Annotated in this window: 62 protein-coding genes (2 of these 62 only partly in view); 36 read left to right on the forward strand and 26 right to left on the reverse strand. The window is 48.4% G+C overall.

What is annotated here, in order from left to right:
• From LPA26_RS00230 to LPA26_RS00275, 10 genes are all read left to right on the forward strand, one after another.
• A protein-coding gene (locus tag LPA26_RS00230) for a VWA domain-containing protein (protein ID WP_229006871.1) crosses the window boundary here: on the forward strand, positions 1 to 458 show its 3' portion. Its footprint begins 574 nt before the window's first position; 458 of the gene's 1,032 nt are visible here — the last part of the coding sequence; its start codon lies beyond the left edge, outside the window; it ends in the stop codon at positions 456 to 458.
• Entirely contained in the window at positions 455 to 1,057 is a 603-nt protein-coding gene (locus LPA26_RS00235) for a hypothetical protein (protein WP_229006872.1), read from the forward strand. Before LPA26_RS00230 ends, LPA26_RS00235 begins: the two co-directional genes overlap by 4 nt.
• Positions 1,058 to 2,149: a vWA domain-containing protein gene (locus LPA26_RS00240; RefSeq protein ID WP_229006873.1), complete on the forward strand. Its 1,092-nt coding sequence runs from the start codon at positions 1,058 to 1,060 to the stop codon at positions 2,147 to 2,149.
• Between the two features lie 21 nt (positions 2,150 to 2,170).
• Positions 2,171 to 2,764, forward strand: coding sequence for an SRPBCC family protein (locus tag LPA26_RS00245; RefSeq protein WP_055870615.1), 594 nt, complete (start codon positions 2,171 to 2,173; stop codon positions 2,762 to 2,764).
• Between the two features lie 9 nt (positions 2,765 to 2,773).
• Positions 2,774 to 3,142 carry a hypothetical protein gene (locus LPA26_RS00250; protein ID WP_229006874.1) on the forward strand — a complete coding sequence of 123 codons (369 nt, stop codon included), beginning with the start codon at positions 2,774 to 2,776 and terminating at the stop codon, positions 3,140 to 3,142.
• A gap of 2 nt (positions 3,143 to 3,144) precedes the next feature.
• Positions 3,145 to 3,543 (forward strand): thioredoxin family protein, encoded by a 399-nt coding sequence (locus LPA26_RS00255; protein WP_229006875.1) that lies wholly within the window; start codon positions 3,145 to 3,147, stop codon positions 3,541 to 3,543.
• 124 nt (positions 3,544 to 3,667) lie between these two features.
• Positions 3,668 to 4,621: a cytochrome D1 domain-containing protein gene (locus LPA26_RS00260; RefSeq protein ID WP_229006876.1), complete on the forward strand. Its 954-nt coding sequence runs from the start codon at positions 3,668 to 3,670 to the stop codon at positions 4,619 to 4,621.
• A 218-nt stretch (positions 4,622 to 4,839) separates the two neighbouring features.
• On the forward strand, positions 4,840 to 5,802 hold the full coding sequence (locus LPA26_RS00265; protein ID WP_229006877.1) for a beta-propeller fold lactonase family protein: 963 nt from the start codon (positions 4,840 to 4,842) through the stop codon (positions 5,800 to 5,802).
• A gap of 232 nt (positions 5,803 to 6,034) precedes the next feature.
• On the forward strand, positions 6,035 to 7,414 hold the full coding sequence (locus LPA26_RS00270) for an ATP-binding protein (protein WP_229006878.1): 1,380 nt from the start codon (positions 6,035 to 6,037) through the stop codon (positions 7,412 to 7,414).
• Positions 7,411 to 8,049, forward strand: coding sequence for a response regulator transcription factor (locus LPA26_RS00275; protein WP_055829898.1), 639 nt, complete (start codon positions 7,411 to 7,413; stop codon positions 8,047 to 8,049). Before LPA26_RS00270 ends, LPA26_RS00275 begins: the two co-directional genes overlap by 4 nt.
• Positions 8,050 to 8,103: 54 nt before the next feature.
• Here the strand turns inward: LPA26_RS00275 and LPA26_RS00280 are convergent, their stop codons facing one another.
• Complete coding sequence (locus tag LPA26_RS00280) at positions 8,104 to 9,000, reverse strand: LysR substrate-binding domain-containing protein (protein WP_229006879.1); 897 nt, start codon at positions 8,998 to 9,000, stop codon at positions 8,104 to 8,106.
• 172 nt (positions 9,001 to 9,172) lie between these two features.
• Here LPA26_RS00280 and LPA26_RS00285 point away from each other — a divergent pair, with 172 nt between their 5' ends.
• The 3 genes from LPA26_RS00285 to LPA26_RS00295 all read left to right on the forward strand — a co-directional run bounded on the left by LPA26_RS00285 (position 9,173) and on the right by LPA26_RS00295 (position 11,095).
• On the forward strand, positions 9,173 to 9,865 hold the full coding sequence (locus LPA26_RS00285) for a type 1 glutamine amidotransferase domain-containing protein (protein WP_229006880.1): 693 nt from the start codon (positions 9,173 to 9,175) through the stop codon (positions 9,863 to 9,865).
• On the forward strand, positions 9,862 to 10,155 hold the full coding sequence (locus tag LPA26_RS00290; protein WP_229006881.1) for a DUF1330 domain-containing protein: 294 nt from the start codon (positions 9,862 to 9,864) through the stop codon (positions 10,153 to 10,155). Before LPA26_RS00285 ends, LPA26_RS00290 begins: the two co-directional genes overlap by 4 nt.
• 73 nt (positions 10,156 to 10,228) lie before the next feature.
• The gene (locus tag LPA26_RS00295) at positions 10,229 to 11,095 is read left to right on the forward strand and encodes a DMT family transporter (protein ID WP_229006882.1); all 867 of its coding nucleotides are present in this window, start codon (positions 10,229 to 10,231) and stop codon (positions 11,093 to 11,095) included.
• Between the two features lie 42 nt (positions 11,096 to 11,137).
• Here LPA26_RS00295 and LPA26_RS00300 read toward each other — a convergent pair whose 3' ends face one another.
• Positions 11,138 to 12,472 carry a Y-family DNA polymerase gene (locus LPA26_RS00300; RefSeq protein WP_229006883.1) on the reverse strand — a complete coding sequence of 445 codons (1,335 nt, stop codon included), beginning with the start codon at positions 12,470 to 12,472 and terminating at the stop codon, positions 11,138 to 11,140.
• Positions 12,473 to 12,605: 133 nt separating this feature from the next.
• Between LPA26_RS00300 and pqqA (LPA26_RS00305) the strand changes: the two genes are divergently transcribed.
• On the forward strand, positions 12,606 to 12,677 hold the full coding sequence (pqqA, locus tag LPA26_RS00305; protein WP_081624291.1) for a pyrroloquinoline quinone precursor peptide PqqA: 72 nt from the start codon (positions 12,606 to 12,608) through the stop codon (positions 12,675 to 12,677).
• Positions 12,678 to 12,744: 67 nt separating this feature from the next.
• Here the strand turns inward: pqqA (LPA26_RS00305) and LPA26_RS00310 are convergent, their stop codons facing one another.
• Positions 12,745 to 13,371 carry a LexA family transcriptional regulator gene (locus tag LPA26_RS00310; RefSeq protein WP_229006884.1) on the reverse strand — a complete coding sequence of 209 codons (627 nt, stop codon included), beginning with the start codon at positions 13,369 to 13,371 and terminating at the stop codon, positions 12,745 to 12,747.
• A gap of 179 nt (positions 13,372 to 13,550) precedes the next feature.
• On the opposite strand from LPA26_RS00310, the gene LPA26_RS00315 reads away from it, so the two are divergent.
• Positions 13,551 to 14,366: a sulfite exporter TauE/SafE family protein gene (locus tag LPA26_RS00315; RefSeq protein WP_229006885.1), complete on the forward strand. Its 816-nt coding sequence runs from the start codon at positions 13,551 to 13,553 to the stop codon at positions 14,364 to 14,366.
• Between the two features lie 82 nt (positions 14,367 to 14,448).
• On the opposite strand, the gene pqqA (LPA26_RS14300) is transcribed toward LPA26_RS00315, so the two are convergent.
• Positions 14,449 to 14,520 (reverse strand): pyrroloquinoline quinone precursor peptide PqqA, encoded by a 72-nt coding sequence (gene pqqA / locus LPA26_RS14300; protein WP_081624291.1) that lies wholly within the window; start codon positions 14,518 to 14,520, stop codon positions 14,449 to 14,451.
• Positions 14,521 to 14,729: 209 nt separating this feature from the next.
• On the opposite strand from pqqA (LPA26_RS14300), the gene LPA26_RS00320 reads away from it, so the two are divergent.
• The 4 genes from LPA26_RS00320 (at position 14,730) to LPA26_RS00335 (ending at position 19,089) form a co-directional block, all read left to right on the forward strand.
• On the forward strand, positions 14,730 to 15,386 hold the full coding sequence (locus LPA26_RS00320) for a YoaK family protein (protein ID WP_229006886.1): 657 nt from the start codon (positions 14,730 to 14,732) through the stop codon (positions 15,384 to 15,386).
• 91 nt (positions 15,387 to 15,477) lie between these two features.
• Positions 15,478 to 17,112 (forward strand): alpha-D-glucose phosphate-specific phosphoglucomutase, encoded by a 1,635-nt coding sequence (locus LPA26_RS00325; protein ID WP_055870654.1) that lies wholly within the window; start codon positions 15,478 to 15,480, stop codon positions 17,110 to 17,112.
• Positions 17,113 to 17,147: 35 nt separating this feature from the next.
• On the forward strand, positions 17,148 to 18,701 hold the full coding sequence (locus LPA26_RS00330) for a M48 family metalloprotease (protein ID WP_229006887.1): 1,554 nt from the start codon (positions 17,148 to 17,150) through the stop codon (positions 18,699 to 18,701).
• Positions 18,702 to 18,723: 22 nt separating this feature from the next.
• Entirely contained in the window at positions 18,724 to 19,089 is a 366-nt protein-coding gene (locus LPA26_RS00335; protein WP_229006888.1) for a putative quinol monooxygenase, read from the forward strand.
• Here the strand turns inward: LPA26_RS00335 and LPA26_RS00340 are convergent.
• The 3 genes from LPA26_RS00340 to iscX are packed head-to-tail and all read right to left on the reverse strand — an operon-like array spanning position 19,086 to position 21,256.
• Positions 19,086 to 19,634 carry a TIGR02281 family clan AA aspartic protease gene (locus LPA26_RS00340; RefSeq protein WP_055829877.1) on the reverse strand — a complete coding sequence of 183 codons (549 nt, stop codon included), beginning with the start codon at positions 19,632 to 19,634 and terminating at the stop codon, positions 19,086 to 19,088. The two genes, LPA26_RS00335 and LPA26_RS00340, sit on opposite strands and share 4 nt — an antisense overlap.
• Before the next feature lie 17 nt (positions 19,635 to 19,651).
• Positions 19,652 to 21,061, reverse strand: coding sequence for a phosphomannomutase/phosphoglucomutase (locus tag LPA26_RS00345; protein WP_229006889.1), 1,410 nt, complete (start codon positions 21,059 to 21,061; stop codon positions 19,652 to 19,654).
• Positions 21,062 to 21,256: a Fe-S cluster assembly protein IscX gene (gene iscX, locus LPA26_RS00350; protein WP_055829873.1), complete on the reverse strand. Its 195-nt coding sequence runs from the start codon at positions 21,254 to 21,256 to the stop codon at positions 21,062 to 21,064.
• Between the two features lie 179 nt (positions 21,257 to 21,435).
• On the opposite strand from iscX, the gene LPA26_RS00355 reads away from it, so the two are divergent.
• The 8 genes from LPA26_RS00355 (at position 21,436) to LPA26_RS00390 (ending at position 30,057) form a co-directional block, all read left to right on the forward strand.
• Positions 21,436 to 23,511: an AsmA family protein gene (locus LPA26_RS00355; protein ID WP_229006890.1), complete on the forward strand. Its 2,076-nt coding sequence runs from the start codon at positions 21,436 to 21,438 to the stop codon at positions 23,509 to 23,511.
• Between the two features lie 404 nt (positions 23,512 to 23,915).
• Positions 23,916 to 25,163, forward strand: coding sequence for a serine hydroxymethyltransferase (gene glyA, locus LPA26_RS00360; protein WP_255658824.1), 1,248 nt, complete (start codon positions 23,916 to 23,918; stop codon positions 25,161 to 25,163).
• Between the two features lie 27 nt (positions 25,164 to 25,190).
• Entirely contained in the window at positions 25,191 to 25,640 is a 450-nt protein-coding gene (gene nrdR, locus LPA26_RS00365) for a transcriptional regulator NrdR (RefSeq protein WP_055870676.1), read from the forward strand.
• A 31-nt stretch (positions 25,641 to 25,671) separates the two neighbouring features.
• Positions 25,672 to 26,049, forward strand: a complete 378-nt coding sequence (locus LPA26_RS00370) for a hypothetical protein (RefSeq protein ID WP_055870679.1) — start codon at positions 25,672 to 25,674, stop codon at positions 26,047 to 26,049.
• A gap of 107 nt (positions 26,050 to 26,156) precedes the next feature.
• Complete coding sequence (gene ribD, locus LPA26_RS00375; protein ID WP_229006891.1) at positions 26,157 to 27,245, forward strand: bifunctional diaminohydroxyphosphoribosylaminopyrimidine deaminase/5-amino-6-(5-phosphoribosylamino)uracil reductase RibD; 1,089 nt, start codon at positions 26,157 to 26,159, stop codon at positions 27,243 to 27,245.
• Between the two features lie 29 nt (positions 27,246 to 27,274).
• Positions 27,275 to 28,075, forward strand: coding sequence for a TatD family hydrolase (locus tag LPA26_RS00380; RefSeq protein ID WP_055829863.1), 801 nt, complete (start codon positions 27,275 to 27,277; stop codon positions 28,073 to 28,075).
• Between the two features lie 273 nt (positions 28,076 to 28,348).
• On the forward strand, positions 28,349 to 29,419 hold the full coding sequence (gene mtnA, locus LPA26_RS00385; protein ID WP_229006892.1) for an S-methyl-5-thioribose-1-phosphate isomerase: 1,071 nt from the start codon (positions 28,349 to 28,351) through the stop codon (positions 29,417 to 29,419).
• Positions 29,416 to 30,057, forward strand: a complete 642-nt coding sequence (locus tag LPA26_RS00390) for a class II aldolase/adducin family protein (RefSeq protein WP_229006893.1) — start codon at positions 29,416 to 29,418, stop codon at positions 30,055 to 30,057. Before mtnA ends, LPA26_RS00390 begins: the two co-directional genes overlap by 4 nt.
• Before the next feature lie 44 nt (positions 30,058 to 30,101).
• On the opposite strand, the gene LPA26_RS00395 is transcribed toward LPA26_RS00390, so the two are convergent.
• The 5 genes from LPA26_RS00395 to LPA26_RS00415 form a co-directional block, all read right to left on the reverse strand.
• Complete coding sequence (locus LPA26_RS00395; protein WP_229006894.1) at positions 30,102 to 30,563, reverse strand: hypothetical protein; 462 nt, start codon at positions 30,561 to 30,563, stop codon at positions 30,102 to 30,104.
• 167 nt (positions 30,564 to 30,730) lie between these two features.
• Positions 30,731 to 31,252, reverse strand: coding sequence for a GNAT family N-acetyltransferase (locus LPA26_RS00400; protein ID WP_229006895.1), 522 nt, complete (start codon positions 31,250 to 31,252; stop codon positions 30,731 to 30,733).
• Between the two features lie 27 nt (positions 31,253 to 31,279).
• A complete protein-coding gene (locus tag LPA26_RS00405; protein ID WP_055870689.1) occupies positions 31,280 to 32,011 on the reverse strand; it encodes an arginyltransferase in 732 nt (243 codons plus the stop codon).
• 15 nt (positions 32,012 to 32,026) lie between these two features.
• Complete coding sequence (gene aat / locus LPA26_RS00410; protein ID WP_055870691.1) at positions 32,027 to 32,713, reverse strand: leucyl/phenylalanyl-tRNA--protein transferase; 687 nt, start codon at positions 32,711 to 32,713, stop codon at positions 32,027 to 32,029.
• 5 nt (positions 32,714 to 32,718) lie between these two features.
• Positions 32,719 to 35,505, reverse strand: coding sequence for an EAL domain-containing protein (locus LPA26_RS00415; protein ID WP_229006896.1), 2,787 nt, complete (start codon positions 35,503 to 35,505; stop codon positions 32,719 to 32,721).
• A gap of 239 nt (positions 35,506 to 35,744) precedes the next feature.
• On the opposite strand from LPA26_RS00415, the gene LPA26_RS00420 reads away from it, so the two are divergent.
• On the forward strand, positions 35,745 to 37,931 hold the full coding sequence (locus LPA26_RS00420; RefSeq protein WP_229006897.1) for a YgiQ family radical SAM protein: 2,187 nt from the start codon (positions 35,745 to 35,747) through the stop codon (positions 37,929 to 37,931).
• Between the two features lie 30 nt (positions 37,932 to 37,961).
• Here the strand turns inward: LPA26_RS00420 and LPA26_RS00425 are convergent, their stop codons facing one another.
• Entirely contained in the window at positions 37,962 to 39,005 is a 1,044-nt protein-coding gene (locus tag LPA26_RS00425) for a DUF2235 domain-containing protein (RefSeq protein ID WP_229006898.1), read from the reverse strand.
• 279 nt (positions 39,006 to 39,284) lie between these two features.
• Here LPA26_RS00425 and LPA26_RS00430 point away from each other — a divergent pair, with 279 nt between their 5' ends.
• The gene (locus LPA26_RS00430; RefSeq protein WP_229006899.1) at positions 39,285 to 40,133 is read left to right on the forward strand and encodes a TraB/GumN family protein; all 849 of its coding nucleotides are present in this window, start codon (positions 39,285 to 39,287) and stop codon (positions 40,131 to 40,133) included.
• A 14-nt stretch (positions 40,134 to 40,147) separates the two neighbouring features.
• Here the strand turns inward: LPA26_RS00430 and LPA26_RS00435 are convergent, their stop codons facing one another.
• From LPA26_RS00435 to LPA26_RS00460, 6 genes are all read right to left on the reverse strand, one after another.
• Positions 40,148 to 40,627 (reverse strand): hypothetical protein, encoded by a 480-nt coding sequence (locus LPA26_RS00435; RefSeq protein ID WP_055870701.1) that lies wholly within the window; start codon positions 40,625 to 40,627, stop codon positions 40,148 to 40,150.
• Complete coding sequence (locus LPA26_RS00440) at positions 40,627 to 42,072, reverse strand: phosphatidylserine/phosphatidylglycerophosphate/cardiolipin synthase family protein (RefSeq protein WP_229006900.1); 1,446 nt, start codon at positions 42,070 to 42,072, stop codon at positions 40,627 to 40,629. The genes LPA26_RS00435 and LPA26_RS00440 overlap by 1 nt, the downstream gene beginning before the upstream one ends.
• Positions 42,073 to 42,118: 46 nt before the next feature.
• Entirely contained in the window at positions 42,119 to 42,499 is a 381-nt protein-coding gene (locus LPA26_RS00445) for a response regulator (protein WP_055829838.1), read from the reverse strand.
• Between the two features lie 142 nt (positions 42,500 to 42,641).
• Positions 42,642 to 43,274, reverse strand: coding sequence for a response regulator transcription factor (locus tag LPA26_RS00450; RefSeq protein ID WP_055829836.1), 633 nt, complete (start codon positions 43,272 to 43,274; stop codon positions 42,642 to 42,644).
• Between the two features lie 11 nt (positions 43,275 to 43,285).
• Entirely contained in the window at positions 43,286 to 43,789 is a 504-nt protein-coding gene (locus LPA26_RS00455) for a hypothetical protein (RefSeq protein WP_055829833.1), read from the reverse strand.
• Between the two features lie 23 nt (positions 43,790 to 43,812).
• A complete protein-coding gene (locus LPA26_RS00460; RefSeq protein ID WP_055829831.1) occupies positions 43,813 to 44,229 on the reverse strand; it encodes a hypothetical protein in 417 nt (138 codons plus the stop codon).
• Between the two features lie 389 nt (positions 44,230 to 44,618).
• On the opposite strand from LPA26_RS00460, the gene LPA26_RS00465 reads away from it, so the two are divergent.
• From LPA26_RS00465 to LPA26_RS00475, 3 genes are all read left to right on the forward strand, one after another.
• Complete coding sequence (locus LPA26_RS00465; RefSeq protein WP_229006901.1) at positions 44,619 to 46,049, forward strand: CHASE3 domain-containing protein; 1,431 nt, start codon at positions 44,619 to 44,621, stop codon at positions 46,047 to 46,049.
• A 148-nt stretch (positions 46,050 to 46,197) separates the two neighbouring features.
• Entirely contained in the window at positions 46,198 to 46,716 is a 519-nt protein-coding gene (locus LPA26_RS00470) for a BON domain-containing protein (RefSeq protein ID WP_055870708.1), read from the forward strand.
• A gap of 143 nt (positions 46,717 to 46,859) precedes the next feature.
• A complete protein-coding gene (locus tag LPA26_RS00475; RefSeq protein ID WP_229006902.1) occupies positions 46,860 to 47,267 on the forward strand; it encodes a BON domain-containing protein in 408 nt (135 codons plus the stop codon).
• A 45-nt stretch (positions 47,268 to 47,312) separates the two neighbouring features.
• Here the strand turns inward: LPA26_RS00475 and LPA26_RS00480 are convergent, their stop codons facing one another.
• Complete coding sequence (locus LPA26_RS00480; protein ID WP_229006903.1) at positions 47,313 to 47,840, reverse strand: lipocalin family protein; 528 nt, start codon at positions 47,838 to 47,840, stop codon at positions 47,313 to 47,315.
• A gap of 146 nt (positions 47,841 to 47,986) precedes the next feature.
• On the opposite strand from LPA26_RS00480, the gene LPA26_RS00485 reads away from it, so the two are divergent.
• Positions 47,987 to 48,415, forward strand: coding sequence for a glycine zipper domain-containing protein (locus LPA26_RS00485; RefSeq protein WP_229006904.1), 429 nt, complete (start codon positions 47,987 to 47,989; stop codon positions 48,413 to 48,415).
• Positions 48,416 to 48,473: 58 nt separating this feature from the next.
• On the opposite strand, the gene sugE is transcribed toward LPA26_RS00485, so the two are convergent.
• Together sugE and LPA26_RS00495 are read right to left on the reverse strand one after the other, a co-directional pair.
• Positions 48,474 to 48,788, reverse strand: coding sequence for a quaternary ammonium compound efflux SMR transporter SugE (gene sugE / locus LPA26_RS00490; RefSeq protein WP_229006905.1), 315 nt, complete (start codon positions 48,786 to 48,788; stop codon positions 48,474 to 48,476).
• A gap of 38 nt (positions 48,789 to 48,826) precedes the next feature.
• Complete coding sequence (locus LPA26_RS00495; RefSeq protein ID WP_229006906.1) at positions 48,827 to 49,540, reverse strand: pseudouridine synthase; 714 nt, start codon at positions 49,538 to 49,540, stop codon at positions 48,827 to 48,829.
• Between the two features lie 90 nt (positions 49,541 to 49,630).
• Between LPA26_RS00495 and LPA26_RS00500 the strand changes: the two genes are divergently transcribed.
• Entirely contained in the window at positions 49,631 to 50,422 is a 792-nt protein-coding gene (locus LPA26_RS00500) for an RNA methyltransferase (RefSeq protein ID WP_229006907.1), read from the forward strand.
• A gap of 23 nt (positions 50,423 to 50,445) precedes the next feature.
• Here the strand turns inward: LPA26_RS00500 and hslO are convergent, their stop codons facing one another.
• The 4 genes from hslO to LPA26_RS00520 all read right to left on the reverse strand — a co-directional run bounded on the left by hslO (position 50,446) and on the right by LPA26_RS00520 (position 54,871).
• Complete coding sequence (gene hslO / locus LPA26_RS00505) at positions 50,446 to 51,306, reverse strand: Hsp33 family molecular chaperone HslO (RefSeq protein WP_229006908.1); 861 nt, start codon at positions 51,304 to 51,306, stop codon at positions 50,446 to 50,448.
• A 93-nt stretch (positions 51,307 to 51,399) separates the two neighbouring features.
• A complete protein-coding gene (locus tag LPA26_RS00510) occupies positions 51,400 to 53,607 on the reverse strand; it encodes a TonB-dependent siderophore receptor (protein WP_229006909.1) in 2,208 nt (735 codons plus the stop codon).
• 86 nt (positions 53,608 to 53,693) lie between these two features.
• Complete coding sequence (gene gluQRS / locus LPA26_RS00515; protein WP_229006910.1) at positions 53,694 to 54,563, reverse strand: tRNA glutamyl-Q(34) synthetase GluQRS; 870 nt, start codon at positions 54,561 to 54,563, stop codon at positions 53,694 to 53,696.
• A complete protein-coding gene (locus tag LPA26_RS00520; protein WP_229006911.1) occupies positions 54,563 to 54,871 on the reverse strand; it encodes a DUF3301 domain-containing protein in 309 nt (102 codons plus the stop codon). The genes gluQRS and LPA26_RS00520 overlap by 1 nt, the downstream gene beginning before the upstream one ends.
• Positions 54,872 to 54,971: 100 nt before the next feature.
• Between LPA26_RS00520 and LPA26_RS00525 the strand changes: the two genes are divergently transcribed.
• On the forward strand, positions 54,972 to 55,646 hold the full coding sequence (locus tag LPA26_RS00525; protein WP_055829800.1) for a hypothetical protein: 675 nt from the start codon (positions 54,972 to 54,974) through the stop codon (positions 55,644 to 55,646).
• 198 nt (positions 55,647 to 55,844) lie between these two features.
• Positions 55,845 to 56,227, forward strand: partial view of an ammonium transporter gene (locus tag LPA26_RS00530; RefSeq protein ID WP_055829798.1) — the start only. It continues 808 nt past the right edge of the window; only the first 383 of its 1,191 coding nucleotides appear in the window; its start codon is at positions 55,845 to 55,847; its stop codon lies beyond the right edge, outside the window.

Below are 56,227 nucleotides of genomic sequence, written 5' to 3' on the forward strand. Positions count from 1 at the left end.
CGCTGGATTACTTTGCCGATCAGCCGGTGACCGGTGCGCGCGCGATTGTACTGGTGTCGGATGGCGGCGCGCACCTGGATGGTAAAACGCAGGATATGTTACGGGCCATGGTCATGCGGCAACAAGCTTCCCTCTACTGGATCTACCTGCGTTCTGAAAACGGCGTCAGTCTCAAGCAAATCCTGGGCGAAGATGAAAATATTGATGCCTATCCCGAATACGCACTGCATGAATATTTCCAGACTTTAAATGTGCCGTATCACATGTATGAGGCCGAAAACCCGGAAGCGGTACTGGCCGCGGTGAATGATATTTCCAAGTTAAAGAATAAACCTACCCGATACCTGGAACCGGTCTCGCGACAAGACTTAAGCCAGTATGCCTATGCCATGGCGTGGCTGGTAACAGCAGTATTGCTAGGGTTAACCGGACTGGAGTTAAAGCGGTGGCAAACATGAATATTCAATGGCAAAACCGTTTGCGACGCGGCTTGCCCTGGGCGGGATTACTGTTGCTGATTGCAGTCATCATGCTGGTCAGGCAATTGATTGAAATCTACCAGGCGCAGGTGTATCGCCATAGCTTGCAACCGCACGTGCTGGTAGAAAGAAACTTGATGGATGCCAACCAGACGCCACAAGCATTATTTGCCAATGCGGTGTTTTATGACCATCAGCGAAAAACCGAGCAGGCGCTTTCGCAGTATGCCGCGCTTGTCGCTAAAGTGGCTGAAGATGACCCGCTCCGGAAACAAGCGTATTTCAATTCGGGGAATATCTACATGCGCACGGCTGTGCGTTTGCTGGAAGAGCGTGGTTTGCCTGCGTGGGATGAAGCAGGGCCGTTGGTCGCGCTAGCCAAAGAAAGTTACCAGAAAGCCTTGCGTATAGATCCCGGTTGGTCAGAGGCGAAATATAACTATCACCTGGCATTAAGGCTGGCACCGACTACCCATGGCATGTCCGGCCCGCAACAATATGAAGATGAGCAATTAAAAGCAGAGGATGAACCCAGCGGCTGGCCCGCGATGCCCGGCAATCCGAGAGGTATGCCTTAAATGCAATTCCGGTTTAATGCCTGGGCCAGGCGGTTGAGGATGCTGGTTGGCGCAGATTCCCGGCTGAATGTTTGGCGCAAACTCTCCCTGATCACTGCATTTTGCCTGCTGACCATTGCTTTGTTCAAACCGCATGCTGAATTACCCAACCGTGTGTACGACTTGTATTTCGTAGTGGATATCACGCAAAGCATGAATGTGCCTGATTACCAGGTGGCTGGCAAAAGCATCAGTCGCTTGCAGATGGCCAAGCAAAGCATACGCAAAACCTTATCGGCATTGCCATGTGGTTCTCAGGTCGCCCTGGGTATGTTTACCGAACGCAATGTGGTGAATGTGGTGGAACCGGTGGAAGTCTGTGCGCATTTCGCAGCGCTGGATCAAACAGTTGCCAGCATGGACTGGCGCATGGCCTGGGCAGCAGATTCGTTTATCGCCCACGGCTTGTATAACGCGCTGGAACAGGCGCCGCAGCTAGGCAAACAGGTGCGGGTAATGTTTTTTACCGATGGCCAGCAAGCGCCACCTGCTAATCCTAAATATATGCCGACCTATGCAGGCAAGCTGGGGGATGTGCAAGGCTACCTGGTGGGCATGGGTAAAACCACGCCCAGCAAAATTCCCAAGCTGGATGAAAAGAATGCAGTCGCCGGTTACTGGGAGCAGGAAGAAGTACAGCGCTTTGGTAATTTCGGCATGGCCGAGACCTTGTCAGTCTTGGCGATGGAACACGGTCAGCATGACCGCAATTCGGGTCAAGGCCCCGGCGCGGAGTTACTTAGTAATGCGCACCTCTCCGCGTTGGATGAGCAGAACCTTAACCGCCTAGCAAATGCCACTGGCCTGCATTATGTCCGTTTAGAGCAGGCTGGCCAAAGCAGCGGCTGGGCCACCGGATTGGGCATGACGGCCTGGCGCTGGGCAGATACCGATCTCAGGCCTTGGCTGGCTGTGCCAGCGATTGTGTGCGGATTGCTGTACCTGTTACTGACGTTTGCCGGAAGCACATGGTTCAAGTGGATGGCGCGACGCTGGCCTGGCACCACGCAAGCAATGCGGACGCTAAAGATTTCAAGTAAACAACATGTTTAGTTTTTTCTACAAGGAGCAACAATGAAATGGTCTTTATTACTGATTGGATTAATGAGTGCAAATGTGTGGGCGCATGGCCCGACACCACAGAAAACTGATGAGTCCATTCAGGTGAATACATCGGCAGACGCCGTATGGAAGCGTATCAGCGCCCCCTGCGGCCTGGCGCAATGGCACCCGCAAGTGACTGCCTGCGAAGCCGTAAATGATAGGCAGCAAAAAATAACACTTAAGAATGGCAAGCAGTTGCTGCAAGAGATTGATGAAGTGTCCGCAGGCGATATGACGGTGTCTTACCGCTTGTCTGGCGATATCGACCTGGAAGCACTGCCTGTCAGCTCGCTCAACGGCAAAATAAAAGTAAGCGCAGAGGGCGCCAATGCCAAGGTGGTTTGGACCGCACGTTACTACCGCGCCTTTACCGGGAATGAACCGCCGGCAGGGCAGGATGATGAATCTGCAAAAAATGCGGTGGATACCTTTGTCAAAGACGGCTTGCAAGGCCTGAAGGATGGTCGCAAGAATACGGCAGCTAATCAAACTGGCTGGCGCAATAAAATTTGTGTGACCATGCGCCCGTTGTTCAAAAGCCTGGGTATGTCAGTCTGCGCTTAAGTGATCGCTATGCACATGCACGCTCGCCTGTTGGCTTTATGTTTCATCGGCCTCTGTGGCAGCATGCCAGCACATGCTGCCGTCCCGGAAGCGGAATTGGTCACGCTCGTTGAAACAGATGACTCCCTCTGCCTGGCGCATGGCGGCATGCTGGTGACATTGCAATTGACTGAAGTTGCACGAGAAGGCGCGGTTGAGGTCTGGGTAGACCGCTGGTTTATGCAAGTGCAAACCGCAGACCACACCAAACATATGTTGACCGCGGCAGAGCCCTCACATGAACTTGGATGTTCGCACAGCATTGCCGGGCCACAACACTGGACCATCAGTACCATTAAACATCTGCCTGCGGGCAGCCTACCACCGCGAAAGGAATGATAATGAGCGCCGAAGCAAACATGGTCATCACGCCAGTAACGATAGAGAGCCAAGCACAGTTTAACCAGCGCGTGACCACACATGATTTCCTGATAGTGCTGTTTACCGCAAAATGGTGTGATCCGTGCCAGCCCTTTGCACCCGTGTTTGCCGAAGTCGCCGCCCAGTATCCGCATGCCGTGTTTGCGACGGCGGATATTGATCTCGCGGCAGACCTAGCTGCCAATTTTCGCGTCACAAAAGTGCCGGCCCTGATGGCGATCCGGGAGCGGGTAGTCATTGATATGGTCAACGGCGCCATGCATGCACACGAGCTGAATCATCATGTTCAGATGTGGCAAACGCTGGATATGACCACAATCACGGCACATTTTAATCAGCGTTCGTCGCCAGAACACTGATGCTTTTTGACCTCTCCCGAACTGGCGGTGAAAAATTCCCGGCAGCACGCGGGAGCACGGCTCAATCCTTTTCTGTTGAAAAAAACTACAGTGCACACATGCATCGTCACGCACACTCAGCATTTTGCAGTCCCTTAAAGCTTTACTCTGTTTAGCTGGCTTTAGCCTGCCACTTTGCGGGCTGGCGGCTAATTATGCCTACATTACCAATCAAGGTGAACATACGGTTTCGGTGATTGATATCGAGCAACAGCAAGTGATTAAAACACTGGCTGTCGGCAAAGCCCCGGTTGGCGTCACCATAGATCAGCAACAGCACAAAGTGTATGTGAGTAATGTAGAAGGGCGCTCGCTCTCGGTGATTGATATGCTGAGCCAGCAGGTGATAAACACGATTCCTTTATCGATTTCGCCGGTAGGTATCACACTCAATAAAACAGGTGACCGTTTATATGTGGCTGACTGGTATCACGCCAATGTGTTGGTGATTGCCGCAGATTCCGGCAAGACGCTGGCTGAAATTGAAGTGGGCAAAGCACCTGGTGGCTTGCAGTTGAGCAGCGATGGTGCAATGTTGTATGTCGCTAACCGGGATAGCAATGACGTCAGTGTCGTGGATACGCATACCAATAAACAAATGCATCGAATCAAGGTCGGCCAGCATCCGTTCGGCCTAGGCTTGAGTCAGGATGGTCAGCAGTTATTGGTCGTCAATGTCTATTCAAACAGCATTCATGTGATTGATACGCGCAGCAACCAGGTAGTGAATACGCTGGAGACCGGTAATCACCCTTATTGTGTGACAACAGATCGTAGCGGACGCTTGTTTGTGACCAATACCGGGGAGGACAGCGTGAATGTCATTGATCTTGCCAGTCAAAAGCTCATCCGCAAAATTCGCGTACCGGGTACGCCTGAAGGCATTGCTTACGATGCCGAGCATGAACAGGTATTGGTCGCCAGCTGGATGGACAACGTGATAGCAGTGATTGATAGCCAAAGCCTGACACTCAAAAAAGAGATTAAAGTCGGCTCGCAACCGCGCGCATTCGGCCAGTTTACAGGCAGTGTACGTTAAAAACCGACTGAATTTGGTCGCTTGAAAGACTGCATAACAAATAGTTGTCGGGAAGTTTTCCCAGTGAAATCAGGAAGCATCCCGCTATTGATGAAAAACCTGAACGCATAATATGCACTATCAATTTAAATTCTTCGATTTAATTGATTTGCATAAAGTATATCTCCATGTACAGGCCGGTTGTTGCAGCAATCGGCCAATTTTTTAAAAGGCACTCTATGCAAAAAACACTGCAACAATCTCTCATCGCGGCAGCTTTCATCAGCCTCTCTTACTCCATTTTTGCACAGCCATTCGCCTATGTGCCCAATGAAAAAGATGGCACGGTGTCCGTCATTGACACCACTACCGATGAAGTCATCAAACAGTTTCCTTCTAAAGGCAGGCTGGGCAAAAAAGTCCAGGCAGCCGCGATTCACCCAACTAACCAAAAACTGTATGTCGTCGTGCGGGATAAAAACGCAGTCGCCGTGGTGGATATTGAAAAAGGTAAACAAACTGCCTTGATTAAAGTGGGTGACGAACCGGAAGGCATAGATATTTCACCGGATGGAAAATTGCTGGCCGCCTGCCTGGAGGAAGAAAATGCGGTGGCGCTGGTGGATTTAAACACCAACAAGGTCAAACACACCATCGCTACCCAAGGCAAGAATCCTGAACACTGTGTATTTTCACCCGACCAGCAATGGCTGCTGGCGAGCAATGAAGAGAGCAATAATGTCGATGTAATTAATTTAAAGTCACTGAAGTCCGAGCATTTGATTGCCGCGACCAAACATCCACGAGGGGTTGGCTTTAGCCCGGATGGCCAGTGGGCTTATGTTGCAAACGAAGCTGCCAGTTTGCTGGAAATCGTGTCTACCACAGACTGGACAGTGCAGGCCAATATTAAAGTGGGACTGCGCTCCAATGGCGTCAAGGTTAATGCCGATGGCAGCCGTATCTATGTCAGTAATGGTGGTGACCATAATGTCAGTGTGATTGATAGCACTACGCAGCAAGTGATTGCGACCATTGATGTCGGGCAAAGGCCGTGGAATATGGCGCTGACGCCGGACGGCAAAAAACTGTATGTTGCCAATGGGCGTAGCAATAATGTGTCGGTGATCGATACTCAAACCAATACCAGATTAAAAGACATCGCCGTAGGTAATTTACCGTGGGGCGTGGTGATTCATTAACCCCTGCATATTCCCGGCACTTGTGCCAACATCGTGTAAGCGCTTTTTGAGGGTGTGATGGCTAAACTGACCCATCCAGTACCAGCGGCTAGCCCAGCTGGTTAATCCTTAAGCGTACTTCAAGTTCATGCCCTACCATCCTATAATAGGGTGGTTTTCTATTCATGCCTGCGTATGAATTGGGAAAAACTCCCGATAGATTTTGGGCAATAAACTTTACAATCCGCTGAGCATGATGAAATCCTTCAGTTTACAGTTCAAACTCAACCTGACTATTACCTTGTTATTGCTCGGGTTGCTGTTCACCTGGGCGATTTCCGTGATCAAAAATGCGCGGGAAGATGTCCTGGCAGAAGTCGAGTCAACGACCAACCTGGTGATTCATTTGCTGGACGCGCAAATTGCACATTACATGAACGATTTTGGCTGGCTTGACCGCAGTGAAAAAGGCGAAATCAATATTTTCAAGCTGGAAGAGTTAATGAATATCCGGCATTTGAAAGTGGATTTTCTTGACCCTACCGGTCATTTGCGTGAGTCTAACCGCACGACGCGCGTAGAACATGATGGCGAAGACCCGCCCAGGTGGTTTGTGAGTTTGCTGGATATTTCCAGTGTGTTGAATGAACCCAAACGCAAAAACATTATTATCAATGGCCGCTTCATTGGAGAGCTGGTCATCACCCCGGACCCCAGTTTTGAACTGCGGGAAATTTGGGAAGATACTTCCGGCCTGCTGGCGATCGTCGGTTTTTTTGGCTTGAGTGTGCTGTTTTTTGTTTATCTGGCGGTGCGCACTACATTTAAGCCAGTGAAGCAGATTATTCATGGTTTAAACCAGATCGAACATGGTGAATATCAAAGCCGCTTGCCCAGTTTTGAGCAGATTGAATTACGCGAGATCAGCGACAAATTCAACAAGATGGCGAGTACGCTGGAACAGAGTATCCGCAATAATCACCGGTTGACCCAGCAGATTATTCATTTGCAGGAAGAAGAACGTAAAAAGCTGGCGCGTGACCTGCATGATGAAATCGGCCAGTACCTGACCGCGGTCCACATCGATGCCAGCGCGATGGTGGCGGCCAAGAAACTGACGGTTGCGCGTGAAAGTGCCACCGCCATTGCGCAGATCACGCGGCAGATGATGTTCACCATCCAGGATTTGCTGGCCCGTTTGCGGCCACGCGTTCTGGATGAGCTGGGATTAAGCCTGGCACTGGCAGAGTTGATTCACCACTGGCATGACCGTAACCGCAACATCATGGTGGTGAATGATATTTCCAATCACCTGATGCAGCCGGATGAATCGGTAGCGGTGACGGTATACCGCATTGTGCAGGAGTGCCTGACCAATATCAGCAAACACGCTGCGGCCAGCCGTGTCACTATTGAAGTGACTGATACCGACCAAGGTCTTTATTTATTGGTAGAAGATGATGGCCGTGGGTTTGATACCGCTGTGCCTAGTCGCGGATATGGTTTGGCAGGCATGCAGGAAAGAGTTGAAGGATTAATGGGCACCATGAACATCACCAGCACGCCTGGCCAGGGTACGCGCATAGAAGTGCGTTTTCATAAAACAGATAAATTCCAGGATATAGCGTCATGACAGTGAGAGTTGTTTTAGTGGATGATCATACTGTGGTGCGCTCAGGCTTGCGGCGGCTGTTGGAAAGCCATAAGTCGATTGAAATTGTGGCCGAAGCGGATACCGGTGAAATGGCCTATCAAATCTATGGCGAGGTAGCGCCAGATGTAGTGTTGATGGATATTTCCATGCCCGGCATGGGAGGCCTGGAAGCCGCCAAACGTATTTTGCAACGTTACCCGCAAGCCAAAATTGTGATCTTCTCCATGCATGAAGCTGTTTCGTTTGCGGCACAGGCATTAAAAACAGGCGTGAAAGGCTATGTGACTAAAACCGGTGCCGCCAATGACTTATTGCAAGCAGTGCTGGATGTCTCGAAAGGTAAAACTTTCCTCAGCCAGGATGTCGCGCAAAAAGTAGCGCTGCAAACCTTGATAGGGGAAAGTAATCCTTTGCAACAACTGACTTCGCGCGAGTTTGAAGTATTCCGCCTGTTAGCCGAAGGCAAGCGGGTTGAAGATGTTGCAGATATGCTCAAAATCAGCCAAAAGACGGTCGCCAATTACTACACATTAATCAAGCAAAAGCTGTCGGTGAACAGCCCGGTGGAAATGGTCAGGCTGGCGATGAAGCATGGTCTGATTGATACAGAGTAACTTGCCAACTTTGCACAGACTTTAAATTCTCCGATCTCTCATCCCATTTATAGCCTAAAGCGAACGCGCCACTTCTTCAATCAGCGAACGTAGCCAGCGATGTGCCGGGTCATGCCGGTACCTGACATGCCAGGCAATATCAATCGGGAAAGTGCCAAGATCTACCGGCGTGGCTAAAATTTTCAAGCGTGTGTCATTCGCCAGGCGCCGGCAAATCTGGTTTGGCAACGTGGTGCAATAATCCGTGACTGAAATCACTTCCGGCACCGACAGGAAGTGCGTGACTGACACCGCCACTTCACGCTTTAACCCTTGTCTGTCCAATGCCTGAAACAAGCCCGCACGCATGCGCCCGGGTGGCATCACATTCACATGTTTTAAATGCTCATATTGTTCTTTGGTGATTGTATCGCCTACCGTCGGGTGGTCTGCCCTCACCACGCACGCCAGGCTATCTTCCATTAAGTGCTGCACGATTAAATTATCAGGCGGGTCAATGATCCGTCCCAACACCAGTGCCGTTGTACCGGAAATGACGCCCGTTTCGGCCAGGTCGTTGCCGTAAGGGATAATGCGCAATTTGATTCCCGGCGCCTGTTCCCGTAGTTTTGCCACGATAGCGGGCACCAGGACATATTCGACATAACTGTTAGGCGCGACGGTGAATAGCAGATTCGCGCTGGCCGGGTCGAATGCCTGTTGCTCCAGCACCAGTTCATCCAATTGTCCAATCGCCAGCATGATGCCTGGTGCCAATGCTTCGGCTTTCTGGGTCGGTTGCATGCCATAGCGTTCCCGGATGAACAGCGGGTCCTGGAGGATATCCCGCAGGCGGTTTAATGCATTTGATAATGCGGGTTGCGTAATCCCCAGTTGATCAGCTGCGCGCGTGGCGCTGCGTTCTTCCATTAAAGCGATGAATACACGTAAAAGATTCAGGTCGTAACGCATGTCAGTTATTCTGTTTATGAATAACTAAAATATACATAATAAATTTCATAAATGGAATGAAAGAGATCATTATTCTTTCATGTGATTGCTTAGGTAAAAAAGAAAGCCATTACAACTCAACTTAGCTGGCATTTGAATGCCTTATTATTTTTATCCATCAAGGAGCACTTAAATGAATATATTAATTGTACTGACCTCGCATGACACCCTTGGCGACACAGGCCGTAAAACCGGATTTTGGCTGGAAGAGCTGGCCGCACCCTATTATGTTTTTAAAGCAGCAGGTGCCAAGTTGACACTCGCTTCACCAAAAGGCGGGCAGCCGCCACTGGACCCGAAAAGCAATGAGCCGGATTTCCAGACCGACGACACCAGAAGATTTGAGCAAGATGCCGAGGCCAAAGCGGCGCTGGCTAACACCGTACCCTTAAATTCCGTTTCACATCAGGCGTTTGATGCGGTGTTTTATCCCGGTGGACATGGCCCATTATGGGATCTTGCTGAAGATACACATTCCATCAGCTTGATTGAGTCTACCCTAAATGCCGGTAAACCGGTTGCGCTGGTATGCCATGCGCCAGGCGTGTTGCGCCATACCAAAAAAACCGACGGTAGCCCGCTAGTTGCAGGCAAAAAAGTGACTGGCTTTACCAATTCTGAAGAAGAGGCGGTGGGCCTGACCAATGTCGTCCCTTTCCTGGTGGAAGATGAGTTAAAAAAACTGGGTGGTGATTACGCCAAAAGCGATGACTGGCAATCATATGTGTTGCAAGATGGCTTGCTGATCACCGGCCAGAATCCGGCTTCATCTGCGCAGGCGGCCACTACATTGATTCAATATTTGCAGGCTAAAAGTACATCATGAGCGCCTATGTAGTCATGATCCGCGAACAAACGCTGGATCAGGTCGAAATGGATACTTATGCCAGCCAGGCCCCTCTCGCGAGGGAGGGGCATCCGGTGACGCCGCTGGTCAGGTATGGCGCATTGAGTATCCTGGAAGGCCCTGCGTTTGAAGGATGCTTGATTCATCGCTTTCCCACAGTCGAGGCCGCTGAGACCTGGTATCACAGCCCGCAATACCAGCATGCAGTCAAACACAGGCATAAAGGCGCGCAGTATCGGGTATTCATTGTCGAAGGGGTTGACGGCTAGGGTCTTACTTTGTGAGTATGTGGCCCTTGCTGCAATGAACATTCCAGACTGAGTTATATATAAAGAAAAATAAATGAGCAATAGCAAAACCTATTTAATGGCCACCATGGCTGCAATTTTCTGGGGAGCAAATTTCAACCTGGCGCGTCCGGTGCTGGCTGAAATGAGCCCTTATGTTGCGGGTGCCAGCCGCTATGTTTTGGCGGCCGCGGTCATGATATTGATTGCGCAGATGAGAAAAGAAGCCACGCCTTTAAGGCACTGGCAGGCGTATCTCACATTGGGTGTGGTGGGCGTTTTTGGTTTTAACCTGTTTTTCTTTCTGGGTATGGAGACTTCCTCAGCGATCAACGGCGCCCTGATCATGGGGTTGAATCCTTTATTAACCGCTATCCTTGGCTATTTGATTCTTGGCGATAAGCCGAGCAATCGCCAACTGGTCGCATTCCCGGTGGGGATAGCAGGGGTTGCAATAGTGGTGCTGGGCGCAGGCGCACAATTGACGATTTCCGTAGGGGATATCTATCTTTTAATCGCCACCCTGAACTGGGCGCTCTACAATGTATTGGTGAAAAAGATGATGCCAAAAAACGTGAGTGGCATCGCGAATACCGAAGGCATTATGACCGTTGGTGCAATTGTATTGAGCATTGCCGCCTGCCTGCATGCGGATAGTGTTTCCTTGCATGGCATCCATGCAGGTGCGGCTCTCCTGATGATGTCTTTGGGCGGCGGGGTGTTGGCTTATCTATTTTGGAACGCGAGCATCTCTCATCTCGGACCATCCAAGGCGGCGATTTTTATGAACCTTGTACCAGTGACCACCATGATCATTGCCGCTTTTGAGCATATGCCACCTACGCCTGCCCAGTTGTTTGGGGCGTTTCTGATTATTAGTGCGGTGACTTTTAGTTCTGTTTCATTATCGAAACCGGGCTGACAAAGGCGGGTGAATGAAACCGGATTAACGGCCCGTAGCTAATTAATCTACTTCTAGTAAGTCGTCCCAACTGGTGGTGTAACGCGGACTCATCATTTCCTGTTTCATTCGCCACGGTTGCTTGATATCCAGGCCCCTGTGTTTTTGCACTCCCTCGCTGGCAAGTTTGATAGTGGCACGGCCCATTTTTTGATTGATGGTATCTATGGTCTGCATCAGCCGCACAGACTTTTCATGGACGCTGGAAGTATCAAACATGTCCTGTTGCTGCGTATGCGTTGTCGCCAGTTCGCGCAATGAAACGCCAGCTTTCATATAATCAAACCCGGGCCGGTAAATCTGCCGTAGCGCCTTGAATGCAGCCTCCACCAGGCGCAACGTGCTGTTGGTTGGCGTGTGCAGCGGTAGGTTGAACCCATTTTCATATTGCTGCTCGATGTCGCGGAATGGGCTGGTGCGGATATACACATACACACATCCGGCAAACATCTGGCGCTGGCGTAATTTCTCGCCTGCGCGCGTGGTGAGCAGGGTGACCGCTTCTTCCAGAGTTTGCAGGTCACGTACCGTCTGGCCAAAACTGCGTGTGCTGAGGATCTGCTGGTGTGGCCCGCGAATCTGATCCAGTTCCAGGCAAGTCGTGCCATTCAGTTCCCGCACGGTTTTTTCCAGCACCACACTAAATTTTTTGCGCATGGTGGCAGCCTCGCTACGTTTCAGGTCGTAAGCGGTGTAAATTTCAAGGTCATTGATTTTTTTGGATAATCCACGGCCTATTCCCCAAACCTTGCCTACCGGAATGTCGCGCAAATTGGCGTCTATATCAGCTTCAGCCATCATATTAAAATTACACACACCATTTAAAGTGAACTGTTGTTTGGCGCAGTGATTAGCCATTTTTGCCAGGGTCTTGCTGCTGCCTATACCTACGCATACCGGCAGGTCGGTTCCTTGCAGAACGGTTTGCCGCAGTTTTTGCGCATATTCAGTGAGGTCAACATGCGTGAATCCGCTTAAATCCAGAAACGATTCGTCGATAGAGTAGATTTCCTGGGACGGACTGAATTGCCGCAAAATTGACATTACGCGGTTGCTCATGTCAGCGTAAAGGGCATAGTTTGATGAAAGAACAAACACATTTTCCTGCTCGATAAATTTGCGGATCTTGAACCACGGTGCACCCATTGCAATGCCCAACGCTTTGGCCTCACTACTGCGGGAAATGACACAACCGTCGTTATTACTCAAAATAACGACTGGCCGGTTGCGTAATTTGAGGTTGAATACGCGCTCACAACTCACGTAAAAGTTATTCACGTCCACGAGGGCGATGGCTCGCGTTGCGGGCTGTTCTGCGCTGGAAGTATTTATTTGCATGAGGGATGTTTCATGAAATTCTTTAAAGGTTGTTCATGATCTGCAATAGCATATTTTTTAAACCCCGGACCGATAATACATTCACACCAGCCAGACATGGGGTCGGGTCGGTGAATCAAATAAGGAGATCAACATGTGGACTAAACCAGCTGCTACTGAAATGCGTTTTGGCTTTGAAGTCACTATGTACGTAATGAACAAATAAGTTTGTTTATACGTTCAAGAAACCCGGTGATCTGTTTCGGATACCGGGTTTTTTATTAGCCATACGACTACCTGAAGCGCCGGAACGAGCCAATCACTACTCCCCAGATTTGAAACTGCATAGGCTCCTGGATAATAATCGGAGCATACTTCCCGGAGGCATTGGCCGGTAACAGTTTCGGGCTGCCATCTTTTTGCGCTGCCAGGGTTTTAATGGTAAATCCGCCATCCACCATCGCCAGTACAATATCGCCAACCACTGCTACCTTTCCTTTATCAATCACGGCTTTGTCGCCCGGCATCAAGCCCACTTCAATCATGGATTCGCCCTGGATGGTTACAAAAAAAGTGGTATCCGCCTGGTCAATCAGGTATTCGTTTGGGTCCAGCCGTTTATCCACATGATCATCTGCCGGAGAAGGGAAGCCGGCCGGGACTTTGGATTGAAATAGCGGTAAGCTGATGGCCTGCAAATCCTCCGCGGGATGATCAAATACTTCTACGGCATCCAGGTTTGCTTTCAGCTGGCGCAGGCGTTGCTTTGCAGCATAAGCTTCCATCAGGTTACTCACCACCGGTTTCTGGCTGGCAGGAATGCGGATAACAATGGTTTCTTCCAGGCGCGTGGTAGATCCGGGCTTGCGTCCGGCACCTGGTCTTTTACCGCCTCTTGATTTTTGGCTTTCGTTGCTCATTGATTTATTGTAACAAAAAATCAATCTTCACTAAGCCATATTTTTGAGGTTTACTCAAACTTAATTCTTTTAATCTTAAATCTTGCTCACATCAGCATCTCACCATTTTCATGGCTATGCATGAATAGAGTTGAGGCTAGCAGTTATACTGTCTCACTTTGTTGTTGCTGGTGATTTACATGGAGTGGATACAACTTTTTATTGAGCAATACGCATTGCTTTGCCTGATCGGCGTAGTCGTTGGCATCTTGTCCGGTTTGCTCGGCATCGGTGGCGGGATTGTGCTGGTACCTATGTTGCACGCCATTCTTGTCGCAAAAGAGTTTTCAGCGGATGCCGCTTTTCATATGGCGCTGGCAACCTCAATGGCATGTATTGTGTTTACCTCGCTTTCCAGTATTACTGCCCATCATAAAAACCAGAATATCGTCTGGCCGTATGTGTGGTCTATGGTGCCTATGGCTTTTATAGGCTCTTTACTGGCAACTTTGGTGGCGATTCATCTGGATGCGTTTTACCTGACATTATTTTTTGCCGCATTTACTTTTTTCGCCGCCATCCAGCTATTTCTGGACCGCAAACCAACGCAGCACAAAGTGCCCGGTAAGGTTGAAATCAGCCTGGTTTCATTATTGATAGGCATCATCTCTGCTTTGGTGTCTATTGGCGGCGGTACGCTGACAGTACCTTATCTCGCCATGCGTAATGTGTCGGTAAAGCAGGCCATCGGCACTTCAGCCGTACTAGGTTTCCCCATCGCACTGGCAAGTACTGTCAGTTATTTGCAGGATGCCCTGCGTCAATCCGAACATGCGCCGGATACTTTCGGGTTACTTTATCTGCCCGCAATCATGCTGATTGCGCCATTCAGCGTGCTATTTGCCCCGGCGGGCGTGGCGTTGACCAAACGATTGCCGGTTAAGGTGTTAAAGAGGATTTTTGCTGTCTTCCTGATGGGGGTAAGTGTGAACTTGCTCTGGTCGCAGCTGGCATAAGTATATTTTCGACAGGCAACAAAAAACCCGCTGTTTAGCGGGTTTTTTGTTCAGCCTAAACTTGTAGTGATACAAGCGCTGATTATTTGTTCATTACGTACATAGTTACTTCAAAGCCAAAACGCATTTCAGTAGCAGCTGGTTTAGTCCACATGATAATCTCCTTTGGTTGTTGATGTAAGTGCATCAATGCTGATGTACTTGTATGACTCCCACTATACTTGCTTGTTTCAAATTGATCCTGAATGGATCACGTAAAAGCGGCTCATGATTTTACGTAGTTGGGGCAAAGGATTTTTGTTGTTGCCGTACGCTAGCAGCGTAGAATATGGGACACAAATCATCGAAAAATGAGGGTGTGACATGATGCAGCGCTTGCCTCGCTGGGTAGAGTGGGGCGGATTTCTACTGGCCATGAATGCTGGCTTTGTGAATGCAGTCGGTGTGTTGGGCTTCCGCCACCAGGCGGTTTCGCACCTGACCGGAATTTCTACTTTTTTCTCAATTGAAATCATGCGGGGTGACAGCTTGCAAGTGATGCATTTGTTGTGCGTCATGATTTTCTTTGTGCTGGGCGCGATTATTAGCGGCGTGGTGATAGGCCACGAGGCACTCAAGCTTGGCAGGCAATATCATCTTGCATTGTGGATAGAAGCCGGATTGCTGACATTATCCGTGTTATTGCTGAATCACGGCTGGCTTAGCGGGCAGTGCCTGGCTTCTGCCGCCTGTGGGTTACAGAATGCGATGACCAGTACCTTTAGCGGGGCCGTCGTGCGCACCACGCATGTGTCGGGCTTGTTTACTGATATCGGCATTGCGCTGGGCCTGCGCATACGGGGGCAAGCCGTCGATAAAAGGCGGCTTACATTATATTTAATACTGATTGGTGGTTTTGTTACTGGCGGTGTGCTGGGTGCCTGCAGTTTTATGCGTTGGCAATTCAATGCCCTATGGTGGCCTGTGTGCCATATTATCGGCTTGTCAGTGCTGTATTTCAGTCTCCGGCATCGCGCTTGATAAACGCTGGTATTGACCATCCACATAAAACTGTCACTAATTTGTAATACAATCAAACTTAGAATTTTTAACATTTCAAGAAGCTAAGGCTATGTCGATTCAAACTGTTGCAACCCAACCATTCACTGACCAAAAGCCCGGTACCTCGGGATTACGCAAAAAAGTACGTGTATTCCAGCAGCCGCATTACCTGCAAAATTTCGTACAGAGTATTTTTGACACCCTGGAAATCCCGGCCGGTGCGACGCTGACAGTCGGCGGTGATGGGCGTTTTTATAACAAAGAAGCGATCCAGATCATCATCAACATGGCAGCAGCCAACGGCTTTGCCAAAGTACTGGTTGGTCAAAACGGCATCCTGTCTACGCCGGCTGCTTCCAATATCATCCGCAAATACCAAACCTTTGGCGGCATTATTTTATCGGCCAGCCACAATCCCGGCGGCCCTGATGATGACTTTGGGATCAAGTACAACACCAGCAATGGTGGCCCGGCACCAGAAAAAATCACGGATACGATTTTTTTGAATAGCACGCAAATCCAAGCGTATAAAATAGTCGATGACCTGCCTGAGATAGATTTGTCTTCCGTAGGTATGACCACGCTGGATGGTTTTACCGTAGAAGTCATAGACGCGGTGGCTGATTACGCAGATTTGATGGAGAGCATGTTTGACTTTGCGGCGATCAAGCGCTGGCTGGCAGATGGGCATCGCCTGAAATTTGACGCCATGCACGCAGTGACCGGCCCCTATGCCAAAGAAGTATTCGTAAACCGGCTCGGCGCGCCAGCCACCAGTTTGATGAACTGCGAAGTTTCGGAAAACTTTGGGGGCGGCCACCCTGACCCTAACCTGACTTATGCAGAAGAGCTTGTGGCCATCGCTTACGGCGAGCAAGCACCCGATTTTTCTGCTGCTTCTGACGGTGATGGCGACCGCAATATGATTCTCGGTAACCGTTTCTTTGTCACGCCCTCTGACAGCCTGGCCTTGATTGCTGCTAATGCCAAATTGATTCCGGCCTACGCCAACGGCTTGTCTGGTGTGGCGCGCTCCATGCCTACCAGCGGCGCGGTTGACCGCGTGGCGGCCAAGCTCGGCATTGATTGCTATGAAACCCCCACTGGCTGGAAGTTTTTCGGCAACCTGATGGATGCGGGCAAAGTGACCTTGTGCGGTGAAGAAAGCTTTGGTACAGGCAGCGACCACGTGCGCGAAAAAGACGGTTTGTGGGCAGTGTTGTGCTGGCTCAATCTGCTGGCGGCGACTGGCGAAAGCGTAGAGTCGCTGGTACGCAAACACTGGCAGCAATATGGGCGTAACGTGTATTCCCGCCATGATTATGAAGCCGTGCCGACCGCCCCTGCGCAAGCCGTGATGAGCCATGTAAAACAGCAGTTTGAAACTTTGCCGGGCCAGGTGTTTGGCAGTTATACCGTCCACACGGTGGATGACTTCAGCTATACCGATCCTATCGATAGTTCTATCAGCACCGGGCAAGGCTTGCGTATCCTGTTTACTTGCGGCTCGCGTGTCGTGATTCGTCTCTCTGGCACCGGGACTGAAGGTGCAACCATCCGGGTTTACCTCGAGGCATACACTCAAGACGCTGCTCAGCAACAACTGGATGCCCAGGATGCTTTGGCGGAACTGATTTCAGTCTCTAACCAGATTTCGAACTTGCCATTATTAACCGGCAGGCAACAACCCACTGTGATTACTTAGAGCAATAGCTACGCACACGATCAGGGTGAGTAAAAATGATTAAAAAAAGCATTTTTTGGCCGGTGTTATTGTCTGTTGCATTGGTCGCTTGCGGCATCAATCCCGTGACCAAGCAACGTGAGTTCCAGTTCGTCTCGCAGGACAAGGAAATCCAGATCGGCCAGCAAAATTACAGTCCTGCCCGCCAGTCACAAGGCGGCGATTATGTCCTGGACACTGAATTGACCCGTTATGTGCAGCAAGTAGGGCAGAAGCTGGCAGCAGTGTCCGACCGTCCGGATTTACCATATGAGTTTGTGGTATTGAATGACTCTGTCCCGAATGCCTGGGCCATGCCCGGCGGCAAGATTGCATTCAACCGCGGCCTGCTTTACGAGTTGCACAGTGAGGCCGAGCTGGCTGCCGTGCTGGGACACGAGATTGTGCATGCAGCCGCCCGCCATGGTGCCCAGGGCATGGAACGCGGCATGTTTATGCAGGGGGCAATGCTGGCGGTAGGCCTGGCTACCCGCGATTCCAATTATGCCAACCTGGTGGTGGGTGGTGCGCAATTGGGCGGCCAGCTGATTACCAGCAAGTATGGTCGTGACGCCGAATCAGAAGCTGATACCTATGGTATGAAGTATATGAAACTGGCTGGATATGATCCGGCCGCGGCCGTCACTTTGCAGGAAACTTTTGTCCGGCTGAGTGAAGGCAAGCGGCAGGACTTTATCAGTGGCCTGTTTGCCAGCCATCCGCCATCGCAAGCGCGGGTCGATGAAAACAAAAAAACACTGGCTGAGCTTGGCCCGGGCGGCGAAATGGGCAAAGAAGTCTATGCCGAGAAGGTCACCAAGTTGATGACGACGCGTGAAGCGTATAAAGCTTACGACGAAGGCAAAGCAGCTTTACAAAAAGGCGATGCCGATAAGGCGAAATCCTTAGCCAAAAAAGCCATTAGCATAGAGCCCAAGGAAGCCCGCTTTCAGGAGTTGTTGGGCGATATTGCGCTGACGCAAAAGAACACTACCGAAGCCCTGGCTTTGTATGACAAAGCTATCAAGATGCAACCTGACTATTTCAAACCGTATGTACAAAGTGGCATTGCCCTGTTCAACGCAGGTAAAAAGGAACAGGCAGAACCTTTCCTGAAAAAAGCCAATGCCTTGCTGCCAACTGCACCCGGCTATGCCCTGCTGGGGCAAATTGCAGAAGGCCGTGGCGAATCAGCGCTGGCATTGCAACATTATCAATTGGCTGCCAGCTCAGATTCAGACATAGGCAAGGATTCTGCCGCTCGCGCTATGCGCCTTGACTTGCCACGCAATCCGGGACGCTACCTGCCTTCGGGCCCGATCGCCGATAATACCGGCCTGGTATATGCCGCCGTGCAAAACAATAGCAATGTCGCCGTGGGTCGCGTCCAGGTCAGGATGCTGCAATACGATAACCGTGGCCGTCTGGTCAATCAGACGCGGCCTATGCTGATCACCGGCGGCATTCCTCCTGGCAAGCGTGGCTCGGTAGAAACAGGGATACGTATCCAGGATCAGGCCTCGTTACAGTTTTTCCGTGTGGTGGTTGAAGGGGCCGAGTTGGCGCGGTAGTGCCTGCTGAGTGGGAAGATTCATGGCGACACAAGATACCTGCTGTTCAGTTGCTCCGTATTTCCAGATCCATCCGGGGAAGGCAGAAACTTTTCGCGCAATCGCTGAAAAATATGTGCAGTGGTCGGCCCGCGAGCCTGGCTGTTTATATTACGGATTCAGTTTTGATGGCGACTTTGCGCACTGTCGCGAAGGATTCCAGGATGCCAATGCCTTGTTGGCGCATCTGGATAACCTGCGACCTATTCTCCACGAGATGGGTGAAGTGTCCAGCCTGGTGAAAATAGAAATACACGGCGCGGAACATGAGCTGGCGAAATTGCGTGCGCCTCTGGCAAATATGAATCCGCAATATTTTGTGCTGGAGTTTGGTTTCAGGCGAGGTTAGTGTTTTGCCTGAGTTTCTGTCGAAAGCGTTGTGCTGTCTTCACCATCACGGATAGTCATGACACCGCGATAGAGTCTGACATCCATGCGCCCCAGAAAGCTCATCCCCAATAATGCGTCACCTTCCAGCCCGGGCGTAATCGTCGCCGCGACATCGTTTGCCACGATGCCTCCTAACTGCACGGTTTTCAGTCTCACCAGGTAAGAAACTGCATTGCCATTGGCGGTATGGGTATTGATGGCGTCGGTGCTAGCCAACCCCAGCCGGTCTGCCACATGCTGCGAGATGGCTACACCGGTGGCACCGGTATCTACCAGCACACGTACACGCTCACCATTGATCAGCGCTTCAGCACTGTAATGCCCATCTGGCCCGCGCTTAAGTGTCGCTACATTGAGTTTGCCGACTTGTTCCAGCGTATTTGGATGTTGCACGCGGTCTACCAGTAACCAGACCAGTGCGGCCAAACCAAGCCAAAGTACTACATATAGCAGACTCTGGCCGCGGGAATGTAATCGTTGAGAAAGGCGAGGGTAATTGGGCATGTTTTTTCAATGGTGACTTAAAAAGGAATTTTCAAGTCAGGGCGGGCATTCAGTAACAACTCGCGGAAGATATTTTTGATGCGCGCCAGTGCCTTTTCATTGTCTGCTTCAAAACGAAGCACTAACACAGGTGTTGTGTTCGAGGCACGGATCAAGCCAAAGCCATCTGCATACTCTACCCGCAAGCCATCGATATCAATCACTTCAACAGCTGCCGGAAACTCTGCGGTTTCTTGCAGCTGTGCAATCAAGGCATGCGGCTCGCCTTCAGCCATCACTATCTGTAATTCTGGGGTGTTGACACTATCCGGCAAGGCTTCCAGCACTGCGCTGGCATCCTGCACACGGCTGACAATTTCAAGTAAACGTGCGGCACTATAAAGGCCATCGTCAAAGCCGAACCAGCGTTGCTTGCCTTGTTTTTGATCATTGAAGAACAGATGGCCGGATAACTCGCCACCAATCGCGGCACTGGTCTCTCGGATCTTCGCTTTCATCAAAGAATGACCTGTTTTCCAGATCACCGGTTTGCCACCATGTTTGCGCGTCCACTGGCTCAAATAGCGGGTGGATTTCACATCAAACACAACGCTGCTACCGGGTTGATGTGCTAATACATCTTCAATAAACAGCATAAGCTGACGGTCGCTACGGATGATCTGTCCGGATTTAGTCACCACGCCTAACCTGTCACCATCACCATCGAACGCCAGTCCAAGTTCGGCATCGCCTGTTTGCAGTCTCGCAATCACATCCTGCAGGTTTTTGGCTTCTACCGGGTCTGGATGATGATTGGGGAAATTGCCATCTACCTCACAAAACAAAGGGTCAACCATGCATCCCAGTGCTTCAAACAAAGCTTGCGCATAGGCACCCGCTACGCCATTGCCGCAATCAACTACCACGCGCATGGGGCGCGCCAGTTGAATGTCTTCAACAATTGTTTGCTGATAGGCTGGGTAAATATCGTAAGTGGAGGTTTTACCAGGGTGACTACTTAAATAAAACTGCAGCTGGTCTATCTGCTGCCGTAACGCCTGGATGGCTTCACTGCTCAATGTCTCACCGGCAAGTACCATTTTCAAGCCGTTATACTGCGGCGGGTTGTGGCTGCCAGTGATCATCACGCCGCTGGTGCTTCGCGGCAAATAGTGGGTGGCGAAATAAAGCATAGGCGTTGTGACCAGGCCAAGGGAAATAACGTCAACGCCTGTTTGTAATATGCCTTCGGCTAAGGCCCTTGCGAGTGCCGGGCTGGATAAACGACCATCATAGCCCACGCAGATGGATTGCTCGCCAAGTGCCTGCGCTTGTGTGCCTAGCGCCAGCCCTATCAGCCGGACAATCTCTGCTGTCAGCGTTTCATCAACAATGCCGCGTATATCGTAGGCTTTAAAAATCGAACCGGGCAATGCAGTTGAGGTCATCTACTCGGCTTCTTCTATCCAGGCCAGTTGTATGCCTTCGAGCACTTTTTCGCCGCAACGAGAAATATCATCATCAAAGCCATCCAGCGCCATTACCCACTGCATTAAATCGGTAAAACGTATGGTTTTAGGATCAATATCGGGATACTTGTCATACAGTTCTTCGGCGATGCGCTGGCTATCGGTCCATTTCATTTTAATCACTTCCTGTTTACTGGATTACACATCATTTGATTATAACTGAGTAGTCAGGATTTAGAACTTCGGGCTTTCCTGCGGTACCCCTGGTAAAGAGTGCCTTTGACAGAATTATCCTACAGTCTTGTCAGACTTGTAGGACTGGTCATGCCAGTTGAGCGTGGCAACATACGAAGATGAATAATGAAGTGAATAACAAGGCCGTGATCGGCAATTCTCCAACTCGCACTACAGGCATGCGAACACTGCGCTGGACTGGTGGGTTTTTATTGGTGCTGGTCGTGATCATTGTGTGCTGCGAACTTGCCGGGTGGCCTTTTCTACGCCAGCCGATGCAAGACTTTACCAGCAAGACATTGCACAGAGATGTCATCATTGAGCGGCCATTTCATCTGCAATTGCTTGGCGGCATCCGCCTGCAGGTAGGCCACTTGCAGATTTCAGCGCCGCCAGAATTTAAGGTCCCTTATTTAGTGGATGCGCGTGGCTTGGACCTCAAGCTGCGTTACCGTGACTTGTTCCAGCTCGAAGAAGGCCAGGCCTATCGCATTAAAGCTATTCGTGCCGAACAGCTTGATGCCTATTTGAAGCGCGATAGCAAGAAAAAAGCCACCTGGGATTTTGAACTGGATGATTCCGGTCCAGCACGCCCTTTCCCGTTTATCGAAGAACTTTCTGTCAACAAGGGGCAGGCCCGTGTCGATGACGCAGTGACCAAAGCTTACCTCGCTACCAGTTTTTACACCGAAGAAGGAACACATCTTAAAACGCCGGAATCCAGTCTAAAGGTTAAAGGCGAATTTGGTAAACGCCCGCTAGAGGGTGAACTGGTCACCCAGGGCTTCCTCCCGGTGGCTACGCAAGGTAAAGATTCTGCACCTATCAATTCCAAAGGCTGGCTGAAATATGGTGCGGTCAATCTTAAGTTTGATGGGGCTGTCTATGATTTATTCGGTACCCAGCGCGTGAAAGGTAAATTGGATGTCAACGGACCTTCATTAGCAGATGTGGGTGATTTGCTAGACCTGGCTTTCCCTCGCACGCCGCCATTTAAGGTAGCCGCCGAAGTTGAAAAAAATACAGATCAATGGAAGGTCAATGTGTCGGATGCGCAAATAGGACGTAGCCGCCTGGCCGGGCAGTTTGTCTACGATTATGGTGATTTAAAGCCTATGCTGACCGGTGACGTGAAAGGTCCGTTGCTTGTATTGGCCGACCTGGCGCCAGCCTTTGGTGCGCCAGCGACTAACACTACCAGCAACAAGAAACCAGCCAAAATATTCCCCGATGAGTCGCTTGATTTTGCAACTTATGACAGGATGAATGCCAATATCAACATTCACTTTGATGCAGTTGATTTGGGGAGTATTTTTAAAGAACGTATTTCGCCACTGGATTTTCAATTAACCTTGCAGGATCGTAAACTGACGGTTGCGAAATTGCATGCCGGTACCGCACAGGGAAGCCTCTCGGGCGCATTATTGATTGATGCGCCTGAAGCAAAAAACAAAGATGAATCTGTCAATCCACCAGCACCGAAGTGGGATATTCAACTCGCGCTGAAAAATATTCAGTTAGAAAAGTGGTTAAAGGTGAAGCCGGAAGATCAAGCACCTAAAGACAAATCAAAAGATAAAAAGGATGTAGACAAAGATGCGCCTGCTTACATCACCGGCGAGTTAAATGCCAAGGCCAAGCTAAAAGGTGAGGGCAAATCAACAGCTGCTTTATTGAAATCGTTGGATGGGCAATTGGCATTGATGGTGCGTGATGGCGAAATCTCGCACTTGGTTGTTGAAGCCGCAGGCCTGGATATTGCGCAAAGTGTAGGCTTGTTATTAGGAGGGGACCACTCTCTCCCCATGCAGTGTGCGGCAATGGGCTTGAACGCCAAACAGGGTGTGTTAACGCCTGAAGCTGCCTTGATCGATACGCCAGTCACCACTGTCTACATTCATGGCAATATGGATTTGGGGGAAGAACAATTTAATCTTAAATTGCAGGCTAATCCGAAAAACTTCTCGCCATTCACGGTGCGCTCACCGATTTTAGTAACTGGTCCATTTGTGAATCCAAACGTATCAATCAGCCCTGGCCCAATCGCAGCGCGCGTCGCTGGTAGCGTCTTGCTGGCTATCGTGACACCATTTGCCGCGATTCTGCCATTCCTGGACCCTGGTAGTAGTGATCAACCTGCCAATGAAGGATGCCTGCAAACATTGCAAGAGCTGAAGTCAAAAGGTAAGCGCTAGTTTCTTCGCAAACTTTCATAAGCGGGGCAAAAAAAGAGCCCAACCGAAGTTGGGCTAGGGAGCGATTTTGGAGATACGCTTACGAATTCTATTTAGCATAACTTGTGCCAGATTTATAAATTCTATTTAAATCAAATAGTTATCTTAAATTAAAATTAATTATATTGTCGCCAATTCAACAATTGCTTTGTAATGTGCACCTATTTGGTGCAGGTTGGACTAAGCTGGCGCAGATCACCAGATTATCAGGCGCAACTTTATTTCAATGGTGCTAATTCAGGTGTTTGAAAAGCCTGAGTAATTTAGTCGGAAAAATACACGTTAAAAACATGCCAAGTCGCATCACATAGTCGCATCATGTTAAAATCCGGCTTTATTTTTATGAATACGGAAACTTGATCGTCATGTTTAGCTTTTCAAGAAACTTAAATGTTGCCGACCCGGCGTTAGCGCAAATGATTTCGTCTGAAGTCGAACGCCAGCATCAGCATATTGAATTGATCGCTTCAGAAAACTACACCAGCCCGGCAGTGATGGAGGCGCAAGGTTCACAGCTGACCAACAAATATGCCGAGGGTTATCCTGGCAAACGTTTTTACGGTGGCTGTGAGTTTGTTGATCAGGTTGAGCAACTGGCGATTGATCGCTTGAAAGCGTTGTATGGCGCCGAGTATGCCAACGTGCAGCCGCATTCAGGTTCACAGGCCAACCAGGCGGTGTATTTCTCTATCCTGAAACCGGGCGATACGGTGATGGGGATGAACCTTGGTCACGGTGGTCACCTGACACACGGTTCTCCGGCTAACTTGTCCGGTAAATTATTCAATATCGTGCCATATGGCTTGAACGATAAAGAAGAAATCGATTATGACGAGATGGAGCGTATTGCCATTGAGTGCAAGCCAAAGTTGCTGATCGGTGGTGCATCTGCTTACGCCCTGCGTTTTGACTGGGCACGTATGGCTGAAATCGCCAAAAAAGTCGGTGCCTATTTCATGGTGGATATGGCGCACTACTCAGGCCTGATTGCTGCCGGCGTGTATCCTAATCCGGTGCCGCATGCTGACTTCGTGACTTCTACTACCCACAAAACATTGCGTGGTCCTCGTGGCGGTATCATTTTGGCTAAAGCTGAATTTGAGAAATCCATCAATTCCAATGTGTTCCCAAGCTTGCAAGGTGGCCCGTTGATGCACGTGATTGCCGGTAAAGCGACCGCTTTCCTGGAAGCGGCACAACCTGAGTTCAAGGTTTACCAGGAGCAGGTATTGAAAAATGCCAGCGCAATGGCTAAAACATTGGTTGAGCGTGGCCTGCGCATTATTTCCGGCCGCACTGAGTCGCATGTGTTCCTGGTCGATTTGCGCCCTAAAAACCTGACTGGTAAAGCCGCAGATGCTTACTTGGGTCAGGCACATATCACTGTCAATAAAAATGCAATTCCTAACGATCCTGAAAGCCCATTCGTTACTTCCGGTATCCGTATCGGTTCACCAGCGATTACGACACGTGGCTTTAAAGAGGCCGAAGCTGTGCAAGTCGCTAATTTAATTGCGGACGTGCTGGATAATCCTGAAAGTGCGGAAGTGATTGAAGCGACCAAGGCAAAAGTACATGCCTTGACGGATGCATTTCCTGTTTACGGTAAATAAGCAGCGCTTTGACCGCGTTGACCTGATATGAAGTGTCCGTTTTGCGGTGCTGATGATACACAGGTAGTGGATTCCCGCCTCAATGAGGAGGGGAATTCCATACGCCGTCGTCGCCGTTGCCAGGTGTGTGACAAACGCTTTACCACCTATGAAACGGCAGAGTTGCACCTGCCACAAGTGGTTAAACAGAATGGCACGCGTGAAGAGTTCAAACGGGAAAAACTGCGGGTTTCTTTCACACGTGCTTTACACAAACGCCCGGTGCCAACCGAGTATGTGGACAAGGCGCTGGATAGAATTGTCCAGAAAATATTAGGCCTGGGCGCACGTGAGGTGCCTGCGCGATTGCTGGGTGAAACCGTCATGCAAGAGTTGAAACAAATGGATCAGGTGGCGTATATCCGCTTTGCTTCAGTCTATCGAAGCTTTTCAGATGTGGATGATTTCCATAATGCCATCCGTGACCTGGACAATTAACTGGTAACAACACTACCCGAAAGGTAAGCGCATGAAACTGATCAGGATATCTGCGATTGTGCTGGCGGTATTTACGGTCATACTCACCATTGTATTTTTTACCTGGTGGGCATTTAAAGACCAGGCCGTGTTTGGCAGTGAAAAATTTGACCAGACGCGCTGGATAGAGTTATCCAATACCGTGCAAAAAGATTGTCGGCGCGGTGATATGGCATACGACTTGAAAAGCCACATTCTTATCCGTGGCGCCAAAAAAGAAGCGGTAATGGCTTTGCTGGGCCGTCCCAGCCTGGAAGATGCCAACGCGCTGGAGTATGACCTCGGTAAATGTATGCATGTGTATCACGCATTACGGATTTATTTTGACCAGGATGGCCGGCTGACGCATAGCCAGATCTCCTCCCACTAATCATAAGCGCTTGAATAACGCATTGTTGTATTGCGCTTAACTGGCTGTATCACGACATGACTCAAGACAAAAACCCGCAGGCGCGGGTTTTTTTGTATCATTTGGTTATGCAATGGACAACACAAGATTTTGAATGGATGACGCAGGCGCTCAGGTTGGCCGAGCGTGGCTTGTATACAACTTCACCGAATCCACGCGTAGGCTGCGTGATTGTGAAAAATGGACAGCTGATTGGTGTAGGCTTTCATCTCAAGGCGGGAGAGCCTCATGCCGAAGTACATGCTTTGCGGCAGGCTGGTAACCATACTAAAGGCGCCACTGCGTATGTCACATTAGAACCATGTAGCCACTATGGCCGTACGCCACCATGCGCTCACGCACTGGTTGAAGCCGGTGTCAGCCGGGTAGTGATTGCGATGCAAGACCCTAACCCGCTTGTGGCAGGCAAAGGCATTGCGTATTTGCAATCGCATGGCATAGAGGTCACTTCCGGCTTGCTGCAAACGCAGGCGCAAGCGCTTAATCCTGGTTTTATACTGCGCATGACGCAACAACGTCCTTATGTGCGTTTAAAAGTAGCCGCCAGCCTGGATGGTAAAACGGCTTTAGCGAATGGTGCCAGTCAATGGATTACTTCCGCTGCTTCACGTAAAGATGTACATCACTGGCGTGCGCGCAGCTGCGCCATGCTGACTGGCATAGGTACAGTATTGCATGATGACCCTTCGCTAACGGTACGCGAAGTAGATACGCCCCGGCAACCTTTACGCGTGATTGTCGATAGCCAATTACGTATCCCGTTAAATGCCAGGGTCTTGCATGGTGGCCATGCCGTCATCGCTTACGCACAAGCTCCGCAAGATAAGCTGGCACTATTGCAGGCACAGGGTGTCCAAACGATTGCGTTGCCCGATGCTGCCGGACAAATAGACATCAATGCTTTACTCAAGACTTTGGCCCAACAGCAAATCAATGAAGTCATGGTTGAAGCGGGCGCCGGGCTTAACGGTGCAATGCTGCAAAGCGGGTTGGTAGACGAGTTATTAATGTATTACGCGCCCAAGCTCATGGGTAATACAGGCGCGGGTATGTTTAACTTGCCAGCTTTTGAGACGATGTCGCAGGCGTTGGATTTAAACATTATTGATGTTCGCCATTTTGGCCAGGATATTCGCATTCAGGCCAAGTGTCGCTAACGCCAAATTTAATCACTGTTAAGTACTCCATGTTAATTGACACCCACTGCCATCTGGACGCCGCAGAGTTTGATGCCGACCGTGAAGCGGTCTGGCAATCGGCGCTGGATGCCGGTGTGCGCTCCATCGTTATCCCTGGCGTGCTGGCTGATAACTTCCAGCCGATCATGCAATGGTGTGCACAACACCCTCAGGCTGCATTTGCCTTGGGCTGGCATCCATTGTTTGTAGATCAGGCAACCGATGACGCCCTGGAACATCTGCAACAGACTATCGCAAACGTATTGCAAGGACCGCAGGCGCATCAGCTAGTGGCTATTGGCGAGATCGGGCTGGATTTTTATATCACTCGCGACAACGAGGCGCACCAGATCGCGATGTTTGAAGGGCAATTGCAACTCGCCAGGCAATTTGAGTTACCGGTTATCCTGCATGTGCGCAGTTCTATAGATACAGTACTTAAGTATTTACGCAAGCACAATATTCATCAAGGTATTGCCCATGCTTTCAATGGCAGCCGTCAGCAGGCAGATGCAATGGCTGCACAGGGATTAAAAATGGGTTTTGGTGGTGCCATGACCTGGCCGCGTGCACTCAGGATTCGAAAACTGGCTGAAGAACTGCCATTGGAACATATCGTTTTAGAGACAGATGCGCCAGATATACAGCCGGTTTGGATAGGCCATCACCGTCGCAACACCCCTGATCAATTAAAAAAGATAGCTGAGGAAATAGCCTCAATTCGCCGCATTGAAATTTCGCAACTCATTGAAATGACAGGTAAAAATTCTTTGCAAGTTTTGCCTAAATTAGCCCATTTATGCACATGACTTAAAGTGACACATTAAGAATGTGTCCAAAGTGTTTCAATTATAGTGGTGCTATTTAAGTCATTGATTTTAAACAATAAAAAAATAGATTAAAAAATGAACTTTTGGAAAAAACCCTTATAAATTGGTAAGTTACGCTTTTAAGACACAGCAATCCACAAAGTTATCCACAGTTTTTGTGGATGGAAAATTTGAGCTAGTCCTACAAAAAAATGCAAGCTGTTTTACACATATTTTTGTAAATAAAAATAAACCATACTGTTTTTGGAAATCATGAAAATCCGACACCAGCATTACCGAACGATATGGCGTGATGCGCAAACCGTATGCATCATAGATCAAACCCAATTGCCATTTGCATTGGTACTTGAACGCCTCAGCACACATCAGCAAATGTGCCACGCCATTAAGACCATGCAAGTGCGCGGTGCGCCATTAATTGGTGCTGCCGCAGCATATGGCATCGCTTTAGGAGTCCAGCGGAATGCCGATGATGATAGCTTGCACAATATAGCCAGCCTATTGATTGCTACCAGGCCGACTGCTGTGAATCTGGCCTGGGCAGTACAACGTATGACACAACAACTCTTATGTTTGCCTGATATCCAAAGAGCACACGCCGCATGGGAGTTTGCGCAGGCCATTGCGGATGAAGATGTAGAGCAAAACCATGCCATAGGCCAGCATGGCAAACTATTGATAGCCGAAATAGCCGCAGATTCCACACGGGTAATCAATATCCTTACGCATTGCAATGCAGGCTGGTTAGCCACCGTAGATGGCGGCACTGCACTGGCGCCGATTTATGCGGCCCATGATAGCGGTTTAAACGTACATGTATGGGTGGATGAAACCAGGCCACGTAACCAGGGTGCAAGTTTAACCGCCTGGGAGCTCGCCCAGCATGGCGTACCGCATACGGTTATCACCGACAATGCCGGCGGCTATTTAATGCAGCATGGGCAAGTGGATATGGTCATTGTCGGTGCCGACCGTGTGACTGGCAATGGGGATGTCTGCAATAAAATTGGTACTTATCTCAAGGCGCTGGCAGCTTATGACCAGCAGGTGCCGTTTTATGCGGCGGTGCCAACGCCCACCATAGACTGGCAGTCAGTGCAGGGAACGGAAATCGAAATTGAAATGCGCGATGCGGATGAAGTGGCCTATATGCAAGGGCAAAATGAGCAAGGGCAAGTTTGCCAGATCCGCGTTATCCCGCACGAAAGTGCGGCATTGAATCCGGCATTTGACGTCACTCCGGCGCGGCTGGTGACCGGCATGATTACCGAGCGCGGCGTTTTCCGTCCTGAACAATTACAGTCCCTGGAGTTATCGCGGTGAGTACGCCCGCACCAGCCATGCAGCTATTGGAAGCTGCCCGCAACCTGAGCGCTCTTGGCTTGAATAAGGGCACTTCCGGTAATGCCAGCATTAGGCTGTCAGATGGCTTTCTGGTCACGCCTTCAGGTGTGCCCGCCGAACAGTTGTCAGAAGATAGCATGGTGTATATGCGGTGGGATGGCACACCGGAGCGCGGTAAGAAACCTTCAAGTGAGTGGCGCATGCATATGGATATTTTGCAGGCCCGGCCTGAAGTGAATGCCATTCTGCATTGCCATAGCATGTTCGCCACCACCATTGCCTGCCTGGGACGGAATGTGCCGCCGTTTCATTACATGATTGCTGCTGTTGGAGGCGATAATATTCGCTGTGCACCGTATGCGCTGTTTGGCACGCAAGCGTTATCCGATACAGCCGTTGTGGCATTACAAGATCGCAAAGCCTGTTTGCTAGCCCATCACGGCATGCTGGCGCTAGGCAAGGACTTATCGCAGGCCCTGGCCATCGCTGTAGAAGTGGAAAATCTATGTGAGCAGTATTGGCGCCTATTGCAATTGGGCGAACCTAAACTGTTGAGTGCGCAGCAGATGCAGGAAGTGGAAGCGCAGTTCAAAGATTATGGACAGTGGAAAAAATAACTGACTGTTATTGTTATTGTTAGTCAGTGATTGGCTTGAGCGCGTTAAAGCTTGGGAAAAAGCCCTTGTGTGGTTAAGCGCAATAGTTTTCCCGGATCACAAATATATACATGTCCAGTTGAAGTCCCCGATTCCGGCGCCGCTAAAATAGCTTCTTTTGGTGCGTAACACTTTAACAATACACCCCCAGACTCTACTGCGTTGAGGCCTTTAGCATAGGTGGTCGCAATCTCTTCAGAGATCGTCCAGCAAAATCCAATCTTATCCTGGTCAAATAAAAACCAGCTTTCACCGCGATACAAGGTCACGCCATCACCTTTATAGCCAGGTAAAGCCCTCCTAAGTACCTGAAGAATTAAGGTGTCGTCCTTGATTTTGGCACGCAAGTCACCACCGTAAATCAGCCACAAGGACTGAATTTTTTCTTTTAAGAAGATCGATTCATCATTAACACTGGCGAGGTAAGTGAAAGTTTCGCGCCATAAGGACGCATCGGTTGCGTTCACGTATGTGCCGTTACAAAACTGCCTGGCGAGAGATTGTGGTGTGACTATCATTCAAAATAATGTATTGAGTAAACAGTTATTGAGTTAATTTCTAGCCGACTGATTGCGCCAGCATCGCTACCAAGAGTGAAACTTGGAAGGTAGGCTAAAAAATCCCAGATAACAAATTAATCTTCGACTGGTTGTTGAGGCGTGTCCAGTACAAGTTGATAAAACCCTAAATCCAGCCACCGGCCGAATTTGTATGCTGCCTGCGCGATTGTGCCCGCATGCGTGAAACCAAGCTTTTCGTGCAACATTACACTGCCGGTATTAGCAATATCAATCCCACCCACCATTACATGTACCTGGTTTGTTCTCGCTGCTGCTATCAGTTGTTGCATTAGCTGCAAACCCACACCTTTGCCTCTGTGGTGTTTATGCACGTATACCGAATGTTCGACTGTGTATTTGTAAGCTGGCCAGGCACGGAAGGTGCCATAACTGGCAAAGCCCAAGAGTGTGCCATCCGCATCTATCGCGCCAATGACTGGGAAGCGATTATCGTGTTTGCTCTGAAACCAGCCTCGCATGGATGCAAGCGTGCGAGGTTTGTAATCATAGAGCGCTGTTGAATGAACAATAGCTTCGTTCAGTATGTCTAGTATGGCTTGCGCATGAGAGTCAAACTGACAGTGAATGAATTGCAAATGGCTTTCCTGAGGCATCGGCGTCGATTAAATATGCACCCACTCGCCATCGATCAGTTTTTCCTGTGGCTGGAACTGTTGCTTGTAAGTCATTTTTTCGCTATCGGCAATCCAGTAGCCCAGATAAAGATAAGGCAGCCCTAGCTGCTTGGCCCAATCGATTTGCCACAGGATACTGTAAGTGCCATAACTGGCTTTATCGTTAGTGTCGTAAAAAGTGTATACCGCAGATAATCCATCAGCCACCAGGTCGACCACACTGACCATCTTGAGTACTTTTTGCTCATCCCGGAATTCGATCATGATACTTTCGACATTGGTCTGACATAAAAACTGCTGGTACTGAGAGGCTTCGTCTTCAAGTTCGCCAACATGGTCGTGGCCATTAGCGTGCCGTTGCTTCTGATAAGCGTGGTATAGCGTAAAGTGCTCTTGCTGGTAGCTGGTTTCAATAATGGTGATTTGTAAATTGGCGTGTTTTTTAAACGCGCGTTGCTGGCTGCGGGTGGGTGTGAATTGCTCAACCGGCAAACGCACCGAAATGCAGGCATTGCATTGCTCGCAATGCGGCCGGTAAGCAAACTTGCCACTGCGGCGAAAGCCCTGCTGTATCAACCCACTATATACATTTGCATCCACCAGGTTTTGCGGCGTGGCAATCAGGCTTTGTGCCAGTTTTTTTGGCAGGTAACCGCAAGGGTAGGCAGTGGTCACATAGAACTGCAGTTTCTGCAGCGAGGCATCGTTAGGCAGCGTCATGATTAAGCAATCGTGTCATATCACCAGTTGATTTAAAGTTTCTATAAAACGCGCTCTTGGGATTTCATAAGCGCCAAAACTGGCCAGTAGTGGCGTATGCATCTGACAATCAATCATACCGACTTGTTGCGTGATTAGCCATTGCACCATGTGGGCAAAAGCCACTTTGGATGCATTACTGACATGGTGAAACATGCTTTCACCATAAAACATGCGCCCGATTTTGACGCCATAGCAACCACCGACCAGAATGTCATCCTGCCAGGCTTCGACACTGTGCGCATAACCAAGTCTATGTAACTCAGAATAAGCTGCAGCCATGTGTTCGGAAATCCACGTGCCATCCTGATGGGGGCGGGCGGTACTTGCACATGCGCTGATCACACTTTCAAACGCGGTATTAATACGGATTTCGAATAGTTGCTGCTGGATAACTTTGCGCAGAGAGCGGTTGATGGTGATTTCTGCCGGAAACAGTACCATGCGCGGATCAGGGCTCCACCACAGGATAGGTTCGCCGGGGCTGAACCAGGGGAAAATACCCCGTTGGTAAGCCGCAAGTAGTCGTTCCGCGGTCAGGTCACCACCAATCGCAATCAGCCCGTTAGGCTCAGCGAGGGCATGATGCAATGCCGGGAAGGGCGTGTATTGCTCAAGGATTAACACTGGCCCGCCGGGCAGCGGATAATAACTTTCTTGCATACGCGTCAATCAAACTGATACGGAGAGTGCTTGCTCATCCATTCTACAACTTTGTTGCCCGGCATGGCGCGCGCGATGCCATAACCTTGCGCATAGTCACAGCCCAGTGAACGCAAAATACGCGCTTGCTCGACTTTTTCAACGCCTTCAGCAATCACTTTGCGGCCAAATTCACGGCATAGCGTTACCACACTCCTGATCACGGCCATATCTTCCGGATTGACCAGCATATTGTGCACAAATGACTGATCAATTTTGATGATGTCTACCGGTAATCTGCGCAAATAAATAAGCGAAGAATAGCCAGTGCCAAAATCATCAATTGAAAACGAGACGCCTAGGTCATGGCATTGCTGGATCACACGATTCACACGGGCAAAGTCAGTGATAGCTGCGCTCTCGGTAATTTCAATATGCAATTGCTGCGGTTTAATGTCAGGATATTTTTGTAGCAAGTTGGTGATGTGCTCAGCAAATTGCTTGTGCATTAAATGCAAGGCGGCAATATTGACTGAAACCTGCGTTTCAAACCCTTGTTTTTGCCACTCGTTTAACTGGCGTAAACCTTCTTCAATGACCCAGTAACCGATATCAATAATCAGGGTAGTGTGTTCGACGGACGCCAAAAAGTCGTTGGGATACAAGAGTCCGCGTAAAGGATGCTGCCATCTCAGCAGCGCTTCAAAACAGAAGATTTCACCCGTTTGCATGCATGCTTGCGGCTGGTAAACCAACCTGATGTGACTATGCTGAATGGCAACCAGTAGATCTTTCAGCAAGGTTTGTTGTTGTTGCGATTGTTGTGCTGAAGCCAAGTCGAACAGGTGGTATTGGTGCCCGCCATGTGTTTTGGCATGGTACATGGCATGATCCGCATGCCTGAGTAAGGTATCGGGCGGGTGATGGTCGAATGGATACAGGGTATAACCGATACTGGCAGAAATCGAAAACTTGAACTTATCGATGGCAAACGGTTTTTCTATTGCCGTTAACAACCGCTTGAGCAAGCGGGTATATTCTGCCTGGGTGTGGCAACCGCACAGCAGCATGGCAAATTCGTCGCCACCCAGGCGGGCAATGGTATCAGTAGGTCTGAGCATGCCAGTGAGGCGGTTTGCCAGTTGCGTCAGCAGTTTGTCACCGTACTCATGGCCATACTGGTCATTCACGATCTTGAAATCGTCCAGATCAATGTAGCAGATCGCGATTAAAGATTGCTCACGCTCCGCTTCAATCAAGGCATGCTGCAAGCGCCGCGAGAATAGCACGCGGTTAGGAAGCTGCGTCAGTGCATCATGGTAAGCCAAGTGTTCGAGTTTATTCTGCTGTTCTTTTGCATGGGTAATATCCGAGAACAAGCCAACGTAATGTTCAAAAGTCCCGGCTTCATTCATCACAGGGGAGAGCTCAAGTTCGGTCAGATATTCCTGGCCATGCCTGTGCTGGTTCCAGACTTCGCCTCGCCATTCCTGCACTCTCTGAGGTTTTTTGTAAAACGACTCGAAAAATTCAGGCTCATGACATGCCAGGCCAAATGCCTGTGGCGGTTTGCCGATGGCTTCGGTTTGGCTATAACCTGTAATGGCACTAAAGGATGGGTTGCATTGCACAATCAGGCCATTGGCATCCGTAATAAAAATGGCATCGGTGGCATGTTCAAAAACGCTTGATGATATTTTCAGGCGATTGGCATTCGTCTGAATCTGGCTCAGCATTTCGCGTAAACGGCGACGCATTTTTACCATGTTGGCAATCAAAGTGCCTGGCTCAGCAGTAGTATTGTCTTCGGCAAAGTCTCCACTTTCGATCCGCATCAGCATTTGTTTGGCAGTTTCAGGCTCGCCTCCTAGCGGGTTTAAAACAAAACGCCGCAAACCGCTGATCAAGGCAATCAATGCAACGAGCGCCACCACTAGCGTGATGATCAGTACCGGGGAAAGGGCGCCTAGCGCTGACCAGTAAGCCTCACTGGCAGGGTAAACAATATTGATGGTGAAATCCCATTCAGGCACTTCGCGCGTGACCTTTTTCCATTGATCATGTGTGTCATTGAGAGCGTTGCGTGCTTGTTGCTGGCTGACACCTGCGGTCAGGAATCGTATTTTTCCCTGATGATCGGTAATGGCGACAAAGCCTTTTTCCAGGAAACCCCATTGCCTGATTGCCTGGTCAATCGCATTGAAATTAAGTTTATAGCCAACATACCATGCGCCTATCAGTTGCCCCTTGTGGTCATGCATGGGCTCATAACGGGAGAGATAAGCTTCGCCCAAAATATCCACTACGCCGTAAAAGGTTTGATCGTTGAGCAGTTGCTTGATCGCTTTGCCTTTGGTGTCAAGCTCAGTGCCAAATGCATTACTGCCATCTGCTTTTTTTACATTGGTGGCAATGCGGAAAAAATGCTGGTCGTGCTTTACAAAAATGGTGGCTGTGCCGCTGCCAATCCGGGTCACTGAATCTACCAGGATGCTTTTGCCGGTTTGCGGCGTATTCCCGAATAACAGGTTAGGTACCTGTTTATCCTCCAGCGAGGTCATGCCATTAATCGAAGGTTGGCCTTCAAGTGACGCATATTGCTGTAGTAATGCCATACTGGAGAGCACATGTTCACTCACCAACGTTTTGGCGGTAATCAGCAGGTTTGATAGTTTTTGCGTCTCTTCATTTGCTTTTGATTGAATGTTAACCAGGTGTTGATTAAAGATATAAGCAAATGAAATCAGCCCGATAGTCAGGCTGATAGTAGCCAGTGGCAATAGGATTTTTTTGAAAAGTGCGTAGTGTTTCATTGTATATTTGTGTAAATATTATTTAACAAATCCTCCTTTATTCGCATGTTTATACAGACCTTTGCTGGTTGCTGCAATACAAATATGCGCACTGGATGGTGTCTATGCGCTTACTAATGATCAGGACGCTAAAAGAAAGTGAGGGACGGGTAATCAAGCAGTTTTTTTGAAAAAAATGATTTCAAATCAATTGATTAACGCGTAAAATGCGCAGTCCTTAAGCATCGTCGGTCACTCGCGTGGAAACCTACACCTCCCTTACTGCAAAACCTGTCAGCAGCTATCGTCCTTATTGGGCGAAACGCTTTGGCACAGCGCCTGTGCTGCCTATGAGCCGCGCCGAGATGGATACGCTGGGTTGGGACAGCTGCGACATTATTCTGGTCAGTGGTGACGCCTATATTGATCACCCGAGTTTCGGGGCGGCGCTGATTGGGCGTTTGCTGGAGGCCCAGGGTTTCAGGGTTGGTATCATTGCGCAACCAGACTGGCAGTCGGCTGAGGCATTCAAGGTATTGGGCAAACCTAACCTGTATTTTGGTGTGACTGCAGGCAATATGGATAGCATGGTTAACCGCTATACCGCCGACCGTAAAATTCGCTCTGATGATGCCTACACGCCGAATGCGGCGTCAGACAAGCGTCCAGACCGCGCGGTGCTGGTGTATTCGCAACGCTGTAAAGAAGCCTATCCATCTGCGCCATTAGTGATTGGCAGTATTGAGGCCAGCCTGCGCCGTATTGCGCATTATGATTACTGGTCGGATAAAGTCCGCCGCTCGATACTGGTAGATTCCAAAGCTGACCTGTTGCTGTATGGCAATGCAGAGCGCGCGATTATTGAATTGTCCCACAGGCTTGGCCGCGGCGAAGACATTGCCGATATTCATGATATACGCGGTACCGCCTTTATTCGCAAACAGGTGCCGGACGAATTTGTTGAGGTGCCCTCGACACGCCTGGACCGCCCCGGTGTTGTCGATAAACATGAAGACCCTTATGCCATGAAAATGGGCAAAAGTGACGCCAGTTGCGCTACGGATGATAAGGGTAGTGATGCAGCAGCTGCGCCAACTATCAGCATGCCGCTGCCACTTAAGGCCGCCAAGGTGCCGCGTGACCGCCAGGTCATCCGTATGCCTTCTTATGAAGAAGTGGTCAGCGACCCGGTGATGTATGCACATGCTTCACGCGTGCTGCATCTGGAAGCAAACCCTGGCAATGCACGTGCGCTGGTGCAGAAACACGGTAACCGCGAAGTGTGGCTGAACCCGCCGCCAATACCGCTAACGACCAAAGAAATGGACCATGTTTACGATTTGCCATATGCACGTAAACCGCATCCAGCATACGAAGGTGCCAATATCCCGGCTTGGGAGATGATCCGTTTTTCTGTGAATATCATGCGTGGCTGTTTTGGCGGTTGCACTTTCTGTTCGATTACCGAGCACGAAGGCCGTATTATCCAGAGCCGTTCCGAAGATTCTATCCTGCGTGAAATTGAAGAAATCCGCGATAAAGTTGATGGGTTTACCGGCGTCATTTCAGACCTCGGCGGTCCGACCGCCAATATGTACCGTCTATCCTGCAAGTCGGAAGAGATAGAGAAAAACTGCCGCAAACTTTCCTGCGTTTACCCCGGTATTTGTGAAAATCTGAATACGGATCACTCGGCACTGATCCAGCTCTACCGCAAGGCACGTAATCTGCGCGGCGTAAAGAAAATCCTGATTGGCTCCGGTTTGCGTTATGACCTGGCGGTGAAATCGCCAGAATATGTCAAAGAGTTGGTGCAGCACCATGTTGGCGGCTACCTGAAGATTGCCCCCGAGCATTCTGAAGAAAACGTACTCAGCAAAATGATGAAGCCAGGCATGGGCGCTTATGATGAATTCAAACGTATGTTTGAAAAATTCAGCGCCGAAGCCGGTAAGAAACAGTATCTGATTCCGTATTTTATTGCGGCGCACCCAGGCTCTACTGATGAGGATGTATTAAACCTGGCGCTATGGCTGAAACGTAATGATTTCAGGCTTGACCAGGTGCAAACCTTTACTCCAACACCGATGGCGATGGCCACTGCCATGTATCACAGCGGCAAGAATCCTTTACGCAAAGTGACAAAGGATTCTGAGATGGTTCCGGTGCCCAAAGCTGGCAATGTGCGCAAATTGCATAAAGCCTTTATTCGCTATCATGACCCGCAAAACTGGCCGATGTTGCGTGAAGCCTTGAAAAAAATGGGCAGGGCCGATTTGATCGGCAATGGTAAAAAACATTTGATACCCGCCTATCAGCCGGCCGTACTCTCCAAAATTGTGCAGTCAGACGGCAGCCGGTTTGTGCCGAAAGTCATGCCTAAAGGCTTCAACCAGACCAAAAGCTACGCCAGCCCTAAAAAGGGTCCCGGTAGCCGCAAGCATTAATCTTAAGTGCTAAACCCTACTGGTTTCGCCTTAAGACAAATCAATCTTGGCATTTGTCAAAGTAGGGGGGCGGTAATCAGCCTGTGCACCCCATTTTGATTTTACTGATGCATCGACAGTGACATTGACTGAACGCATATTGTTTTGTATGACTTCATAAGGCCGGAAAAAGCGGCCGTCGCCCTTGACGAACAAACCTTTGAAAAAGCCATAAATCCCATAAGCAAAGTCCTTATAGGAATCAGTCGGTTTGGTTAAGTAGGCATTGGTCGGCGCTACATAAGGTTTCAGTTTTAAATTGGCATTGCGCGCTTTCTCAAGCATCCAGGCTAGTGCCAGTGTCGATAGCGGGTCTTTGCCATAGCCGCCACCGACATTGGCATGCGCACCAATAAACCAGCGTTGCTCCACATCAGTGTTTTCAGGTTTTTTGGTGCCATTTTCATTGGTCCACATGGCAACGTTGTAAGCCTCACGGTTTTCATCCAGTGCCATGGCGTGATAGGCATAGGAGACGATTTTGGATAGCTCGGTGTCATGCCAGGAATAAAGTGCCTTTTCGGAAATCATGGTACCTGGAATCCCCAGTGCGCCTACCGTGTCCCATACACCAAGGAAATGCACATTTACCTCCAGGCTGTATGTGTGCCTGAATGTCTGGCATTGATCACTATCAGGATGCGCAGATTTGTCTCGATATAAATCTTCTGCCCGTTGCAATAAATTTGGCGTACTTGTTTTGAGCAAACCACATTTGCGGATCAGCCCCACCATACTCCTTGCGGTATATGCGCCACGGCTAAAACCAAATACCCAGATTTCGTCCCCTTCCTTGTAATGTCTTGCCAGCCAGTCATATCCCTTAAGCAAGTTTTCGCTCAGGCCATAACCAAACAGGCCGCCACGTAATTTGTCACCAGGTGCCGTGCCTACGCCGGGTTCGTAAAAGAAGGTCTGCTTGATCTCATCGTCATATTCTTCTATCAAAGTCGATAACTGGAATACATTGGTCAGGTCAGCAGGGTCATTCCAGGTGCCATCAAACAACACAATTAATCTTTCTTTTTTTCTCATCACATTGTCTCCAATCTGAATAAGTGTGAGCAGCAGTGAGCGATCAGCTGCTGTATGTGTCTCGGCCTGGCTTTGTTTCGGTGAGGTTTTGGCATGGCAGCCTTTCTAAATTTATCGTTGATATTATTTAACACATGGTAGCGCTGTCTCATTTATGTGACAACTTCAATGTGCTGATAAGCTTACAAACCTGTGATTGAAAATGAAATGTATGAGAGGATGTCGCAGGTATAGCTCGGCGCACGCTGCGCTTTGGTGATCACTGGAATGAGGAATACGATGCGATGTTTTTGGCTATTAGCCACAGTTTTTTTACTGTTTAGTCAGCAGGGAAATACTGCTGAAAAGAGTTTATTCTGGCAGCTGGAATCGCCTGAAGGTCAGGTCAGTTACCTTTTTGGCACTATCCATACCGATGATAATCGGGTGACCAGCTTTTCGCCTTTAGTGCTGCAAGCATTGAAAAGTGTAAATACGTTTATGCTGGAGGTTGCTGACGAGCCGGCAGCCAAGCTGCTGCAATTGCCTCAAGGTGATTTAAAGCAATATTTATCTGATGCCGAACTCGACCAGGTCGCGCAATTGGCAGATGTACATGTGATGCCGCTGGACAGGGTGCTGAAAATGAAACCATGGTTATTGGCGGTGCTGTTTGACCTGCCGAAACCGCAAACGCCATTTGCCCAGGATTTTTTGTTGAAGGCCAAGGCAGAAGAGATGGACAAGCGGGTCGTTGGCTTGGAAAGTCCGCAAGAACATTTCGGTGTGATGGACAGCCTGACCTTGGACGAGCAGTTGTTAATGCTGCATGCGGTACTTAAGCGTACCCAAAAACAAAAAGAAAAGGATTTTGAGCAGTTGATGAAAGCATATCTGGCAGGCAACCCTGACCAGGTAGCAAACATGGACGATGAGATGACGCGCGGCGTGTTACCGGCAGAAGTATGGCAGCGCATGCGGATCAAACTGCTGGACGAGCGCAATGTGAAAATGGCTGAACGTGGTCTTGAGCAGGCAAAACAGGGCAGGGTGTTTATCGCCGTTGGGGCCGCGCACCTGGCAGGGAAAACTGGATTGATTCAGGCTTTCAAACAGGCCGGTTTTAAACTGACACCGTTAAAAAAGTAATGTATTAAAAAGCATTAAACACGGACTTGAGCGACTTCCTGTGCGATGCGGGTGATGTGCGTCACAAAATCTGCATCTTCGCCAACCAGCAGTCTCGGCAAATGCTGGCGAAAATCTTCCCGCTGGCACCACTCACGCATGTAATCCTCCCATGACATCCAGCGGCGCAGGCGTTTGCCGCGCATATCCGGGTCATAGGCCAGCAGATAGGCCCGCTCAAATAATGAAATCAGGATTTCGAACATGACCAGTTTTCGTTCTTCCTGCTCGGCTGACATGGCTAGCGGGCCGCTATGCGAACGCAGTTGCAAGTCAGGGTTGGCCATCACCAGCTTGAGGAAATCGGTATAGTTGTCGGCAAGCAGTTGATAGACTTCTTCATCTTCGTTCTCGCGCTCTTTACGTTGCTCAAGCATAAAGGTCATGATCGCCAATGGCAGACCAATGACCGTGACCACATAACTCAGTAACTCCCAGGTGTCTTTGCTTATCACTAAAGAATATCCTCAAAAATACGCGCTGATTGTTGCTTTAGCCTTTGCCATAATGAGCGTTTCTGCCACTCTTGCAACTCAATCTTTTTAGCATTTTTCAAGTCTTCCTGAAAGCGGCTTTCAAGATTTTTGGCGGTTTGATTATCTAAAATGACCACGTCAATTTCAGCATTGATGCCCGCGCTGCGGTAATCAAAATTGGAACTGCCAATCACCGACCACACACCATCAATCGAGATCATTTTGGCATGTAATATCTGATCCTGCATCTCGTAAATTTCTACGCCATGCTTTAACAGGCGCGCGTAGTGCGAACGCTGGACATTAATCGCCAGTATTGAGTCACTTATACTGGGAACTAGCAAGGATATTTTTACGCCACGCTCTGCGGCAGCAACAAGCGCGTCTTCCTGCGCTTCTGTAGGCACAAAATAAGCCGAGTTCAGGACAATATGGCTTTCCGCATTTTCAATGGCAGCCACCAGGGTCAGGTAATACGGTGAGTCTGTATTTTTACGCTTGGTAGCCGGCGTGGCGATGACCCGCACAAACTGTTCTCCCTGTTTGGAAAGCGGCGGGAAAAAGTTAGCCTCGTCTAACGGCTGTGCTGCGTCCCAATGTTCTAGAAATACTTGTTGAATATTTGCAACCACCGGGCCTGTCACCTGAATATCGGTATCTCGCCAGTTGGCCTGATTGAGTTCAGGTAATTTTTGTTTGCTGAAAAAGCGTAGTGAACCTTTGCTTTGGTAGGTTTTGCTTAAATTCACACCACCCAAAATGGCTACATTGCCATCGACAACCATAATCTTTCGATGATCGCGCTGGTTAATTAAAGTAATGCTGTCGGCTTTGACAGGATGAAAAACCGTAATCTTTGCACCGGCTTTTTTTAGTGTATCGAATAGTTCAGGAGGCGTGCTAATTGAGCCTATTGCGTCATAGATAATGTGCACATTGACACCTTTTGACAGCCTGTCCAACAGCAGCGCCTTCAGCGTAATACCGCCAAGATCTACATCTTCAAATGTGAAGTACTCAAGATGAATGTGCTGTTTTGCGCTTTCCAGCGCGTTACGCATGCTGGAAAAAGTATCCTCACCGTTGAACAGCAATGTGACTTTGTTATCGGCATATAAACTATTGCCGGCAATGGCTTGCTCTATGCGGAGATGTTCCGCCAGTGATGCACGAATTCGCTCATCAGGCGATAAATTTTTTAAGACTTTGTTGATTTTTCCGCGGGGCAGGGGTTTCTTGGCGCCAACAACTTCTATAGTCTGTGTTTGTGCATTGAGTTCTTCAAGCGTCTGCTTTGAATCCGGGATAGAGGCACAGCCTGTAAGCCATATGGCTATGAAAAATATAGATAGCAGAGACCATTGCTTGCAAAACAGATAAAGCGGTTTTTTAATATAAATGGCTGCCCCAGATGGTGGGTGCATACAGATCTTTGTGGGCATGTTGTCCACTATCGCCATTTCAGGATAGTTAGGAAGGTTGGCTTGCGTGCTGTTGTATTACATCCATACATTCATCAAACTGCAATGACTTATCGAAGAAATAATCAACGCCCATATCCTTTGCCAGGTTGCGATAGTAGTTATTACCATGATTAGTCAGCATGACAATATCCGGCATTTTAAAAGGATAGTTTTTTTGTTTTGCATGACGAACCACATCGAAGCCCGTACCTTGGGCTAACTCTATATCCAGCACGATCATGTCATATTCCGAGGCGTTCAGGAAATCGATAGCTTCATCGCTAGTCGTGGCAATGTCTTCAATTTCCAATTGATCACAGTCTTGGAGCATCTCAAGGATGACATCACGAATCAGTGCAGAGTCTTCAACTAACAATAATTTATACATGATCATTTAACCAATCACTAGCCCGCGATATTGTATAAAAAGTTTCGAAGTCTGACTGTAGAGTGAAATCCTACATTGCCCTACCTGATGAGGTTGATGGTTTCCAGAAGACTCAACGCTAAAAAACTTTGTTGCGTAAAAACTAGTTGAGTAAACCATATTTGATCGCATAGTAAGTTAAATCAGCATTTGATTTCATCGCCATCTTTTCCAAGATGCGACTGCGATAAGTGCTCACCGTTTTGATACTGATAAATAATTCGTCTGCGATTGCGGTGGGAGTCTGTCCGGCTGCCAGTTTTACAAATACCTGGAATTCGCGGTCAGACAGGGTTTCATGTAATTGCTTTTCAGAAGGATGACTCAATTCGTTGGTCATCAATTCAGCTAGCTCGGCGGAAATATAGCGCTTGCCAGCGGCTACCGTGCGGATAGCCTGAATGATCTCGTCAGAATCCGCATTTTTCGAGAGGTAACCTTTACAGCCATTGCGCATCAGGTTAAGAGCATATTGATCTTCAGCATAACCACTCAAAACCAGCACAGGTAAGGTAGGAGAAACATGTTTTAATTCATGCAGAGTGTCCACACCATTCTTGTCTGGCATGGAAATATCCAGGACCATGGCGTCAAATTCTTTATCGCGCACCAGCTGGATTGCTTCAGCCCCGGAACTGGCTTCACCAGTCACTTGTAAATCAGATTCCAATTCAATCAAATTGCGCAAACCATCGCGCACGATACTGTGATCATCGACCAGAAGAATTCTTTTCATTATATTTCTCGTTATCGGGTAGCAGAGCGTATGGTATCAGTATTTGGTGATGTATTTGATTCAGGCGCAGGTTGATCTTCTGTCGGCTGCTCATTCACCATTTCAGTCCTGAATAAATTCCAATCGCTGCTAATCATGGAAATTGAATCTGCAAACAAAGTCTTTTTTTTCCAAACTTTACGCACAGCAAAAAAGGCGATGACGCCGATTAGTATTGGTATTGACATTGCAACACCTAATATCACTGTACGGTTAGGGTGTTCCCACAATAGTGAAAACAACCACATTAGACCTAAAAGGCCAGTGAAGATAAACATTGAGAAGACCACCAGTATCCCGATGACACTGGTGGCTAAACGCTCGGTTTCCCCCAAAAAATCCTGCTTGATCTGGTTGGCACGTTCTTCCGTGTAGTCTGCAACCTGATGACGCATGGTCAGCAAATTATCTGTCAATGAGGATATTTTGCGATTGAAAAATAACATAGCAGTAAATTTTAGGAGGTTAACCCACATACATATCCCTTGTTAGTCAGGAGTTAATCGCGGCGTTTATTGCCCAATAGGTATCCTAACAGCAAACCTACACCAGCGGCTGCCAAAACAGTACCCAATGGGTGCTCTTGTACTGTATCTGAAGTTCTTTCTTTCACAGTCTGGTAGCCATGGCTAAGCTCTTCTTGTACTTGACCTTTAACTCGGCTAGCACTGGCGCTGATTTTTGAAGCGATAGATGCTGCGGTTTCATCATTGGTTAAACGATCAATATTGGTTTTCAATGTACGAATCAACTCTTTAGCTTTGTCTTGAGTTGTATCAGCAGTATCTTGAACTGCATCCAGCAAATCATTTGCAGTTGTTTTAACCTGAGCCGCAATCTCTTCAATTGCCTGGTCAGATTGTTGGGCTAAACGGTCAGTTGTTTGTTCAACATTGTCTTTTGAAAAATTAAACATTATTAACTCCTTAATTGATGGTTATCGGAAATTAAAAAACACATTATTACAAAAAGCGTTGTACTTCATTTAACTAAACGCTAAAGATTAGAAAGCCAAGCATCTACAAGGTTTCAGATTTATGCTAACTGATTTTTTGTTATCCAGTTTAGCACCATGTGTTTTCAACATGGAGTCATGGTACCCACGGGCGTATTACATCCCTATCGGTTACACACCTATATGAAAGTCAGAATCGTCTGACAAAGCGCCTGAATGCTGGATGGGCAAATCTTATGCATTGCTGATAACTGATAACACCGCTATGATGCGGTTAATACTTTTTAAATATGTACAACGCAAAAAGGCTCCTGTTGATTGCTGATTGCAACACTGGCAATTATCACACCATGCAAAATCTTAGAACACATCTTCTTGCACTGCTGGATCGAATGGAAAAGGTCGGTGAAACCTTTGGCGGTAATACTGTCGCCCTGTTAACCGTGAGCCTGATTCTGGCCGCCGCTATGCTGGTATTTAATGACCGCCTTATTGTTAATACCAGTGAAAAAACAGATGCGTTGTCCACATTGGACCGATTAATCATGGAAACTTGGCAGACGCGGGCACATCTCGCAATTGCGGAAAGTGCCCAGCGCGGTTACCTGCTGACGCGATCAGATACTTATTTCAGGCCTTATGACGAATCCACCAGTCAGATTACAGCGCATTTGCATAACATCAATAAATTACTTGATCGTAGTAACCTGACCAGGCATCCGGCCATTCGCACCATCATGACAGAAATGGTAAATAGTATTGCCAAAAAATCTGCCGAGATGAGCGTTACCATTGATCTAGCCAAAAAACGCCAATTTGACAAAGCATTAGCGGTTGTGAAGCTGGATTCAGGCATGAAGGAAAGCCGTAATATAGAAAAGCTGGCACATCACTTTGAAAAGCAGGTAATGGAATACCGGGCAGAGCTCGCAGAAACCCGCAATAATACGCGGCGCATGATGCGCTGGTTTGTGATGGCTTGCCCGCTGATTTTTGTTTCACTCGTGGTACTGGTGATCAAACGCTTGCTGCGGGAACTGGCTGAAAAAGCAAAATTGCATGAGCGCCTGACCGATGAAAACACCGAATACGAACGCAATGTTCAAACTTTGCGCCATAAGCTGCAAGGCGAAGCATTACTAGCTCAAACCAATGTAGAGAGGGAACGCTATAAGCTTTCCAGGGAGTTGCATGATGAGCTCGGGTCATTGCTCACTGCCATCAAAATGGATATATCCTGGGCGGTTAAACACCTGAAAGACGATTTTCCGCAAGTCACAGAAAAACTCAAAAAAACCAATCAATACCTTGATCGCAGTATTAACTTCAAGCGCGAGATTGTGCAAAACCTGCACCCATCGATGATCAAGACCTTTGGCCTGAATGCCTCACTGCAGAATCTGCTCAATGAAGCAGAGAACAGAAACCAATGGCAAATGGATGTTATTCTGCCTGAACAAGATCTGCAGATTAACGAGACCTTGAGTTTGATTATTTACCGGCTGGTGCAAGAAAGCCTGAATAACTGCAGTAAATATGCCGAGGCTACAAAGGTTTCAGTACATTTACTTAATGACGAACAGAATATCAAAGTCGAAATTGCCGATAACGGCATTGGCTTCGACACCAGTAAATTAAAAAGTGCTTCAACCGGCATCAGCGGTTTGCGTAATCGTGTGGAATCTATTGGCGGTCATTACGAAATTTTCAGTTCTCCCTTGCAAGGCGCTAGCACACGTGTGCTTCTACCTTATCTGAGAGATCTATCTGCCTCTTCCTGATCTTATTCAGGCATCACTGTAGTCATATTCTGACATCGAATTCAGTCATCAGACGACTGACCTAATATCTCCTGGTCTCTATTATGGTCACACATAAACCAGAGCTGTCGCTCACTTAAACTAAAAATAGAAAGTAATAGGAGGCAATATGTCTATAACAACATTTAAACATGCAATAATTTTCGGTGGCTTGCTGGCTACAACAATTACATTAAATGCATTTGCATTTGATTTGGATGAAGTTCAAAACGGAGATAAACCTTATCTTCAGCAGTTCAATAGCCTGGATAAAAACGCTAACGAGACACTTACATGGTCCGAAGCTAAAGCTGACAAAGGTGTGAAGCATAAAGACTTTAAAACTTTTGATGGCGACAATGACGGCAGCTTAACTTATGAAGAATATGCGGAGCTAAAAACCAAAACTGGTCAAAAAGCAATCAAGTCTGCCATGTCAGATAGCTGGATTACTACTAAAGTAAAAGCGCGTCTGCTGGAAGAGGAAGCATTGAAATCACTGAAAATCAGTGTAGAAACCCATAAAGGTCAAGTGTTGTTGAGCGGGTTTGTATCTGATGCAAGTCTTAAGTCTAAAGCTGAAGAATTGGTTTCTGGCGTTGAAGGTGTGAAATCCGTTAAAAACGCAATTGTAGTAAAAGAAAGTTAATTGGAAACACCCTTTGCAAGCTATGTATCCTCTCCCAAAGAAGTAGCTTGCTCTTTTTTTTCGGTGAGTTGCCAAGATAAATATTGCGCACGATTATCCTCTGCAGTATGGGCAGTTTGCCAAATTACGAAAGGACTTAAATCATGAAAAAAACTAATTTTTATCTGACTACAGGTTTATTAATGGCTTCTTTACTAGGTGCCAGTGCTACTGCATCTGCGGCTGATGTAGTGAACAGAAATGAAGCAATGTACAAGTTTTTGCCTAGCGACACTGTCGTGCAAAACGTTAAAACCAGCTTGCAAAGTCATGGTATCGACACTTCAACTTTACAAGTGGATTCTGATGCTAAAGGTGTCGTGCAATTATCTGGTTTGGTTGGTTCCAAACAGGATGCCGAAGTGGCAACTCAAATTGCAAAAGAGTCTGATGGCGTCTATGCGGTGTTAGGTCAATGGCGTTACGAATTGGCTGCTGTACCAGCAGACTCAGAAGCTGCAATGGAAAAGTCAGCACCTGCTGCCACCGGTTCTGTAGAATCACAGCAATGAACAGATCGGGAGGGACAACCCTCCCGAAGTTCTTCCAAGCAGGAGTTAATGTTGCTGGGGCATCACATGTCGACCGGATTCGTACTCGGCCTGGTTGGCTTGTCGGATGAACAATAGCTTTTCAGTCGCAAATCCAAGCTCTTTTGCCTTCGCAATTAAATGTTGTTTGATTGGGTAGGTGAGTTGGGGTGTGCGTGACAAAATCCATAGATATTCACTGCCGCTACTTACCAGCGCGTAGTTGTAATATGGCTTATCTACGATAAGAATATTGTAATCGCCATAAAAAGGCCCAAAGAAAGATACTTTCAAGCGGCCAGTTCGGCTGCCATCTGCATTGGCCGGATCAATAAATTTGGCTTTGCCTACTGCTTCGCTCCAGTCTTTCTTTTGCGGGTCAAACCCACGATTCACTACTTTAATTGAGCCATCATCCTGCAAGGTATAATTTGCGGTGACCTGTTCGAGGCCCTTTTCAAATCTATTATCCAATCTCGCTATTTCATACCAGGTTCCCAAATGTTGGGCTGGGTCAAAACTGCGCACAATAGTTTGTTCCGCGAGCGGCGACATGGGGTCTGAGCAACCGCTCAAATTGATCAATATAAACAAAAAAGCTAAAAAATTATTAACAGTCATAAAGCATTATAAAAACCAATAAGTGAAAATAAGTTACAGTTTAAAATAATACACATTGAAACAGGCGATAAGGGATAAAAATGAAACTTATAACGGTATGCATCATCGCACTACTGTCATCACCAGCCATGGCTGGTAACGTTGAAACCGGGCTTGGCGGCGGATTAGGTGCGGCGGCGGGAACCGCAGTAGGCAGTGTACTTGGTGGTAGCACCGGTGAGATTGTGGGTGGTGCAGTTGGCGGTGGATTAGGTGGTGCAGTGACTACAGGCCGTGGTGGTAAAACTGGCGCTATTATTGGTGGGGCCGCGGGTGGTGCAACCGGCGCTGCGGTTGGGCGTACAGTAAGTGGCACAACCGCAGGTGCAGTGGTAGGCGCAGGTTTAGGCGGTGCAGGTGGAGCTGTGATTGGCAAAGAGATCGATGAGCCTGATCCACATGGGAAACGCTATCGTGGTAAAAAGGGCAAGAGACACGGGCATCATGGCCGAGGTCACCGGCATGATTAAGATTTAATTTGCGCAATCAAGGCCGCCAGATCAAGGCGGCCAATCAATCTAATCTTAATCAGCTAGCCAGCTTAAGGCCTATCATCCCGGCAATAATCAGCAGCAAGCTGATAATCCGCAACGCAGACACTGGCTCGTTAAATAACAAAATACCTAAAATGACCGTGCCGACGGCACCGATACCGACCCAGATAACGTAAGCAGTACCTACCGGTAAAGTTTTAACGCAAAGCCCCAATAACCAGACGCTAATCACCATCGCCACGATAGTCCACAACGATGGCCAGAAACGTGAAAAGCCATCGGTATATTTCAACCCAATCGCCCAGGCCGTTTCAAATAAACCGGCAACTATCAATATTAACCAGGTCATAAAGCGCTTTCTTATATTAATTTTCTGAGATTTATAGATTAAGGTTTAAGTGCGTCAAGGTCTTGTGCAGTTAACCAGCGCCATTCACCAGGCTGTAAATTCTGTGGTAATTCAAGGCGTCCAATTTTGATACGCTTCAAGTAATCTACCCGGTTTCCAATCGCAGCAATCATACGTTTAACCTGGTGATACTTACCTTCTGCCAAAGTCATGTGAATAATCGATTCTGTCACGCGTGTAATTTCGAGTGCGACAATCGTTTGATCTTCGTCTATCAGCTTTACGCCTGCCAGCAATCCTTGCAGGTCCTCGTCACTGATGGGATGTTTGCAAGTCACTTCATAGATTTTTGGTACATGGTGCTTGGGTGAACTGATCTTGTGAATAAACTGGCCGTCATCCGAGAGTAAAATCAAACCGGTGGTATCTTCGTCCAGCCGGCCTATGCACTGGATGCCACGCTCAACCAGGGGTAGTGGCAGCAAAGAATAGATGGTGGGGTGAAATTGCGTTTTGTGCGAGCATTCGTGATGTGCCGGTTTGTGCATCATGAGATAACTGTGCTCGCGGTATTCCCAAGGTTCGCCCTCAATGGTGAATTGCAGGTTTTCGAGTTCAAAAGTCGCGTCCGGGTCATTGCACAATTCCCCATTCACGGTCACTTCTTCATTAATAATCAAGATGCGACACATTTTACGTGTGCCGAAGCCTTGACGTTGCAGAATACGTTCTAAATCAAGTTTCTTAGCCATAGCCTGAATTATACGCGAATCCTGAGGCGACTTTCCCGTAGGTGGTGCCTGCTTCTGTCACTCCATGCGTGACTCACGTACAATGCCGGCATGGCATTTAAACATATCACTTCCCGCGATAATCCCGTCTACAAACACTTGCGCAAGCTGGCTGATAATGCACGCGAACGTAAAAGCAGTGGTTTAACATTACTGGAAGGTGTGCATTTGATCGAAGGCTACCTGCAAACACAAGGTGAGCCGCAGTTGATGATTATTCCTGAGGGGAAAAGCAGCCTGGAGGCATCCAACCTGATGCAGCACCTGGTTGATGTAGACACCATCATGGTACCGACGCTGATGTTTGCTGATCTGACGCCGGTATCCAGCAGCAGCGGCATCATGGCATTAGTACCTGTACCGGAGATCGCGTTGCCGGAAACAATAAATTTTGCCCTGTTAATTGAAAATATCCAGGATCCCGGTAACCTCGGCAGTATATTGCGTACCGCTGCCGCTGCCGGGGTGCAGGCTGCTTATCTGACGAAAGGCTGTACCGATGCCTGGTCACCAAAAGCCTTACGTGGTGGCCAGGGTGCGCAATTGGTATTACCGTTAGTCGAAAACGTGGATGCTGTGGAAGTGGCCCAGCAGTTCGCCGGTAAAACACTCGCATTGACTATGCAGGGAGAAAACCTCTACGATCAAGCGTTAAGTGGGCCAGTCCTCTTTGCAGTAGGTAATGAAGGCGCCGGTATTTCGGAGGCATTGCAGAATATGGTGAGTGCATGTGTGAGTATCCCGATGGCGCATCAAGGCGTTCTGGCATTGGAATCACTGAATGCCGCCGCGGCAACGGCAGTTGCCTTGTTCGAGTGCCAGCGTCAGCGAGTGCCAGGTTGAACTAAATCATCCGGTGCGCTGATTTAATGCGTCACTCCGTGGTCATCGTTGTCATCAAATAAAGCGAGCGCTTCCTGCTCATCGACCACATATTGCTTGTTGCAAAAGTCGCATTGAATCTGAATGCTGCCTTGCTCATCAAGAACGCTTCGTACTTCCGCCAGACCCAGTAACTGCAACATATTGGCCACATTGGCTTGTGAGCAACTGCAAAAAGCACGGATATCACGCGCTTCAAACAAACGGATATCCTCCTCAACAAACAGGCGCTGTAACAAAGTTTCAGTGTCTAAATCCAGTAACTCGCGATTGGTCACCGTATTAGCCAAATGCTGCACCCGGTTCCAGTGATCGAGGTCATGCTCTTGTTGTTGCGGCAGTTTTTGCACCAATAAACCAGCAGCTCTGTCACCTTCGGCCGTCAGCCACAATTTGGTGTCGATTTGCTGCGAACGGAGCATGTAGTTTTCAAGCATACTGGCAATGCTGTCACCTTCAATTGGCACAATACCCTGATAAGGCTCGCCTTCCTCCGGCATCAGCGTAATCACTAAATGCCCTTGCTCAAGCCAGTTGCTCAGCGTGTCGCCGTGTAACTCTTCGTGCACTTTAGCTGTGGCACGGATATCAAGCTCAGAAGTACATTCAACCACCAGTAACTGCAATGCACCCTGGCTTTGCAATTGCAAAATTAACTTGCCTTGCATTTTTAGCGTAGACGTTAATAGCACACTGGCCGCCATAAACTCGCCGATCACTTTTTTCAAGGCGGGTGGTAATGGTTGGTGTTCAAGCGCATTAAACAGGCTTTGATCAAGGTGCACACAGTTGCCGCGCACCGCGGAGTGGTCAAAGATGAATGGATGTAATAGGTCTCTAGTCATAGCTGATATTTTAACATTGAAGGTTAGGCTGTCTGATGGGCTAAATAAAAAAAGCCCGCTGTTGGCGGGCTTTCAGTCACGGGTAGTCTACCCTTAGAAATGGTAATTTAAGGTTGCACGCGCATTGAGGGGTGCACCGGGGCTGATGTTGTTATTGTTATGCGCATACAAGGCATAGTCTTTATTAGTCAGGTTTTCAATGTTGATTTGCGCATCCCATTTTGGGCTGATTTTCGCAAAAATCGCGGCATCAAACCGGGTGTAGCCAGGTAAGAGTGTGCTTTGGCTGGCCGTAGGCAATGCCGCATACATTTCTGAACGGCTGACCATGCCGAGCGCCACTGCCCACATCTCATTGATCTGATATTTGTTCCACAAAGAGAAGGTGCGGGTTGGCGTCAATGTGAGGTCACTACCAGCTAGAATGGCGCCGTTACCAGCTCCTTGCTGTTTGGTGATTTCACCTTCTTGCAAGGTGAACGCGCCCATGACTTGCCACTGGTCAGTGACTTTTCCACTCAAACCAAGCTCAATGCCTTTAGTCTCCTGACCATCTACCAGAATTTGCTGCGTTGCATTATTTGGGTTAGCCACTTGCACGTTTTCCCGCTCAAGTTCAAACAATGCTGCTGACAGTGCTAAAGACGGCAAGATATCCCACTTCACGCCAATTTCTTTATTTACAAACTTTTCAGGTTTAAAGCTGGCTGCTGTGACCGTTAGGCCAATCAGTTGATCGCCCGCGCGCGGCACATAAGAGGTGCTGTAGCTTGCATAGATTGAACTGTTATCGCTGGGTTTGAAAATCAACCCGGCACGTGGTGACAATAAATTGTTTGATACATTTATCTTTTGGTTACTCACTAAGTTAGTGAAGTCCGTATCAATATGGTCATGCCGCAACCCGACAACCGCTTGCCATTGAGGATTGAATACAATTTGATCCTGTAAATAAACGCCCATGACGGTGAAATCACTTTGCTGATTTCTGACCAGTCGGTTGAAATTCAAAGGCGTCCCGAATGGCGATTGGGCACTCAAGTTGCTGACAAAGGTCCCATTGTCATCGGCCGTGTTACTTGGCGCAGTACGATTGTTACGCGTATCTTGCACATTAATTTCAACCCCACCAAGCAGTTTGTGCGCGATCGCACCCGTTTTTAGATCATAAGTAATGTCTGTCTGATTAATCAGATTCTCACGTTTAGTTTCATCTCTGTAGGCCGCAAGGCTCAGCTGTCCATTCGTGCTGACCGGGCTGTTAGCAAACACATTCTGATAAAACTTGTCATAAAAAGCCAATCTGGTGCTGTTTTTAACTTGCACACCATTATCAAAAGCATGACTGATGGCGCCGTTAAAAGCCACGGTTTCGATTTCTGTCGGACTCAGCTTTGCATTGCCGAAAAACTGATCATAATCACCAATTTTGTATGGACGGCGATTGAAGTCTGCATTTGAGGTCGTCAAAGTGCCTGTGCGAGTTGCCTGTGCAGGCACACCACGATCAGCAATCCGCTCATCTTTAAAGTATTCAGCACTCAGTTCGATCTGTGTCTTGTCGCCAGGTCTGATGGTAAATGTCGGCGTAATACCGTAGCGTCTCAGCTCAACACCATCACGGTAGGAGTTTGAGTTTTCATAAACTGCATTCAGCCTGAACGCCAGTTCATCAGAAAGGCCTTGTCCGTAATCTGCCGCAATGCGGCGATGCTCAAAGCTGCCGTAACTTACGCTGATATCCCTAACTGGGTCCCAACCAGCTTTTTTGCTGACACGGTTAACTACACCACCTGCGCCGCCGCGTCCGAAGATCATGCCATTTGCACCCTTGAGTACTTCGATACGGTCTGTATTGTAGAGGTCGCGGTAGGTCTGAATGTCATCTCTCAAACCATCTACGAACAAATCTCCGGTGGTCTGGTTACCGCGCAGCACCAACTGGTCGCGGTTTCCTTCGCCTTGCGCCGCCTGAACGCCAGGAACATAACGCACAGCATCCGCGATGCTTTGCATGGATTGATCCTGGATAAAATCACGTGTGATAACGGTAATGGCTTGAGGGACATCTACAAGCTCGGAATCGGTACGGGTTGCAGTTGTAGAGCGTTTGGCCTGGTAACCTTTAACCGGTTTAGTATCACTTTCTTTTTCTGCGGTGACTTCCACTTCCTTTAATTCCTGGGGGCTAGTTTCCGCTGCGGCCAGACTCGATATTGAAAGAATAGATGAGCTTAAAAGCAAACCTAATGCATTGAGGACTGGTTGAGGAGTTAGCTTAAGCGATAAGGGTGTTTTCATTGTTGTGATCATTTTAAAAAATTATCGAAATAATAATTAAGTTGATAACAATTATCAATCATTAGTGAGCGGTTGGTAATGCTAAGTCACCATACGCTATCAAAAGGTTGCCAGTTATCCAGTGCCCATTGCCACAAATCGGGAAGCGTTTTAAAGGCTGGGGGATGTGTGGGGAGGTTAGGCAAAAAACGGAAAGCTTTCAGCAACGTTGCAATGACTTCATCTTTGGGCAATGAATCAGCGAGCGTCTGCTTGCTCAATTTTTGCCCATCAGCATTCAATACCAGCGGGATATGCGCGTACACTGGTGTTGGATAGCCTAACAGTTGTTGCAGATAAATCTGACGGGTGGTGGAATTGAGAAGATCAGCACCGCGTACCACATGCGTGACACCTTGCATTGCATCGTCTACTACGACGGCAAGCTGGTAGCTGTATAAACCATCGGAACGTTTGATGACAAAATCACCAATTTCCCGGGCCATATTGTGCTGAATTCTGCCTTGAAAGAGGTCTTGAAAGGTAATCAGTGATTCTTTTGTTTTCAGACGCCATGCTGCCGGGAAATCATGTTTTATCGGGTGTGATAAGCAGGTGCCGGGATAAATGGCCCCTTCAATACCATGTATGCTGCTGGAATCCGCAATTTCCTTGCGGGAACAGGTGCAGGGGTAAGCCAGGTGTTTGTCACGAAGCCGGTTTAGCGCTTCTTCATATAGTGCGGTTCGCTGGCTTTGATAGGTAATTTCGTCATCCCATACAAACCCATAATGTTCAAGGGTATGGATGATCTCTTCACTGGCACCTGCCATTTTGCGGGTTTGGTCTACATCCTCAATCCGCAACAGCCATTTTCCGCCACGGCTTTTGGCATCGCAATAGCTCGCGACCGCTGCGACCAGCGAGCCGAAATGCAAAGGGCCGGTAGGCGAGGGGGCAAACCGTCCAATATGCATTATTGGGTTGCGTATGGCGGAATATGCCAGGCAACCAGCTGACCGCCGCGTAATTGCAAATGACAGGCCATGCGTTCAATCCCATGGCTGGAGACATCAAAAGTATAAGTGCGTAGTATCTGTACGCGGCCATTGGTGTCGCGGGAGAAGCCAACACGTGAGCCTGCAACGGTTTCATCGAGAAATTGCAAGTTGCAGCGATCAGCCAGTTGACGGCCGATTTTCAGGGCAATTTCCCGTTTGGAAACAGAGTCCATCCAGAACCAGGCGCCAGCGACTATGAGTGCCAGCAGTGACCATTCAGCCATTCGATTTCTCCTGTGAGCCGGAGCCGCATTTGGGTGTATGATACAAGTGAGTCCGTTCCAAAATCTTCATTTCTTATCCTCTAATTCACTACAGTTTGCTATGAGTTCATCACGCGAAACAGACGCTATCCAGGCTTATTATAATTTATTGCATGCCAAGGGAGCAGATGAAGCCATCATGGCACAACGCGATGCCATATTGAGTGAATTGTGCCCAATGCTGGAAAATCAAGAGTCTACCAGTGCGGTTTACCGTAAAGCGGTGGACGATTTTCTCGAAGATCAACCTGCACAGCGTTGGCCTGAGCTGCTTACCATTATCCGTGAGTTTTATCCTTTCTGGCGTGGCGATGTTAAAGCGGTCATGCAGTATGCGGATACTGTTGGCTTTGAGTTACATCTTATCGGCTGGCAACCGGCTGTCATTGATCTGCAATCGGTATGGCCTGCTTTGCAAGCCGAAAAATTTGCCACTTCAGAACTATGGGCACTGAATGGATACGTTAAAGCGCTTAAATCCATGGAGCAAAAACAGGATATGGATATTGAAGTGCGTACACGTATGGCCAAGTTAATGTTGCTGAGGTTACGTGATGCGCCTCTGTCGGAGAAAAATGCATTTCGAATTACGGCGGATGCTACTTTGCCCTTATTTAACCTCAAGCATACCCGGCATTTATTTTTGAATGCGGTGCGTGAGTTCTATTATTTCTGGGCCGCACACCCAGATGCCGAAGAGATGTTCAAGCAGCTTCAACCTTCCGAAATCATGTAATCCAAAATCGCACTAAAAAAGTGCAATGCACTTTATAAGGTGCAATATTGGTGCATTTTTCAAGTGAGCCTAAAACTTTATTCTTTAAAATCAACCATGTAATAATGGTCTGATAATTGCTTATTCACTGCGAATTTTTAAAAAGGCGTGCCAAAAGGCAAAACGTCATCTTTATATAATTAAATTCGGAGAGCGAAAATGGAAGCATTAGTGTCCGCTAATGACGTCTTGTTTGTATTACTGGGGGCCATCATGGTGCTCGCGATGCATGCCGGTTTTGCATTTTTGGAAGTAGGTACAGTGCGTCAAAAAAACCAGGTCAACGCACTGGTCAAAATCATGGTGGATTTTTGCGTATCCACCATTGCCTACTTTTTCATTGGCTACAGCATCGCCTATGGCATCAATTTCTTTAGTGGCGCTGATGTCCTGGCAGCTAAAAGCGGTTATGACCTCGTTAAATTCTTTTTCCTGCTGACCTTTGCAGCAGCCATTCCGGCGATTGTTTCCGGTGGCATTGCCGAGCGCGCCAAGTTTAATCCGCAAATGGCAGCAACCTTCCTGATTGTCGGTTTCGTCTA

The sequence above is a fragment of the Methylophilus sp. Leaf408 genome, from assembly GCF_916856905.1.
Classification (GTDB): domain Bacteria; phylum Pseudomonadota; class Gammaproteobacteria; order Burkholderiales; family Methylophilaceae; genus Methylophilus.

Excerpts from the sequence above, each read along its gene's own strand:
- LPA26_RS00235 (WP_229006872.1), top strand. The coding sequence starts at position 455 with ATGAATATTCAATGGCAAAACCGTTTGCGACGCGGCTTGCCCTGGGCG.
- LPA26_RS00240 (WP_229006873.1), top strand. The coding sequence starts at position 1,058 with ATGCAATTCCGGTTTAATGCCTGGGCCAGGCGGTTGAGGATGCTGGTT.
- LPA26_RS00245 (WP_055870615.1), top strand. The coding sequence starts at position 2,171 with ATGAAATGGTCTTTATTACTGATTGGATTAATGAGTGCAAATGTGTGG.
- LPA26_RS00250 (WP_229006874.1), top strand. The coding sequence starts at position 2,774 with ATGCACATGCACGCTCGCCTGTTGGCTTTATGTTTCATCGGCCTCTGT.
- LPA26_RS00255 (WP_229006875.1), top strand. The coding sequence starts at position 3,145 with ATGAGCGCCGAAGCAAACATGGTCATCACGCCAGTAACGATAGAGAGC.
- LPA26_RS00265 (WP_229006877.1), top strand. The coding sequence starts at position 4,840 with ATGCAAAAAACACTGCAACAATCTCTCATCGCGGCAGCTTTCATCAGC.
- LPA26_RS00270 (WP_229006878.1), top strand. The coding sequence starts at position 6,035 with ATGATGAAATCCTTCAGTTTACAGTTCAAACTCAACCTGACTATTACC.
- LPA26_RS00275 (WP_055829898.1), top strand. The coding sequence starts at position 7,411 with ATGACAGTGAGAGTTGTTTTAGTGGATGATCATACTGTGGTGCGCTCA.
- LPA26_RS00280 (WP_229006879.1), bottom strand. The coding sequence starts at position 9,000 with ATGCGTTACGACCTGAATCTTTTACGTGTATTCATCGCTTTAATGGAA.
- LPA26_RS00285 (WP_229006880.1), top strand. The coding sequence starts at position 9,173 with ATGAATATATTAATTGTACTGACCTCGCATGACACCCTTGGCGACACA.
- LPA26_RS00290 (WP_229006881.1), top strand. The coding sequence starts at position 9,862 with ATGAGCGCCTATGTAGTCATGATCCGCGAACAAACGCTGGATCAGGTC.
- LPA26_RS00295 (WP_229006882.1), top strand. The coding sequence starts at position 10,229 with ATGAGCAATAGCAAAACCTATTTAATGGCCACCATGGCTGCAATTTTC.
- LPA26_RS00300 (WP_229006883.1), bottom strand. The coding sequence starts at position 12,472 with ATGCAAATAAATACTTCCAGCGCAGAACAGCCCGCAACGCGAGCCATC.
- LPA26_RS00310 (WP_229006884.1), bottom strand. The coding sequence starts at position 13,371 with ATGAGCAACGAAAGCCAAAAATCAAGAGGCGGTAAAAGACCAGGTGCC.
- LPA26_RS00315 (WP_229006885.1), top strand. The coding sequence starts at position 13,551 with ATGGAGTGGATACAACTTTTTATTGAGCAATACGCATTGCTTTGCCTG.
- LPA26_RS00320 (WP_229006886.1), top strand. The coding sequence starts at position 14,730 with ATGATGCAGCGCTTGCCTCGCTGGGTAGAGTGGGGCGGATTTCTACTG.
- LPA26_RS00325 (WP_055870654.1), top strand. The coding sequence starts at position 15,478 with ATGTCGATTCAAACTGTTGCAACCCAACCATTCACTGACCAAAAGCCC.
- LPA26_RS00330 (WP_229006887.1), top strand. The coding sequence starts at position 17,148 with ATGATTAAAAAAAGCATTTTTTGGCCGGTGTTATTGTCTGTTGCATTG.
- LPA26_RS00335 (WP_229006888.1), top strand. The coding sequence starts at position 18,724 with ATGGCGACACAAGATACCTGCTGTTCAGTTGCTCCGTATTTCCAGATC.
- LPA26_RS00340 (WP_055829877.1), bottom strand. The coding sequence starts at position 19,634 with ATGCCCAATTACCCTCGCCTTTCTCAACGATTACATTCCCGCGGCCAG.
- LPA26_RS00345 (WP_229006889.1), bottom strand. The coding sequence starts at position 21,061 with ATGACCTCAACTGCATTGCCCGGTTCGATTTTTAAAGCCTACGATATA.
- iscX (WP_055829873.1), bottom strand. The coding sequence starts at position 21,256 with ATGAAATGGACCGATAGCCAGCGCATCGCCGAAGAACTGTATGACAAG.
- LPA26_RS00355 (WP_229006890.1), top strand. The coding sequence starts at position 21,436 with ATGAATAATGAAGTGAATAACAAGGCCGTGATCGGCAATTCTCCAACT.
- glyA (WP_255658824.1), top strand. The coding sequence starts at position 23,916 with ATGTTTAGCTTTTCAAGAAACTTAAATGTTGCCGACCCGGCGTTAGCG.
- nrdR (WP_055870676.1), top strand. The coding sequence starts at position 25,191 with ATGAAGTGTCCGTTTTGCGGTGCTGATGATACACAGGTAGTGGATTCC.
- LPA26_RS00370 (WP_055870679.1), top strand. The coding sequence starts at position 25,672 with ATGAAACTGATCAGGATATCTGCGATTGTGCTGGCGGTATTTACGGTC.
- ribD (WP_229006891.1), top strand. The coding sequence starts at position 26,157 with ATGCAATGGACAACACAAGATTTTGAATGGATGACGCAGGCGCTCAGG.
- LPA26_RS00380 (WP_055829863.1), top strand. The coding sequence starts at position 27,275 with ATGTTAATTGACACCCACTGCCATCTGGACGCCGCAGAGTTTGATGCC.
- mtnA (WP_229006892.1), top strand. The coding sequence starts at position 28,349 with ATGAAAATCCGACACCAGCATTACCGAACGATATGGCGTGATGCGCAA.
- LPA26_RS00405 (WP_055870689.1), bottom strand. The coding sequence starts at position 32,011 with ATGACGCTGCCTAACGATGCCTCGCTGCAGAAACTGCAGTTCTATGTG.
- aat (WP_055870691.1), bottom strand. The coding sequence starts at position 32,713 with ATGCAAGAAAGTTATTATCCGCTGCCCGGCGGGCCAGTGTTAATCCTT.
- LPA26_RS00415 (WP_229006896.1), bottom strand. The coding sequence starts at position 35,505 with ATGAAACACTACGCACTTTTCAAAAAAATCCTATTGCCACTGGCTACT.
- LPA26_RS00425 (WP_229006898.1), bottom strand. The coding sequence starts at position 39,005 with ATGAGAAAAAAAGAAAGATTAATTGTGTTGTTTGATGGCACCTGGAAT.
- LPA26_RS00430 (WP_229006899.1), top strand. The coding sequence starts at position 39,285 with ATGCGATGTTTTTGGCTATTAGCCACAGTTTTTTTACTGTTTAGTCAG.
- LPA26_RS00440 (WP_229006900.1), bottom strand. The coding sequence starts at position 42,072 with ATGCACCCACCATCTGGGGCAGCCATTTATATTAAAAAACCGCTTTAT.
- LPA26_RS00445 (WP_055829838.1), bottom strand. The coding sequence starts at position 42,499 with ATGTATAAATTATTGTTAGTTGAAGACTCTGCACTGATTCGTGATGTC.
- LPA26_RS00450 (WP_055829836.1), bottom strand. The coding sequence starts at position 43,274 with ATGAAAAGAATTCTTCTGGTCGATGATCACAGTATCGTGCGCGATGGT.
- LPA26_RS00455 (WP_055829833.1), bottom strand. The coding sequence starts at position 43,789 with ATGTGGGTTAACCTCCTAAAATTTACTGCTATGTTATTTTTCAATCGC.
- LPA26_RS00460 (WP_055829831.1), bottom strand. The coding sequence starts at position 44,229 with ATGTTTAATTTTTCAAAAGACAATGTTGAACAAACAACTGACCGTTTA.
- LPA26_RS00465 (WP_229006901.1), top strand. The coding sequence starts at position 44,619 with ATGCAAAATCTTAGAACACATCTTCTTGCACTGCTGGATCGAATGGAA.
- LPA26_RS00470 (WP_055870708.1), top strand. The coding sequence starts at position 46,198 with ATGTCTATAACAACATTTAAACATGCAATAATTTTCGGTGGCTTGCTG.
- LPA26_RS00475 (WP_229006902.1), top strand. The coding sequence starts at position 46,860 with ATGAAAAAAACTAATTTTTATCTGACTACAGGTTTATTAATGGCTTCT.
- LPA26_RS00480 (WP_229006903.1), bottom strand. The coding sequence starts at position 47,840 with ATGTCGCCGCTCGCGGAACAAACTATTGTGCGCAGTTTTGACCCAGCC.
- LPA26_RS00485 (WP_229006904.1), top strand. The coding sequence starts at position 47,987 with ATGAAACTTATAACGGTATGCATCATCGCACTACTGTCATCACCAGCC.
- sugE (WP_229006905.1), bottom strand. The coding sequence starts at position 48,788 with ATGACCTGGTTAATATTGATAGTTGCCGGTTTATTTGAAACGGCCTGG.
- LPA26_RS00495 (WP_229006906.1), bottom strand. The coding sequence starts at position 49,540 with ATGGCTAAGAAACTTGATTTAGAACGTATTCTGCAACGTCAAGGCTTC.
- LPA26_RS00500 (WP_229006907.1), top strand. The coding sequence starts at position 49,631 with ATGGCATTTAAACATATCACTTCCCGCGATAATCCCGTCTACAAACAC.
- hslO (WP_229006908.1), bottom strand. The coding sequence starts at position 51,306 with ATGACTAGAGACCTATTACATCCATTCATCTTTGACCACTCCGCGGTG.
- LPA26_RS00510 (WP_229006909.1), bottom strand. The coding sequence starts at position 53,607 with ATGAAAACACCCTTATCGCTTAAGCTAACTCCTCAACCAGTCCTCAAT.
- gluQRS (WP_229006910.1), bottom strand. The coding sequence starts at position 54,563 with ATGCATATTGGACGGTTTGCCCCCTCGCCTACCGGCCCTTTGCATTTC.
- LPA26_RS00520 (WP_229006911.1), bottom strand. The coding sequence starts at position 54,871 with ATGGCTGAATGGTCACTGCTGGCACTCATAGTCGCTGGCGCCTGGTTC.
- LPA26_RS00525 (WP_055829800.1), top strand. The coding sequence starts at position 54,972 with ATGAGTTCATCACGCGAAACAGACGCTATCCAGGCTTATTATAATTTA.